Annotated in this window: 55 protein-coding genes (1 of these 55 only partly in view); 22 read left to right on the forward strand and 33 right to left on the reverse strand. The window is 65.6% G+C overall.

The genetic code is table 11. The annotated features are described in order from the left end of the window. Positions 1-148 precede the first annotated feature (148 nt). The 6 genes from pcaF to U4Y90_RS00030 all read left to right on the forward strand — a co-directional run bounded on the left by pcaF (position 149) and on the right by U4Y90_RS00030 (position 10,430). Positions 149-1,351 carry a 3-oxoadipyl-CoA thiolase gene (gene pcaF / locus U4Y90_RS00005; RefSeq protein ID WP_321790933.1) on the forward strand — a complete coding sequence of 401 codons (1,203 nt, stop codon included), beginning with the start codon at positions 149-151 and terminating at the stop codon, positions 1,349-1,351. 12 nt (positions 1,352-1,363) lie between these two features. Continuing rightward, positions 1,364-2,878, forward strand: a complete 1,515-nt coding sequence (locus U4Y90_RS00010) for a 3-hydroxyacyl-CoA dehydrogenase (protein ID WP_321790935.1) — start codon at positions 1,364-1,366, stop codon at positions 2,876-2,878. A 33-nt stretch (positions 2,879-2,911) separates the two neighbouring features. After that, entirely contained in the window at positions 2,912-4,252 is a 1,341-nt protein-coding gene (gene paaK, locus U4Y90_RS00015) for a phenylacetate--CoA ligase PaaK (protein ID WP_321790937.1), read from the forward strand. A gap of 242 nt (positions 4,253-4,494) precedes the next feature. After that, positions 4,495-7,683: an efflux RND transporter permease subunit gene (locus tag U4Y90_RS00020; RefSeq protein ID WP_321790939.1), complete on the forward strand. Its 3,189-nt coding sequence runs from the start codon at positions 4,495-4,497 to the stop codon at positions 7,681-7,683. 27 nt (positions 7,684-7,710) lie between these two features. Then, positions 7,711-8,931, forward strand: a complete 1,221-nt coding sequence (locus U4Y90_RS00025) for an efflux RND transporter periplasmic adaptor subunit (protein ID WP_321790941.1) — start codon at positions 7,711-7,713, stop codon at positions 8,929-8,931. Further along, entirely contained in the window at positions 8,931-10,430 is a 1,500-nt protein-coding gene (locus tag U4Y90_RS00030) for an efflux transporter outer membrane subunit (protein ID WP_321790942.1), read from the forward strand. The genes U4Y90_RS00025 and U4Y90_RS00030 overlap by 1 nt, the downstream gene beginning before the upstream one ends. Before the next feature lie 75 nt (positions 10,431-10,505). On the opposite strand, the gene U4Y90_RS00035 is transcribed toward U4Y90_RS00030, so the two are convergent. Beyond that, positions 10,506-11,129 (reverse strand): hypothetical protein, encoded by a 624-nt coding sequence (locus U4Y90_RS00035; protein ID WP_321790944.1) that lies wholly within the window; start codon positions 11,127-11,129, stop codon positions 10,506-10,508. Between the two features lie 20 nt (positions 11,130-11,149). Further along, a complete protein-coding gene (locus U4Y90_RS00040; RefSeq protein ID WP_321790946.1) occupies positions 11,150-12,556 on the reverse strand; it encodes a selenium-binding family protein in 1,407 nt (468 codons plus the stop codon). Between the two features lie 209 nt (positions 12,557-12,765). On the opposite strand from U4Y90_RS00040, the gene U4Y90_RS00045 reads away from it, so the two are divergent. Further along, positions 12,766-12,921: a hypothetical protein gene (locus tag U4Y90_RS00045; RefSeq protein ID WP_167357765.1), complete on the forward strand. Its 156-nt coding sequence runs from the start codon at positions 12,766-12,768 to the stop codon at positions 12,919-12,921. 88 nt (positions 12,922-13,009) lie between these two features. Here U4Y90_RS00045 and U4Y90_RS00050 read toward each other — a convergent pair whose 3' ends face one another. Then, positions 13,010-13,330 carry a hypothetical protein gene (locus U4Y90_RS00050; protein ID WP_321792502.1) on the reverse strand — a complete coding sequence of 107 codons (321 nt, stop codon included), beginning with the start codon at positions 13,328-13,330 and terminating at the stop codon, positions 13,010-13,012. Between the two features lie 91 nt (positions 13,331-13,421). Continuing rightward, positions 13,422-13,892 (reverse strand): Lrp/AsnC family transcriptional regulator, encoded by a 471-nt coding sequence (locus U4Y90_RS00055; protein WP_321790952.1) that lies wholly within the window; start codon positions 13,890-13,892, stop codon positions 13,422-13,424. A gap of 112 nt (positions 13,893-14,004) precedes the next feature. On the opposite strand from U4Y90_RS00055, the gene U4Y90_RS00060 reads away from it, so the two are divergent. Next, the gene (locus U4Y90_RS00060; RefSeq protein ID WP_321790954.1) at positions 14,005-14,937 is read left to right on the forward strand and encodes a DMT family transporter; all 933 of its coding nucleotides are present in this window, start codon (positions 14,005-14,007) and stop codon (positions 14,935-14,937) included. 13 nt (positions 14,938-14,950) lie between these two features. Here the strand turns inward: U4Y90_RS00060 and U4Y90_RS00065 are convergent, their stop codons facing one another. Continuing rightward, positions 14,951-15,238, reverse strand: coding sequence for a helix-turn-helix domain-containing protein (locus tag U4Y90_RS00065; protein ID WP_321790956.1), 288 nt, complete (start codon positions 15,236-15,238; stop codon positions 14,951-14,953). Then, positions 15,231-15,545: a transcriptional regulator gene (locus tag U4Y90_RS00070; RefSeq protein WP_321790958.1), complete on the reverse strand. Its 315-nt coding sequence runs from the start codon at positions 15,543-15,545 to the stop codon at positions 15,231-15,233. Before U4Y90_RS00070 ends, U4Y90_RS00065 begins: the two co-directional genes overlap by 8 nt. Before the next feature lie 119 nt (positions 15,546-15,664). Here U4Y90_RS00070 and U4Y90_RS00075 point away from each other — a divergent pair, with 119 nt between their 5' ends. Then, on the forward strand, positions 15,665-16,576 hold the full coding sequence (locus tag U4Y90_RS00075) for a recombination-associated protein RdgC (protein ID WP_321790960.1): 912 nt from the start codon (positions 15,665-15,667) through the stop codon (positions 16,574-16,576). A gap of 9 nt (positions 16,577-16,585) precedes the next feature. Here the strand turns inward: U4Y90_RS00075 and U4Y90_RS00080 are convergent, their stop codons facing one another. The 5 genes from U4Y90_RS00080 to U4Y90_RS00100 form a co-directional block, all read right to left on the reverse strand. Then, positions 16,586-17,653, reverse strand: coding sequence for a GGDEF domain-containing protein (locus U4Y90_RS00080; RefSeq protein WP_321792504.1), 1,068 nt, complete (start codon positions 17,651-17,653; stop codon positions 16,586-16,588). Positions 17,654-17,693: 40 nt separating this feature from the next. Continuing rightward, on the reverse strand, positions 17,694-18,479 hold the full coding sequence (locus tag U4Y90_RS00085; RefSeq protein ID WP_321790962.1) for a hypothetical protein: 786 nt from the start codon (positions 18,477-18,479) through the stop codon (positions 17,694-17,696). A gap of 495 nt (positions 18,480-18,974) precedes the next feature. Next, positions 18,975-19,868 carry a DMT family transporter gene (locus U4Y90_RS00090; protein ID WP_321790964.1) on the reverse strand — a complete coding sequence of 298 codons (894 nt, stop codon included), beginning with the start codon at positions 19,866-19,868 and terminating at the stop codon, positions 18,975-18,977. 65 nt (positions 19,869-19,933) lie between these two features. Continuing rightward, a complete protein-coding gene (locus U4Y90_RS00095) occupies positions 19,934-20,845 on the reverse strand; it encodes a YihY/virulence factor BrkB family protein (RefSeq protein WP_321790965.1) in 912 nt (303 codons plus the stop codon). Between the two features lie 79 nt (positions 20,846-20,924). Continuing rightward, positions 20,925-21,191 carry a hypothetical protein gene (locus U4Y90_RS00100; RefSeq protein ID WP_321790967.1) on the reverse strand — a complete coding sequence of 89 codons (267 nt, stop codon included), beginning with the start codon at positions 21,189-21,191 and terminating at the stop codon, positions 20,925-20,927. Between the two features lie 66 nt (positions 21,192-21,257). On the opposite strand from U4Y90_RS00100, the gene U4Y90_RS00105 reads away from it, so the two are divergent. Then, on the forward strand, positions 21,258-22,739 hold the full coding sequence (locus tag U4Y90_RS00105; RefSeq protein ID WP_321790969.1) for an NCS1 family nucleobase:cation symporter-1: 1,482 nt from the start codon (positions 21,258-21,260) through the stop codon (positions 22,737-22,739). 6 nt (positions 22,740-22,745) lie between these two features. On the opposite strand, the gene U4Y90_RS00110 is transcribed toward U4Y90_RS00105, so the two are convergent. Then, positions 22,746-23,066 carry a hypothetical protein gene (locus tag U4Y90_RS00110; RefSeq protein ID WP_321790970.1) on the reverse strand — a complete coding sequence of 107 codons (321 nt, stop codon included), beginning with the start codon at positions 23,064-23,066 and terminating at the stop codon, positions 22,746-22,748. A gap of 124 nt (positions 23,067-23,190) precedes the next feature. Here U4Y90_RS00110 and U4Y90_RS00115 point away from each other — a divergent pair, with 124 nt between their 5' ends. Continuing rightward, positions 23,191-24,165 (forward strand): alpha/beta hydrolase, encoded by a 975-nt coding sequence (locus tag U4Y90_RS00115; RefSeq protein WP_321790972.1) that lies wholly within the window; start codon positions 23,191-23,193, stop codon positions 24,163-24,165. Between the two features lies 1 nt (position 24,166). Here the strand turns inward: U4Y90_RS00115 and U4Y90_RS00120 are convergent, their stop codons facing one another. Next, positions 24,167-24,805 (reverse strand): hypothetical protein, encoded by a 639-nt coding sequence (locus U4Y90_RS00120; protein ID WP_321790974.1) that lies wholly within the window; start codon positions 24,803-24,805, stop codon positions 24,167-24,169. A 253-nt stretch (positions 24,806-25,058) separates the two neighbouring features. Between U4Y90_RS00120 and U4Y90_RS00125 the strand changes: the two genes are divergently transcribed. Next, positions 25,059-25,328, forward strand: a complete 270-nt coding sequence (locus tag U4Y90_RS00125; RefSeq protein ID WP_321790976.1) for a hypothetical protein — start codon at positions 25,059-25,061, stop codon at positions 25,326-25,328. A 127-nt stretch (positions 25,329-25,455) separates the two neighbouring features. Continuing rightward, positions 25,456-26,517 (forward strand): dicarboxylate transporter/tellurite-resistance protein TehA, encoded by a 1,062-nt coding sequence (gene tehA / locus U4Y90_RS00130; RefSeq protein WP_321790978.1) that lies wholly within the window; start codon positions 25,456-25,458, stop codon positions 26,515-26,517. Positions 26,518-26,559: 42 nt separating this feature from the next. Here tehA and U4Y90_RS00135 read toward each other — a convergent pair whose 3' ends face one another. From U4Y90_RS00135 to U4Y90_RS00165, 7 genes are all read right to left on the reverse strand, one after another. Beyond that, positions 26,560-27,345, reverse strand: coding sequence for a 3',5'-cyclic-nucleotide phosphodiesterase (locus tag U4Y90_RS00135; protein ID WP_321790980.1), 786 nt, complete (start codon positions 27,343-27,345; stop codon positions 26,560-26,562). A 16-nt stretch (positions 27,346-27,361) separates the two neighbouring features. Then, positions 27,362-29,590 (reverse strand): adenylate/guanylate cyclase domain-containing protein, encoded by a 2,229-nt coding sequence (locus U4Y90_RS00140; protein ID WP_321790982.1) that lies wholly within the window; start codon positions 29,588-29,590, stop codon positions 27,362-27,364. After that, entirely contained in the window at positions 29,587-31,830 is a 2,244-nt protein-coding gene (locus tag U4Y90_RS00145) for an SLC26A/SulP transporter family protein (protein WP_321790984.1), read from the reverse strand. Before U4Y90_RS00145 ends, U4Y90_RS00140 begins: the two co-directional genes overlap by 4 nt. A gap of 11 nt (positions 31,831-31,841) precedes the next feature. Then, the gene (locus U4Y90_RS00150) at positions 31,842-32,486 is read right to left on the reverse strand and encodes a FecR family protein (protein WP_321790986.1); all 645 of its coding nucleotides are present in this window, start codon (positions 32,484-32,486) and stop codon (positions 31,842-31,844) included. An 11-nt stretch (positions 32,487-32,497) separates the two neighbouring features. Next, positions 32,498-34,264: a ShlB/FhaC/HecB family hemolysin secretion/activation protein gene (locus U4Y90_RS00155; RefSeq protein WP_321790988.1), complete on the reverse strand. Its 1,767-nt coding sequence runs from the start codon at positions 34,262-34,264 to the stop codon at positions 32,498-32,500. Next, positions 34,237-36,543, reverse strand: a complete 2,307-nt coding sequence (locus U4Y90_RS00160; RefSeq protein ID WP_321790990.1) for a filamentous hemagglutinin N-terminal domain-containing protein — start codon at positions 36,541-36,543, stop codon at positions 34,237-34,239. The genes U4Y90_RS00155 and U4Y90_RS00160 overlap by 28 nt, the downstream gene beginning before the upstream one ends. A 177-nt stretch (positions 36,544-36,720) precedes the next feature. Beyond that, positions 36,721-37,638, reverse strand: coding sequence for a LysR family transcriptional regulator (locus tag U4Y90_RS00165; protein ID WP_321790992.1), 918 nt, complete (start codon positions 37,636-37,638; stop codon positions 36,721-36,723). Positions 37,639-37,870: 232 nt separating this feature from the next. On the opposite strand from U4Y90_RS00165, the gene U4Y90_RS00170 reads away from it, so the two are divergent. The 3 genes from U4Y90_RS00170 (at position 37,871) to U4Y90_RS00180 (ending at position 39,123) form a co-directional block, all read left to right on the forward strand. Continuing rightward, the gene (locus U4Y90_RS00170; protein WP_321790994.1) at positions 37,871-38,251 is read left to right on the forward strand and encodes a hypothetical protein; all 381 of its coding nucleotides are present in this window, start codon (positions 37,871-37,873) and stop codon (positions 38,249-38,251) included. Positions 38,252-38,281: 30 nt separating this feature from the next. Then, the gene (locus U4Y90_RS00175; RefSeq protein ID WP_321790996.1) at positions 38,282-38,521 is read left to right on the forward strand and encodes a hypothetical protein; all 240 of its coding nucleotides are present in this window, start codon (positions 38,282-38,284) and stop codon (positions 38,519-38,521) included. A 68-nt stretch (positions 38,522-38,589) separates the two neighbouring features. Further along, positions 38,590-39,123 (forward strand): cupin, encoded by a 534-nt coding sequence (locus U4Y90_RS00180; RefSeq protein ID WP_321790998.1) that lies wholly within the window; start codon positions 38,590-38,592, stop codon positions 39,121-39,123. Positions 39,124-39,141: 18 nt separating this feature from the next. On the opposite strand, the gene U4Y90_RS00185 is transcribed toward U4Y90_RS00180, so the two are convergent. Continuing rightward, complete coding sequence (locus tag U4Y90_RS00185) at positions 39,142-40,092, reverse strand: DMT family transporter (protein ID WP_321791000.1); 951 nt, start codon at positions 40,090-40,092, stop codon at positions 39,142-39,144. A gap of 356 nt (positions 40,093-40,448) precedes the next feature. On the opposite strand from U4Y90_RS00185, the gene U4Y90_RS00190 reads away from it, so the two are divergent. Together U4Y90_RS00190 and U4Y90_RS00195 are read left to right on the forward strand one after the other, a co-directional pair. Beyond that, on the forward strand, positions 40,449-40,913 hold the full coding sequence (locus U4Y90_RS00190; protein ID WP_321791002.1) for a glycine zipper domain-containing protein: 465 nt from the start codon (positions 40,449-40,451) through the stop codon (positions 40,911-40,913). A 51-nt stretch (positions 40,914-40,964) separates the two neighbouring features. Beyond that, positions 40,965-41,462 (forward strand): response regulator, encoded by a 498-nt coding sequence (locus tag U4Y90_RS00195; protein ID WP_321791004.1) that lies wholly within the window; start codon positions 40,965-40,967, stop codon positions 41,460-41,462. Positions 41,463-41,500: 38 nt separating this feature from the next. Here U4Y90_RS00195 and U4Y90_RS00200 read toward each other — a convergent pair whose 3' ends face one another. The 3 genes from U4Y90_RS00200 to U4Y90_RS00210 all read right to left on the reverse strand — a co-directional run bounded on the left by U4Y90_RS00200 (position 41,501) and on the right by U4Y90_RS00210 (position 43,101). Next, on the reverse strand, positions 41,501-41,776 hold the full coding sequence (locus tag U4Y90_RS00200; RefSeq protein WP_321791006.1) for a DUF1488 domain-containing protein: 276 nt from the start codon (positions 41,774-41,776) through the stop codon (positions 41,501-41,503). A gap of 204 nt (positions 41,777-41,980) precedes the next feature. After that, a complete protein-coding gene (locus tag U4Y90_RS00205; RefSeq protein WP_321791008.1) occupies positions 41,981-42,205 on the reverse strand; it encodes a zinc ribbon domain-containing protein in 225 nt (74 codons plus the stop codon). A 197-nt stretch (positions 42,206-42,402) separates the two neighbouring features. Further along, a complete protein-coding gene (locus tag U4Y90_RS00210; RefSeq protein ID WP_321791009.1) occupies positions 42,403-43,101 on the reverse strand; it encodes a carbonic anhydrase in 699 nt (232 codons plus the stop codon). Between the two features lie 215 nt (positions 43,102-43,316). On the opposite strand from U4Y90_RS00210, the gene U4Y90_RS00215 reads away from it, so the two are divergent. From U4Y90_RS00215 to U4Y90_RS00225, 3 genes are all read left to right on the forward strand, one after another. Next, the gene (locus U4Y90_RS00215) at positions 43,317-45,917 is read left to right on the forward strand and encodes a tetratricopeptide repeat protein (RefSeq protein WP_321791011.1); all 2,601 of its coding nucleotides are present in this window, start codon (positions 43,317-43,319) and stop codon (positions 45,915-45,917) included. A 114-nt stretch (positions 45,918-46,031) separates the two neighbouring features. Continuing rightward, positions 46,032-46,343, forward strand: coding sequence for a zf-TFIIB domain-containing protein (locus U4Y90_RS00220; protein WP_321791012.1), 312 nt, complete (start codon positions 46,032-46,034; stop codon positions 46,341-46,343). 61 nt (positions 46,344-46,404) lie between these two features. Continuing rightward, entirely contained in the window at positions 46,405-46,911 is a 507-nt protein-coding gene (locus U4Y90_RS00225; protein WP_321791014.1) for a CBS domain-containing protein, read from the forward strand. Positions 46,912-46,971: 60 nt separating this feature from the next. On the opposite strand, the gene U4Y90_RS00230 is transcribed toward U4Y90_RS00225, so the two are convergent. From U4Y90_RS00230 to U4Y90_RS00265, 8 genes are all read right to left on the reverse strand, one after another. Next, a complete protein-coding gene (locus U4Y90_RS00230) occupies positions 46,972-47,733 on the reverse strand; it encodes an SDR family NAD(P)-dependent oxidoreductase (RefSeq protein ID WP_321791015.1) in 762 nt (253 codons plus the stop codon). Between the two features lie 50 nt (positions 47,734-47,783). Beyond that, on the reverse strand, positions 47,784-48,323 hold the full coding sequence (locus U4Y90_RS00235) for a 2,4'-dihydroxyacetophenone dioxygenase family protein (protein WP_321791018.1): 540 nt from the start codon (positions 48,321-48,323) through the stop codon (positions 47,784-47,786). A 63-nt stretch (positions 48,324-48,386) separates the two neighbouring features. Continuing rightward, positions 48,387-49,793, reverse strand: coding sequence for a glycosyltransferase family 9 protein (locus U4Y90_RS00240; RefSeq protein ID WP_321791020.1), 1,407 nt, complete (start codon positions 49,791-49,793; stop codon positions 48,387-48,389). A gap of 163 nt (positions 49,794-49,956) precedes the next feature. Beyond that, positions 49,957-51,420, reverse strand: coding sequence for a GntP family permease (locus U4Y90_RS00245; RefSeq protein ID WP_321791022.1), 1,464 nt, complete (start codon positions 51,418-51,420; stop codon positions 49,957-49,959). Positions 51,421-51,424: 4 nt separating this feature from the next. Then, positions 51,425-52,447 carry a patatin-like phospholipase family protein gene (locus U4Y90_RS00250; RefSeq protein WP_321791024.1) on the reverse strand — a complete coding sequence of 341 codons (1,023 nt, stop codon included), beginning with the start codon at positions 52,445-52,447 and terminating at the stop codon, positions 51,425-51,427. A 197-nt stretch (positions 52,448-52,644) separates the two neighbouring features. Next, the gene (locus U4Y90_RS00255; RefSeq protein ID WP_321791026.1) at positions 52,645-53,949 is read right to left on the reverse strand and encodes an RNA polymerase sigma factor; all 1,305 of its coding nucleotides are present in this window, start codon (positions 53,947-53,949) and stop codon (positions 52,645-52,647) included. After that, entirely contained in the window at positions 53,946-54,344 is a 399-nt protein-coding gene (locus U4Y90_RS00260) for a VOC family protein (RefSeq protein WP_321791028.1), read from the reverse strand. The genes U4Y90_RS00255 and U4Y90_RS00260 overlap by 4 nt, the downstream gene beginning before the upstream one ends. 94 nt (positions 54,345-54,438) lie before the next feature. Then, entirely contained in the window at positions 54,439-54,792 is a 354-nt protein-coding gene (locus U4Y90_RS00265; protein ID WP_321791030.1) for a YciI family protein, read from the reverse strand. 280 nt (positions 54,793-55,072) lie between these two features. Between U4Y90_RS00265 and U4Y90_RS00270 the strand changes: the two genes are divergently transcribed. Further along, on the forward strand, positions 55,073-55,462 hold the full coding sequence (locus tag U4Y90_RS00270) for a DUF2917 domain-containing protein (protein ID WP_321791032.1): 390 nt from the start codon (positions 55,073-55,075) through the stop codon (positions 55,460-55,462). 12 nt (positions 55,463-55,474) lie between these two features. Here the strand turns inward: U4Y90_RS00270 and U4Y90_RS00275 are convergent, their stop codons facing one another. Further along, on the reverse strand, positions 55,475-56,196 hold the end of the coding sequence (locus tag U4Y90_RS00275) for a tannase/feruloyl esterase family alpha/beta hydrolase (RefSeq protein ID WP_415749270.1). 937 nt of this gene lie beyond the right edge of the window; the window shows 722 of its 1,659 coding nt (coding positions 938-1,659); its start codon lies beyond the right edge, outside the window; its stop codon occupies positions 55,475-55,477.

A 56,196-nucleotide genomic window follows, 5' to 3' on the forward strand; every position in this document is an offset into this window, starting at 1 on the left:
CGCCGTCCTGATTCACTTGCACGACGCGCATCGCAACGATGCGCGCGAAGCCGAAGCGATTTCAACACGATTCCAGCCCGAAGTCGTCAGCAATGCAACCATTGCTCGGCTTCGTTGCGATCGATCATCCTCAATATCGAGACTTGTCATGACTGAAGCCTTCATCTGCGATGCGATTCGTACGCCTATCGGCCGCTACGGCGGTGTTTTCAAGGACGTCCGCGCCGACGATCTCGGTGCCGTGCCCATCACCGCGCTCATGAAGCGCAACGCATCGGTGGACTGGGCGCAGGTCGACGATGTGATCTACGGCTGCGCGAACCAGGCAGGCGAGGACAACCGCAACGTCGCCCGCATGTCGGGCTTGCTGGCGGGCTTGCCTGTCGACGTGCCCGGCACGACGCTCAATCGCCTGTGCGGCTCGGGCATGGACGCGGTGGGCAGCGCCGCGCGCGCGATCAAGGCGGGCGATGGCTCGCTGTATCTCGCGGGCGGCGTCGAAAGCATGACCCGTGCGCCTTTCGTGATGGGCAAGGCATCGAGCGCTTTCTCGCGCTCGGCCGATATCTTCGATACGACCATCGGCTGGCGGTTCATCAATCGTGCGATGCGCGAGCGCTACGGCGTCGACTCGATGCCCGAGACCGCGGAGAACGTCGCCGTCGATTTCGGCATCTCGCGCGAGGCACAGGACCGCTTCGCACTGCGCAGCCAGCAGCGCGCCGCACGTGCGCAGGCCGATGGCACGTTTGCTCAGGAAATCGTTGCAGTGAACGTTCCGCAAAAGAAGGGCGAAACGATCGCGATCGATCGCGACGAGCATCCGCGCGAGACCTCGCTCGAAACGCTCGCGAAGCTCAAGGGTGTCGTGCGCCCCGACGGCAGCGTGACGGCGGGCAACGCATCGGGCGTGAACGACGGCGCGTGCGCGCTAATCATCGCGAATGAGGAGTCGGCGAAGCGCCACGGACTCACGCCGCGCGCGCGCATCATCGGCATGGCGACGGCGGGCGTCGAACCGCGCATCATGGGCATCGGTCCCGCGCCGGCGACGAAGAAACTTCTCGCGCGCACGGGCCTCACGCTGGACGCGTTCGACGTCATCGAACTCAACGAGGCATTCGCTTCGCAAGGCATCGCGGTGCTGCGTCAACTGGGCCTGGCCGAAGACGATCCGCGCGTGAATCCGAACGGCGGCGCCATCGCGCTCGGTCATCCGCTCGGCGCATCCGGTGCGCGGCTCGTCACGACCGCCATGTACGAACTCGAGCGCCGCAACGGCCGCTATGCGCTTTGCACGATGTGCATCGGCGTGGGCCAGGGCATCGCGATTGCGATCGAGCGCGTCTGAGGGTCTCGCGACATGACACAGGCCATTCAGACATCGGCGATCGTCGGCGTAATCGGTGCGGGCGCGATGGGCGCGGGCATCGCGCAGGTCGCGGCGCTGGCGGGACACACCGTGCTGCTTTACGACCTCGACGCGAAGGCGCTCGACAAGGCGCGTGACGGCATCGCGGCGAATGTGCAGCGCCTCATCGACAAGAAGAAGCTCGACGAGTCCACGGGGCGTCAGGCCGTCGATCGCGTGCGCATCGTGACGAGTCTCGCTGACTTGCGCACGGCATCGCTCGTCATCGAAGCGGTCGCAGAGCGGCTCGACGTCAAGCGCGCGCTGTTCGGCGAGCTCGAAAGCATCGTGACGTCCGATTGCATCCTCGCGACCAATACTTCATCGATTTCGATCACGGCGATCGCGGCGCCGTTGAAGCATCCGTCGCGCGTGGTCGGCATGCACTTCTTCAACCCCGCGCCGCTGATGGCGCTCGTGGAAGTCGTGCGCGGACTCGCGACATCCGATGCGGTCGCGCAAACGGTGTACGTCACCTCGTCCGCTTGGGGCAAGAGGCCGGTTCATGCGAAGTCGACGCCGGGTTTCATCGTCAATCGCGTGGCGCGGCCGTTCTATGCGGAAGGTTTGCGCGTGCTCGGCGAGCAGGGCGCGGACGCGTTCTCCATCGATACCGTCATGCGCGATTCGGGCGGCTTTCGCATGGGACCGTTCGAGTTGATGGACCTGATCGGCCACGACGTGAATTTCGCCGTGACGCAATCGGTGTTCAACGCGTACTTCAACGATCCGCGCTTCACGCCGTCGCTGATTCAGCAGGAACTGGTGAATGCGGGCTATCTCGGCCGCAAGACGGGCCGGGGCTTTTACGACTATGCGGCGAATGCGGCGAAGCCCGCTGTGCGCATCGAAACCAGCACGCGCACGCCATCGAAGATCGTGTGCGGTGAAAGCGTGCCCTTGTACGAGCGCCTGCAATCGCGCATCGCCGATGCAAGCATTGGCCGCAACGACATGCCCGGCCTCATCGCGCAGATCGATGACGCATGGCTCTTTCTCACCGATGGACGCACGGCGACCGAACGCGCACACGCGCTCGGCATCGATAACGTCGTGCTGATCGATCTGGCGCTCGACTATGCGAACGCGCAGAGCGTCGCGCTCACGCGTGCGCGTCAATGCAATGTCGATGCTTACGCGGCTGTCGTCGGCGCATTGACGAATGCCGGCTATGCGGTAGTGCCATTGATCGATGTTGCCGGCATGGCGGTGATGCGTACCGTCGCGATGCTCGTCAACGAAGCGGCGGATGCTGTAAATCAAGGCGTTTGCACGAGCGCCGACCTCGACCTCGCGATGGAGAAGGGCGTGAACTATCCGCTCGGGCCGCTCGCGTGGGGAGAGCGCATCGGCATCGGGCGCGTTCACGAGGTGCTGCGTCATCTCGCGGCGCACTATGGCGAAGACCGCTATCGCGCATCGCCACTTATTTCGGCCTTGAGTTATTCGGGCCAACTGTTTCACTGAAACGAATTCGCGTCATTCAATCATCGAGCATTCATGCAGGAGACAACCGTGGTCCAATCCATTGCACAGCAAAGCGAACTGGAACCGATCGAGCGCGCAAGCCGGGACGAGCTTCAGACGCTGCAACTCGAACGCCTGAAGTGGTCGTTGCGCCACGCCTACGAGAACGTGGCGCACTATCGCCGCGCATTCGATGCGGCGGGCGTGCATCCCGACGACTTGCGCGAGCTGTCCGATCTCGCGCGCTTTCCGACCACGACGAAAACCGACCTACGCGACAACTATCCCTTCGGTCTCTTCGCCGTGCCGCGCGATCAGGTCGTGCGCGTGCATGCATCGAGCGGCACGACGGGCAAGCCGACGGTCGTCGGCTATACGGCGAAGGACATCGACACGTGGGCCAACGTCACCGCGCGCTCGATTCGCGCCGCCGGTGGCCGCAAGGGCGATACGCTGCACAATGCGTTCGGCTATGGTCTCTTCACCGGTGGTCTCGGCATTCACTATGGCGCGGAGCGTCTCGGTTGCATGGTCGTGCCGATGTCGGGTGGACAGACCGAAAAGCAGGTCCAACTGATTCGCGATTTCGAGCCGAAGATCATTCTCGTCACGCCGTCGTACATGTTGAATCTGCTCGACGAGATGGCGCGTCAGGGCATGGACCCGGCGAACACGTCGCTCAAGATCGGCATCTTCGGCGCCGAGCCCTGGAGCCAGGGCTTGCGCAGCGAGATCGAAACGCGCGCGGGCATTCAGGCGCTCGATATCTACGGGCTTTCGGAAATCATGGGGCCGGGCGTGGCATGCGAATGCATCGAAACGAAAGATGGCCCGACGATCTGGGAAGATCACTTCTATCCCGAGATCATCGATCCGGTGACGGGCGAAGTGCTTCCCGAAGGCAGCACCGGTGAGCTGGTCTTCACATCGCTCACGAAGGAAGCGATGCCGATGATCCGTTACCGCACGCGCGACCTCACGTCGCTGTTGCCGCCGAGCGCACGCTCGATGCGCCGCCTCGCGAAGATCACGGGCCGCTCCGACGACATGCTCATCATTCGCGGCGTGAATGTGTTTCCGAGCCAGATCGAAGAGCTGATTCTCGCGATTCCGCGCCTGAGCGGCCAATATCAATTGTGCGTGTCGCGCGAGGGCCACATGGACTCGCTGTCCGTGTCCGTCGAGGCGCGCGCCGAAGTCTGCGCGTCGTTGAGCGAGAGCGAGCGCGCGGGCCTCTCGCGCGAGCTTCAACATCGCGTCAAGACGATGGTCGGCGTCTCCACGCAAGTGCGCGTGCTCGATTCCGGCGAGCTGCCGACGACCGCCACCGGCAAGGCAAAGCGCGTGCTCGACTTGCGCCCTGCGACTGTCTGATCGTCAATGAGTCAAGCGCCTCGCGTTCCGCGGGGCGCAATTCAATTCCCACCAATTGGAGCGCGCGTTCCATTTTCGGTGCGGTCTCGCATTCCTCTGCAGAAAACCTTCCGCATAAACCCTCGCAACCGTTTGCGCAAATTGTTTTGTAAGCTTCAGTTGTGTCATCGTATCGAATGCATTCACGCAGTAGTCGCAAGGCATTCGAATAACGAACATCAAACGGGGCAGGCGGAATTTAGATGTGGATCGTCAGACTCGCGCTCAAGCGGCCGTACACGTTCATCGTCCTGTCGCTGCTCCTGCTGATCATCGGTCCGCTCGTCATTCTGCGCACGCCGACCGACATCTTCCCCAACATCGACATTCCGGTTGTCAGCGTCATCTGGTCATATACGGGCCTGCCGCCCGATCAGATGGAGCGCCGCATCACGCTCAACTATGAGCGCGGCTTATCGGTGGCGGTGAACGACATCGAGCATATCGAGTCGGAGTCGCTGCCGGGCATCGCGGTGATTCGCATCTACTTTCAGCCTAACGCGAATGTCGATGAAGCCATAGCGGAGATCACCGCGCTCTCGCAAACGCAATTGCGCTCGCTGCCACCGGGCATCACGCCGCCGAACATATTGCGCTTCAATGCTTCGACGGTGCCGATTCTTCGGCTCGCGTTGTCGTCGACGGAGCTCACCGAGCAACAGCTCTACGACTTCGGCAACAGCTTCCTGAAGACCCAGCTCGCGACGGTGCAGGGCGCATCGGTGCCGCTGCCCTATGGCGGCAAGCAGCGGCAGATCATGGTCGATATCGACTCGCGCAAGCTGCAGGCGAAGAACCTCGCACCGACCGATGTCGTCAATGCGATCAGCGCGCAGAACCTCATCTTGCCGACAGGCACGACGAAGATCGGCTCGACGGAGTATTCGGTGGGCCTGAACGCGAGCCCGGGCTCGATCGAAGGACTCAACGACATACCGATCCGCACGGGTCCGGGCGGCACCATCTATATCAAGGACGTCGCGCATGTGCGCGATGGCTTCCAGCCGCAGACCAACATCGTGCGGGTCGACGGCACACGCGCCTCGCTCCTCACGATCAACAAGAGCGGCAATGCTTCGACGCTCGATATCGTCGCGCGCGTGAAGAACCTGTTGCCGACACTGCGCGGCATGGTGCCCGAATCGCTGAAGATCGAGCCGGTGGCGGATCAATCGCTGTTCGTGCGCGCATCGGTGTCGGGCGTGCTGCGCGAAGCGGTGATCGCAGCGGGCCTCACGGCGCTGATGGTCTTGCTGTTTCTCGGAAGCTGGCGCGCGACGCTCATCATCGCGATCTCGATACCGCTCTCCATGTTGACGTCGATCGTCGCGCTCTCCGCGATCGGGCAGACCATCAACATCATGACGCTCGGCGGCCTCGCGCTCGCGGTCGGCATTCTCGTAGACGACGCGACGGTCGCAATCGAAAACATCAGCCAGAATCTGGAACAGGGCAAGGAGCTGGAGCAGGCGATTCTCGATGGCGCACAGCAGATCGCGGTGCCGACGCTTGTGTCGACACTCTCGATCTGCATCGTGTTCATTCCGATGTTCCTGCTGACAGGCGTCGCGCATTACCTCTTCGTGCCGATGGCCGAAGCCGTCGTGTTCGCGATGCTCGCTTCGTACTTCTTTTCACGCACGCTTATCCCGACACTCGCGAAGTATCTGCTGCGTCATCACGAGCACATGGGCGGCGATGTCGAATCGATGAAAGGCTCGCGCAATCCGTTCGTGCGCATTCATCTCGCGTTCGAGCGGCATTTCGAATCCGTGCGCCATCGCTATCGAGGCTTTCTCGAGGCACGGCTTGCGAATCCGGGACGCTTCGCTTCATTGTTTCTGCTGTGCTGCCTGTTGTCGCTCGGTCTTGCGCCGTTCCTCGGACGCGACTTCTTTCCATCGATCGATTCGGGTGTGATCGCATTGCACATGCGCGCGAAGACGGGCACTCGAATCGAGGAAACGGCGGCGCTCACGGATCGCGTCGATGCCCGCATCCGGCAATTGATTCCACGCGGCGAGGTTCGCTCGATCATCGACAACATGGGCTTGCCGGTATCGGGCATCAATCTCTCGTACAACAATACGGGCACGGTCAGTTCCGCCGATGCCGACGTGCTCATCAGCCTGAACGAAGACCACGCGCCGACCGACGGCTATATCCACGAGTTGAGAAGGCGCCTGCCGCAAGAGTTTCCCGGCGTGACGTTCTCGTTCCTGCCGGCGGATATCGTGAGTCAGATCCTCAACTTCGGCGTGCCCGCGCCGCTCGATATCGCCATCACCGGACGCGACGTGCGCGGCAATCGCGCGCTCGCCAATCGCATGCTGGAGAAGATCCGCCGCGTGCCGGGCCTCGTCGATGCGCGCATTCAGCAGCCGTCCGATTTGCCGTCGATCAATGTCGAGGTCGATCGCACGAAGGCGCTGCAGGCTGGCTTCACCCAGCGCGATGTCGCGAACAACCTGCTCATCACGCTATCGGGCAGCCAGCAGACGACGCCCACGTTCTGGCTCAATCCCGTGAACGGCGTGAGCTACAACGTGATCACGACCGCGCCGCAGTACGACATGAACTCGCTGCAGTCGGTGGCGAACATTCCGGTGACGTCGGCGAGCGGGAAGACCAATATTCTCGGCGCGCTTGCATCGCTCTCGCGCGGCGCGCGCGATGCGGTGGTCTATCACTACAACGCGCAGACCACCATCAATCTCTATGCGACCACCGAGCGGCGCGACCTCGGAGCCGTGGCGGACGACGTGCAGCGCATCATCGACGAAGCGCGCGGCGAATTGCCCAAAGGCTCGTCGATCGAAATGCGCGGCCAGGTCGAAACGATGAACGGATCTTTTTCCGGTCTCGCGTTCGGCCTCATTCTCGCCGTCGTGCTCGTGTACTTGTTGATCGTCGTGAATTTTCAGTCGTGGCTCGATCCGTTCATCATCATCACCGCCTTGCCGGGCGCGCTCGCGGGCATCGTGTGGATGTTGTTCCTCACGCATACGACGCTATCGATTCCCGCCTTGACCGGGGCGATCATGTGTATCGGCATCGCGACGGCGAACAGCATTCTCGTCGTGAGTTTCGCGCGCACGGCGCTCGCCGAACATGGCGACGCGGGGCGCTCCGCGCTCGAGGCCGGTTATACGCGTTTCAGGCCGGTGTTGATGACGGCGCTCGCGATGATGATAGGCATGGTGCCGATGGCGATCGGTCTCGGCGAAGGCGGCGAACAGAACGCGCCGCTCGGGCGCGCGGTGATCGGCGGCTTGATGGTCGGCACCGTCGCGACGCTGTTCTTCGTGCCGGTCGTGTTCTCGATGATCTATCGGCGCATGGAAGCGCGCGGCAAGGGACCGGACACCGCGATCAGGGAAGCGGCGCAATAAAACAATCGGACAGCAGGCGGAGCAAGAATGGAAGAGCAGTGGTCGCAACGATCGGGCAACAGGCGGCGAGGGCGCTTATGGCTCGTGATCGCGCTCGTGGTCGTCGTCGCGCTCATCGCGCAGGGCATCCTGTCGCGGCGCGCCGCGCATGCGGAGCTCGAGCGCGATGCGAACGAACATGGCGTGCAGACCGTCGAGGTCATCAAGCCCACGCGCATGAAGGCATCGCAGGATCTCGTGCTGGCAGGCGATATTCGCGCGTTCTCCGACGCGCCGATCTTCGCGCGCACCAATGGTTATCTGAAGCGCTGGACCGTCGATATCGGCACGAAGGTGAAGAAGGGCCAGTTGCTCGCGGAGATCGATGCGCCCGAGATCAACGATCAGCTTCGTCAGGCGCGCGCCGATGCGCAAACGTCCCGCGCGAACTACTTGCTTGCGAAGACGACGGCCGAACGCTGGGCGCAGATGCTGAAGAACAACTCGGTGTCCCGTCAGGAGACCGATGAAAAGAACGGCGACATGCTCGCGAAGGAAGCGGCGCTGAACGCGGCGCAGGCGAACGTTTCGCGGCTCGAACAACTCGTGTCGTTCCAGAAGATCTATGCGCCCTTCGACGGCGTCGTCACCGCGCGCAACACCGATGTCGGCCAGTTGATCGACGCCGGAAGCGGTGCCTCGGGCCGCGAGCTCTTTCACATTCAGGATGCGTCGACCTTGCGCGTGTTCGTCGACGTGCCGCAGGCGTATGCGCGGATGATCACGGTCGGATTGCCCGCGGAGCTGCTGCTCAACGAGGAGCGCAATCGCAAGTTCGACGGCGTCACGGTGCGCACGGCGGGCGCGGTCGATCCCGTCGCGCGCACGATGCGCGTCGAAGTCGATGTGAAGAACCCGACCGGCGAACTGCTCGCGGGTGCCTATGCGCAAGTGCGCTTTCGTCTCACGAGCGCGAATCCTTCCTATACGCTGCCCGGCAACGCACTGCTGTTTCGTCCCGATGGCGTACATGCCGCGAGCGTCGATGCGAACAATCGCGTAAAGCTTCTGCCGATCACGCTGGGCACGGACTACGGCACGCGTGTGTCCATCGTGTCCGGCTTGAATGGCGATGAACGCGTGATCGTGAATCCGCCCGATTCGATCATCGACGGCGCGGCGGTGCGCATCGGCCGGGCGGACACGGGCGCGGGTGCGAGCGAGGGCGCGCGCGGCGGGGCCGCGAAGCCTGACGGAAGCGAGTCGTGATGACGCGCCCATCGATCCGGCTCGTTGCGCTGCTGACTACCGCTGCACTGGCCGGTTGCGCCGTCGGGCCGGACTATGTGCGGCCCGACATGCCGGTGCCTGTCGCGTACAAATCGCAGGCGCCGCTCGATGTGTCCGCGTCGGCAGCGCAAGACTGGAAGCCCGCGCAACCCGCCGATGCGAAGCCGCGCGCGCCGTGGTGGGAGGTCTACGGCGATCCGCAACTGAACTCGCTGGAAGCACGCGTCGCGACCGCGAACCAGACCGTCGCGGCGGCTGCCGCGCGGTTTCGCGGGGCGCGTGCGGCAGCCGCGCAAGCACGGTCCGCGTACTTTCCGACGGTCACGGCGAATGCCGCGTTCAATCAGTCGCGCGTGTCGTCGAACGTGTTGTACAAATCGAGCGCGGGCGTGACCGTGCCCGACTATCTGATCGACGCGCAGATCTCGTGGGAGCCGGATCTGTGGGGCCGCATTTCGCGTGCCGTCGAGGGCGGCCGCGCGGAGGCGCAGGCGAGCGCCGCGGACCTGCAAAGCGCGATTCTGTCGATGCAGGCGGAGCTTGCGACCGACTACTTCGATTTGCGCGGCACCGTCGAGGAAGAGCGGTTGTTGCAGGCGACGCTGCAAGCCTATGAAAAGGCGCTCGCCCTCACGCGCGATCGTTTCGCGGGCGGCGTCGCGGCGGAATCGGATGTCGCGCAGGCGGAAGAGCAGTTGCGCGCGACGCAAGCTCAGCTGATCGATCTCGAGACCACGCGCGCGAGCCTCGTCAATGCGATCGCGATCCTGGTCGGCGAGAACCCGTCGAACTTCACGCTCGATGTCGCGCCGCTCAACGAAGCGCATGCGCCGCATCCGTCCGCGGCGCTCGAAGCGTTGCCGCTCAGCGTGCCCTCCGCGCTGCTCGAGCGGCGGCCGGATATCGCGGCGGCGGAGCGGCGCGTCGCCGAGGCGAATGCGCGCGTCGGCGTGGCGACGGCGGCGTTTTTCCCGAATCTGCTGCTCGCCGCGACGGGCGGTCTCGAAGCGACCCGATTCACATCGTGGCTCGAAGCGCCGAGTCGCTTCTGGTCGCTCGGGCCGCAACTCGCATTCACCGTGCTGGATTTCGGCGGTCGCGCGGCAGCCCGCGATGCGGCGCGCGCCGCCTACGACGAGCACGTCGCCGATTATCGGCAAACGGTGCTGGTCGCGTTCGGGCAAGTGGAAGACAACCTGAACGCGCTCGACGTGCTGCGCCGCGAAAGCGAAGCGCAGCGCGAGGCGGTCGACGCCGCCCAGCGCGCGCTCGGCAAGGTGAGCAATCGCTACGAGAACGGCGCGATCACGTATCTGAGCGTGGTCGTGACGCAGGCGATCGTGCTGTCGGATCAACGCACGGCGGTGCGCATCGAGCGGCGGCGCATGGCGGCGAGCGTCGCGCTCGTGAAGGCGCTGGGCGGGGGCTGGACGACGGCCGAGTTGCCGAGCGCCGAGGAAGTCTCGCGGCGCGATTGAATGCTGCGTGATGCATGCAAAATGCCATCGGGCATCACGCATGCAGAATGCGATTTCCTTGAACCGTCATCGGCGTCAAACGAGCAGCAGCACGCCGCATGCGATCAGCGCGGCGCTCCAGATCCAGTCGATGTTGATCCAGCCGCTTCGCAGAAAGCCGAGTCCGCCGCGTTCCTGAACGGACATCGCGAACATGGAGATCGCGGCGATCACGGCGAGCATCGCGCCGGTGTGGACGGTGAGCGCGAGAGCGCTGGCGCCGAAAGCCGTATTGGCGACCGTGCCCGTGCACAGCGGCAACAGCGCCGGTACGAGCATCAGGCCAGCGCCATGCGCACTCGCCATCACGAACGACCACAGCACGAGACCCGCGAGTCCGGTGCGCATGCCGACGCTCGGGCGTCCCCGATGCCCGCGCCACGCGCTCCATGCGCCCCAGCCGATCAGCAGCGCCCCGCACGCACGCGCGAGCATGTCGTGGCCGATCACCGCGCCGAGCGTGAGCGCGCCCGCGAGCACGAGCGCGACCGATGCCGCGTGCCCCAGCGCGATCGGCACGAGCGACACCAGCGCGACACGGCGGCTTCGCGCATAGAGGCCGAGCGCCACCGCGAAGAGCCATCCCATCGCGGGATTGAGCCCGTGAAACGCGCCGAGGCCCGCGGCGGTGACAAGGAGCGCGGGCGATGCGGCGTCCATGCGAAGCAACTCCCGGCGAGTCAGGGATAGCAGTACGAATCCGACGAGCAGTCGCCGCCTTGCAGCCGGATCTGATGCGGCCGATGTCCCTTGGGCCAGTCGATGAAAAACTTCTCGTCGACCGAAAGTCCGCCGTTGGGATCGGCGTCGAGCTTCACCATCCAGCCCTCGATGCCTTCAGGGTAGAACTGCGCATCGACCGCGCCGTACAGCGAGTTGGTGAAGTAGACGCGGCGGCCGTCGCGGCTCACTTCGACCATCTGCGGGCCGCCGTTCAACCCGCCATTGCTGGCGCCATTCTTCGCGCCCGGATGCGTCGCGCGCGAGACCACGCCGCCGATACGCACCTTGCCGGTGAGCTTCGGCGCGAACGGATCGGAGACGTCGTACTGCAGCATGTCGCCGGTGCCCCAGCACGAGACGTAGAGGAAGCGGTCGTCCATCGACAGATCGATATCGGAGACGAGCGGCGGCACCGCGTTGAAGCCCTTGAGCAGCGGGGGCAGCGCATCGGCATCGGCGGGCTCGGCGGGAATGTCGATGATCTTTTTCACGGCCCACTTGTCCTTGTCGCGATACCAGGTCCAGATCGACGACGACAGATCCTTCAGGCTGATCACGCAATTCACGAAGCCGTATGCCTTGGTCGGATCGTGCGCGGGACGCAACTCGAAGACGAGCTGATATTCGTCGCCGAAATCGATCTCCTGAATGTGTTTGCGCTTCGTGAAGTCCCAGAAATGCAGCTTGCGGCCATACTTTGCGCCGAGCAGCAAATCGGGGACGAGGCCGTTCTCGAAGGTATCGGGCGTGCCCCATTCGCTCGTGACCATCGTGTCGTAGCCGAGATGCCACCAGCCGTCATACGCGAGCTGTTGCGGACCGCGATCCACTTCCCAGCGGCCGAGCGGATCGAAGCTCTGCTGATCGAGCATCAACACGCCGCCGGGGGCTTTGCCTTCGGCGTTGCCGAGCGCGGTGACATAGATTCCGCCCGGTCCGCAGTGCACCGTATGCGGCCGCGTATAGCCGGTTTTTTCCGCGAGTTCTTCGGGCTCGATCGTTTTCACGATGACGGGCTTCTTCGGATCGGGCTTCGTGTCGATGATATGCACGCGCGACGAACGCAGTCCCGGCACGATGAGATAACGCCGCTCCATGTGCGGATGCGGCGCGTTCGGGCACAGGCACGACGAGCACGCGTTCCAGCCGAAGTGATGCAGCTCGTCGCCGGTATCGGGCATCGCGATTTCGCCGACGATCTTCGTATAGTCCGGCGAATCGGGATCGACATCGACGACGGCGATCTTGTCAGGTGACTTGCGCTCCGGGTCGAACGTCGCGACGTAGGCCAGCGTTTCGCGCGGCGCTTTTGCAGCGAGCCGCGGGGAAGGGTAGAAGCTCGGATCGGGTTTCCATGTCGCCATCTGTGTCTCCCGGTTGATTTCGCTCGCTTGCAAAACGCGCGTGCTCAGGCACTCAAGCACTATAGGACATGGGGACAAGTCACGCTCCCGATGGCGTCTGTTCCGTTAGATGCTTTTGTGCGATGCATCTGCGCGAGGCGCATGATTCGCCGCGTCGAAGATGCGCCTAGAATAGAGGCATCGCCCTTTGAACCAAGCAGGAGGTAGCGATGGCCGAGCCGATGATCAGCCTGATGGCGGGACTCGTCCTGGTGCTATGTGTCGCGGTGGTTCTCGTGATGCATCACCGGCATCCACATATCCATACCCCGAAGGCACGCTGGCTGGATACGCATCCGCCGCGCGACTGGCGGCACAGGCATTGAACGTGCAGTGGGACGTTTAGTGATGTGAAGTGAACGGATAGTGCGCCGGCATCGACCGGCGCTTTTTATGCATGGCGCGAAAAGATCGTCAGCGCCTTGGCCCTTTCATCGCTTCGGCTTCCATCGCGGCGTGCCATTCCTCGCTGTTCTCTATCGGGTCCATGCCTTCGTCGATGAACGCCGACGCGCGCTCTGCCGCCGAGCGGGTTTCCTCGTCGGTGTCGTCTTCGACCGGGCCGTCTTCGTCCGCCGGCGGCTCCAGCATGTCCTGAAGCATCGCCTCCAGTTCCGGTGTCTCCCACGGCTCGCCGCGCTGTTTTTTCTTTTTGATGTAGTGCCGCACTTCGGCATCCTGCTCGGCTGTCAGCGGAAGCCCGCGGAAGGTGCGGTTGGCGTCGAAGTCACTCATAGTCGCTCCTTTCGCGCATAGCCTGTATTGCAGTTTCAAGCGCCTGAACCTAGTGTAACGCCGTTCGTCTGCCGGTAAAAACGCGCAATATTCAGCCGAGCGGCGGCAGACGCCGTTCGATCGGCGTCGCCTTGACGATGGCCGTGCTCGTCGCGGCGCGCTCGGTGACGCGCGACAGGATATCGTCGAGATGCTCGATCGAGCGCAGATAGAGACGGCATACGAAGCAATCGTCGCCCGTCACCTTGTCGCATTCGACGAACTCGGGAATGCGCCGAATCGCTTCCTCGACCAGATGCAACTGCCCAGGCAGCGGCTGTACGCGCACGATCGCCTGCAACGTGTAGCCGAGCGCACGCGGATCGATATCGACCGTGAAGCCGCGAATCACGCCTTGCGTTTCGAGCCGGCGCATGCGCTCGGCGGTGCTCGGCGCCGACAAGCCGACGCGCTTCGCCAGCTCGCTCACCGCGATGCGGCCGTCGCTCGCGAGCACGGCGATGAGCTCGCGATCGATCGCATCGATGCCCGGCTGAGTCGGGCTGCTTAAGTTCTTTCCCATGATCGCCTTCGATTCAAAGGTCGTTAATTGCGCGTGCCTAATTTTAGGCATGGTTTCGCGTGAAGCGCATCGATAGACTTGAAGCCATCGAAACTTGCAGGCAGGGCACGAGATGAACAGCGAACGAATCGATGCGGGCTTTGCCGGCTCATCGAATGCGAATGAAGTGCGGCGCGGCGCGATCGAGATGTCCGTCGCGATGCTCATGTCGGGCACGATCGGCTGGCTCGTCGTGTCGTCGGGGCAGACGCCGTGGAATGTGGTGTTCTTTCGCTGCGTGTTCGGCGCGGCGACGCTCATGGTCGTGTGCGCGGCGCTCGGCCTGCTGAAGACGCGCTACTTCTCGTGGCGCATGATCGGCCTCGTCGCGTTCGGCAGCGTGGCGATCGTCGGCAACTGGCTGCTGCTCTTCGCCGCGTATTCGCGCGCGTCGATCTCGATGGCAACGACCGTCTACAACACGCAGCCCTTCATGCTCGTCGCGCTGGGCGCGCTCATTTTGCGCGAGCGCGTGTCGGCGTCGACGATCGCGTGGCTAGGTGTCGCGTTCATCGGTCTCGTGATGGTGGTGCGCGTGGAGCCCGCGGTGCTCGCAATGCCGGGAGAGTATCTCGAAGGCATTGCATACGCGCTCGGCGCGGCCTTCCTGTACGCGATATCGTCGATCGTCACGAAGCGCCTGAAGGGCACGCCGCCGCATCTCATCGCGATGCTGCATGTGCTGTTCGGCATCGTGATGCTGGCGCCGTTCGCGCGCTTCGCACAGACGCCCGCGTCGATCGGCGGATGGGCCGATCTCGTCGTGCTCGGCGTCGTGAACACGGGGCTGATGTACGTGCTGCTGTACGGTGCGATCCAGAAGCTGCCGACCGCGACGACAGGCGCGCTGTCGTTCATCTATCCGGTGGTGGCGATCGTCGTCGACTGGCTCGCGTTCGGGCAGCGGCTCGCGTGGCCGCAAGTGGCCGGCGCGGCGCTGATTCTGCTCGCGGCCGCGGGGGTGAATCTGCAGTGGCGGATCGTGCCGCGAAGCAGGGAACGGTAGAACTGCGCGATGACTACGCCGCGCGCGGCAGATCGCGCAGCGCCTCCGGATGTGCGACAGCCACGCGCAAGAGCGTTTGAGCCGCACCCGTAGGATTGCGACGGCCTTGTTCCCAGTCCTGAAACGTACGAACGGAAACGCCGAGCAACGCTGCGAATTCCGACTGAGACACGCCGGCCCTTGCGCGCGCCAAGGCGGCGACGGTGGGCTCGATGCGGGTCGTGCGTGCAGCGCGCCCCTTCTTCATGTCGCGCACCGATTGAAGAAGATCGGCCTGGAACTTCTCGAGTTCCTTATCCATGTTGAATTGCCTCACGAAGTTGGTTAAGGAAAGCCGTTGGAAGAGTGTCGAATTTGGCTTTCGAGTAGGCGATCAGCAGCCAGATCTCGCCCTCATCAAGAATGTTGTAGTAGATGACGCGCGCGCCACCCCGTTTTCCTTTCCCGGGCGTCGTCCAGCGGACTTTACGCAAGCCTCCCGCGCCGGGTATGACAGCGCCCGCGAGCGGATTGTTGGCGAGCCAAACGATGAACGCTTCACGTTCTGCGTCTTTCCAGATTTCGGCTGCATAGCGTTGAAAAACCGCAGTTTCGATGATCGAGTACATGGCGCCATTATACGGCATTGCCGTATAATGGCGCGACCGTTTCTTCGATCGCGATACAGCGTGACAATCCCTGTCGTATAGAATGGCGCCCCCTCCCGACACCATGGAAATCTCGCGCCATGTGGTTCAAGAACCTCCAGCTTCATCGTCTCCCCGCACACTGGTCCGTCACGCCGCAGCAGATTCAGCAATGGCTCGCGCCGCTCGCCTTCAGCGCGGCGTCGAGCATCGAGAACGAGCGGCGCGGCTGGGTCCCGCCGCGCGGCGGCGATGAACTCGCCTACACGGCGAACCGTCAGATGCTCATCGCCTATCGTGCGGAGAAGAAGCTTCTGCCCGCATCGGTCGTCACGCAGTTCGTGAAGGAACGCGCCGCCGAGCTCGAAGAGCAGCAGGGCTTCAAACCCGGTCGCAAGCAGATGAAAGAGCTCAAGGAACAGATCACCGACGAACTCCTGCCGCGCGCCTTCAGCATTCGCCGCGATACGCGCGTGTGGATCGATCCGGTGAACGGCTGGCTCGCGATCGATTCGTCGTCGGCGACTCTGTGCGACGACATCATCGGCTTGCTGGTGAAGTCCGTCACCGATCTGCCGCTCGCGAGCGTGCGCACCGCGCGCTCGCCCGTTTCCGCGATGACCGAATGGCTGTTGTCTGGCGATGCGCCCGCCGGCTTCACGCTCGATCGCGACACCGAACTGCGCTCGACGGGAGAAGGCAACGCGACGGTACGCTACGTCGGTCACGCGCTCGAAACGGAAGACATGCGCCGCCACATCGAAGCGGGCAAGCAGTGCATGCGGCTCGCGATGACGTGGAACGACCGCGTGTCGTACGTGCTGACGCCATCGCTCACGCTCAAGCGCGTGAGCGCGCTCGACGTCATCAAGGAAGCCGCCGATCCCACCGCGGCGAACGACGACGAACGCTTCGAATCCGACTTCATCCTGATGACGGGCGAACTCGCGCGCATGCTGGCGGATCTGACCGAAGCACTGGGCGGCGAAGAAGACCTGCGCGCCGCCGCGTAAAGCGCGGCCTCACGCGGACGGCGCCGATGCGAACGCGTAGCCGTTCTTGCCGTTGCGCTTGACGGTGTACATCGTGTCGTCGGCAGCGGCGACGAGCCGCCAGTAATCGTTGACGCGATCCGGAAAGCTCGCGATGCCGATGCTGGCGCGCACGATCGACAGCCCCATCTGCGCATCGGTTTCGCCGACGCACGCGATGATTCTCTGTGCGATCACGGCCAGTTCGCCATCGCTGGAAAACTCGCGCACGAGCAGCGCGAATTCGTCCCCGCCAATGCGCGCGACCAGGTCGCCGCCGCGCACCGCCTGACGGAAACGCCGCGACACCGCGATCAGAAACTCATCGCCGATGCGGTGGCCGTGCGTGTCGTTCACGCGCTTGAAGCCGTCGAGATCGATATACAGGACCGCGATGCGCGCCGACCCGCCGCGCGCGCCGCTCGCGAGCGCGTTCGCCGCTTCCTCCAGCGCCGCGAAGAGCTTGCGGCGGTTGGGCAGGCCGGTCATCGGATCGTGCAGCGACGCCTGCTCGAACTCGTTGGAAATGCCGAGAAGCTGCCGATTGCGTTTCGCATACATGCCGAGCGCGGTGATGAGCACGCCGAACACGATCGCAGACAGCGCGATCAGCGTATGCGACACGCTCAGAATGCGCTCGCGCACGTCGCTGGTCGCGCGTTCGCGTTCGTTGCGCCACCAGGCGTAGGTCGAATCGAGCGCGGAACTCGCCTCGCCCAGCGCGGCGGCGGGCGAGAGCACGGCGAAGGGCAGGGACGGCGCGGGCATCGGACTCGACGACACCAGCGCGCGCAGCGCCGCAAGCCGCGCGGCCAGCTCGATGCGCGCCTCGCGATAGGCGGTCTGATGCCGGGTATCGTCGGGGGGCGTGTTCTGCAGGGAGAGCGCGGCTGCGCGGGCAGTGTCGGCGCGCTCGACCGCTTCGAGCACGAGCCCGACATACTCCTGCTGCAATTGCGCCGAGAAGATCGCGCGAACCTGCAGCGCCAGGAAGAGCAGGCCGATCAGCAGCAGCAACAACGCGGCGCCCGCGAGCGGCGCCGGGCCGGGCACGCGCACGCGCTGGAGCGCGCGCCGCACGCGGCTCGCCAGCGTCCCCTCAGGGACGGGAATACTCCTCTCGCTGACGGTTCGGGACATTGTGTCGATAGCTCACTCGATGAAAGAACGCACCCATGCGGGCGAAAAGGCCGCCTTCGGGTTTCGCGTGCGCTTGTTGCGCCTGCTGTGTCTGGCGTTTGCGCGCCTGCGCGTATTGATCGCCGCGATCGCCGCGATCGCCGCGATCGCCGCGATTGACGCGATCGGCGGCGACGCGCTGTGTCGCCGACGGATTGCCGCGGCGTTGCACGGCGGCGCTTTGCACGGGCGCGACGGGCGATCCGTCGGCCTGTAACGCTTGTTGCGCTTGTCCATCCGTGCCGGCATCGGCGGTCGTGATCTCGTCGGTGGCGTCGGGCGTAGGCGCATTGTCCGCGAGCGAGGCGGTGTCGACGGGCGCGGGCGCGTCGTTCGACGCGTAGGGCATCGCGTTGCCGGGCAGCGTCAGCGGCGTCTCCACGACACCCGCCGATTGCGTTTGTGCGGCGATCGCGGGCTGGTCCATGCCGAGCGTGCGGCGCGCGCTCGCCATCGCTTCGGCATAGACGCGCTGGTCGTGGTTGAACCACATGCCGTAGGCGACGGTGCCGAGCACGCCGATGCCGAGCGCGGTGGCCGACGCCATCCACAGCGCGAGACGCCCGAAGCGCAGCGGCGCGCGCATGGGGCCGCGGTCATCATCGAAATCGATTGCAGGCTCGGGCAAGTGAGTGACAGTGGGATCATTCGCAGGACTCGCGCGTTCCGCGATGCTCTCTTCGGGTAGCTTTGCGTGCTGAGGCATGACAGCGCTCTCCAGAACGTATTCGTCAGACAGCGGACCAGCGCGGACGCACGGCGCGCGCTCGGCCCGGTGCTTCACCTCGCGCGTCCCATCATATGAAGAAATAAACGCGATGCGGCTTCGTCGGACGTAACAGCCGGGTGCCGGTTCAGCATCCGCTGCCGGCCCTTTTTTGCCAAACAATGTAACTCGCACCACACACCGCCACAATCAGGGGCAGCGATGACGCGTCGATACCAAGACGCGGATCATCGCGCTTCACGCGCGGCAAAGCGGGCTCAGGCGACGCCCGGACGGCCGGTGCACGGCGATTACACCGCATCGCGCCATGAAACGGCGAGGCAGGTTCGGCAGTTATTACAGCATTCTTCGTTCCTGCCCTGGTTTGATGTGCCGTGCATGCATCATTCTTCAGAGGAAGTTCCCGCGCGTATGTGAGATTGCGCACATACGAATGACGCGAGGCCGCGAACGTGGAACGCGGGCAACACCCGGTTATCCCCGCCTGGACAAAACGACGAGCGCGATGCCGCCGAGGATCGCGGCCGAGCTCGCCACGAGCCGCGCCGTGAGCGTCTCGCCGAGCAGCAGCACGCCGCCCGCCGCCGTGATGACCGGCACGCTCAGTTGCACGGTGGCCGCCGTGGCGCGCTTCAGTCCTTTCAGGGCCGCGTACCAGACGACGTAGCCGAGCCCCGAAGTCAGCGCGCCCGATGCGGCGGCGTAGGCGAAGCCGGCGATATCGAAGCGCGCGTGCGCAAATGCGAACGCCGACACGGCGACGGCGAAGGGCAGCGCCCGCAGGAAATTGCCCGCGGTCGCGGCGACGGGATCGGACTGGCCGCGTCCGCGCAGCGAGTAGACGCCCCAGCCGATGCCCGCCGTAACCATCAGCGACGACGACACCGGTTCGGGCGCGGCGAGCCCCGGCAGCACGAGCCATACGAGACCGGCGAGCGCGAGCAGCAGGCCGAGCCATTGTGCCGGTGCAAGGCGCTCGCCGGTCGCGATGCCGTAGCCGATCATCGTCGCCTGCACCGCGCCGAACAGCAGCAGCGCGCCGGTGCCCGCCGCGAGCTGAACGTACGCATAGGAGAACGTGACCGCATACACGATCAGCGCGAGCGCCGACGCCCAGCTTCCGGCGCTGCGCGCGTCACGGCGATCCGCGCCGCCGCGCGCGAGCAGAATGATCCACAGCACGAGCGCCGCCGAGCCGATGCGCACGAGCGTGAAACTCGCGGCCTCGATCGGCGTGCCTCTGAGCGCGAGACGGCACAGCAGCGAGTTGCCGGCGAAGGCGAGCATGGCGATGACAGTGAGCACGACAACGCGCGCGCCGTGCGAAGACGGCGAGGATGAGGCGGCATCGGAGGTGATTTTGGACATCGGCGGCGCTCGGCGGGGGCGCATCACTGTAGCGCACACGCGTTCCGATGACATGCTGCGCTGCTTCAATCCGTGGTGAAGGGTTGGGGCGGCACATCGCTCGCGGTGCCGAAGCGCTCGAATTCGGAGATGACCTGCGCGCCGAACAGCAGCAGCGTCGCGAGCGCTTCGAGGCTGAACAGCACGATGATCGACGTCGTCAGCGACCCGTAGACGACGCTCACCTGCGAGAGCGTCGCGAAGTACCACACGAGCACGTGCCGCGTGATTTCCCAGAGCACGGCGGCCGTCACGCTGCCGAGCAGCGCGAGCCGCAGCGAGGGCCTGCCGACGGGCATCACGAGATAGATCGATGTCAGCACGAAGATCTCGCCCGCGACGCCGAGCAGATAGAGCAGCAGCCGCGACACGCCCTTGAGCGAGACCTCGACGCCGAGCAGATCGATGCTGTTGCTGCCCATCGCTTGCAGGCCGTTCGACACGAGCGTGACGATCAGCATGCCGACGCCGAGAAACAGGATGTAGCAGTAAGGCAGGAGCGCGGAGAGCAGAAAGTGCCGCCGCCTGATCGCGACGCGATGCACGAAGATCACCGACATCGCGTTTTCCAGCACGGTGAAGGCGAGCGAGCTGAAAAAGATCATCGTGACGAGCAGAAGCCAGCCGAGCACCGCGCGATGGGCGAGAAAATTCGCGAGCTCGCGCACGATCGCGCGCGCCTGGCCCGGCACGAGCCATTCGAGCAGATGCGCGAGCGTATCGAGCAATTCCTGCTGTCCGACGAATTTCGACAGCACGATCACCATCAAGATCAGCAGCGGCACGATGGACAGCAGCGCGTAGTACGCCACCGCGCCCGCGAGCAGCAAGCCCTGATTGGCGCGAAAGGCTTTCACGGTGCGCATCGCGAAGTCGAACGGATGGCGCGCGACGCTTCTCACCTGCGGGCCCAGCACGGGGCCGAGAATCTTCGACATGGAACCTCCGCGGCGCGAACGCTGCGTATCCTTGCCAAACGAGCAAGATCCGCACCCGTGGCGCAGGCCCGATGCCGCCTCAGCCCGGCCGGCGCGCCTCGCTGCGTGCGGCCGCCTGCTGTGCGGCTTCCTCGAACGCGAGATCGAGGATGATGTCGACTTCGCGCGCCGGCAGGTCGGCCGCATCGACGTTGCGCAGCCGGCAAAAGAGCGCGAGCGCCTCGGCTGCGGCGGCGAAGGCGTTGTTCATGTCCCGGGCGTGAAGGCGTTTTTTTCTCATGATCACCATAACGGCAAGCGCACGGCCGGACTTTAACGTGCCGCCGCGCAGCACACGCGGTTTCACGTTTCGCGTTTTGATGGATTACTCTAGGTGCATAACTCGGGCCCGTCGAAGGCACTGGAGGACATCATGGCCGCATCCCACGCAACCTCCGCCGCCGACGCCGCCGCGCTCGGCGCCGACGCCGAAATCGTCAACGCCGACGAACGCCTCTACAACCACGATCTCGCGCCCGTGCCGCGCGCGAAGCGCACCTGGACCGGCTACAGCATATTCGCGATGTGGATGTCGGACGTGCACAGCGTCGGCGGCTATACCTTCGCCGCGAGCCTCTTCCTGCTCGGCATCTCGGGATGGCAGGTGCTGCTCGCGCTCACCATCGGCATTCTGATCGTCTATGTGCTGATGAACTGGGTCGGCAAGCCGAGCCTCAGGCACGGCATTCCGTTTCCGGTGATGGCGCGCGTCTCGATGGGCGTGATGGGCGCGAATCTCGCCGCGCTGATTCGCGGCGTGGTCGGCATCGTGTGGTACGGGGTGCAGACGTATTTCGCGTCGAAGGCCGTCGCGACATTGCTCTTGCTGTTCGTTCCGTCCGTCGCCGCATGGCGCGACACGAGCTTTCTCAGACTCGACATGCTCGGCTGGGTGAGCTTCCTGTTCATGTGGCTGTTGCAGCTCATCATCTTTCAGCGCGGCATGGAGATCATCCGCAAGTTCATCGATTTTTGCGGACCGGCGGTGTATGTCGTGATGTTCGTGCTGATGGGATGGATTCTCTATCGCGCGGGACTCGGCAGCCTGAATCTCACGCTCTCGGGCAAGGTGTTGAACGGCGACGAGCAATTGCATGCGATGGTCAACGCGATCCTGCTCGTCGTGAGCTACTTCGCCGCGCTCTTGCTGAACTTCGGCGACTTCTCGCGCTTCGCCAAAAGCGAGCGGCAGATGAAGATCGGCAATTTCCTCGGGCTGCCGTTCAATTTCGTCGCGTTTGCGATCATCACCGTGATCGTCACGGCGGGCAGCGAAAAGGTGTTCGGCACGATGATCATGGACCCGGTCGAGATCGTCTCGCGCATCGAAAACAAAGTGTGGGTGGCGATCGGCAGCATCACGTTCATCATCGCGACGATGGGCATCAATATCGTCGCGAACTTCGTGTCGCCGGCGTACGACATCGCCAATCTCTTTCCGAAGCACGTGGACTTCAAGAAGGGCGGCCTGATCGCATCGATACTCGCGGTGCTCGTGTGCCCGTGGATCTTCGTCGACAGCCCGAAGGCGATCACGATTTTCGTGTCCGTGTTCGGCGCCGTGCTCGCGCCGATGTACGGCGTGATGATGTCCGACTACTACCTCGTCAAGCGCCAGCAGGTGAGAACCGCCGAGCTCTACACGATGCAGCCCGGCGGACGCTTCTACTACGACGGCGGCTGGAACAAGGTCGGGCTCGCCGCGCTGATCGTATCGGGCGTGATCTCGGTCGGCTGGGAACTGTCGACGCAGATGCTCAAGCTGCTGCCGCCGAACAATCTCGGCTGGTTGATCGGCGCGGCGGTGGGCGCGCTGCTCTATGTCGTCTTCATGCGCATGGGGAACCGCAAATAGGCGGCTTCATTTGAGCCACTTGCGCACGTCCTGCTCCCATTCGGGCTGGCCGCAGTTCGGCGGATTTTCCGGCCCGAGCACGGTGATATAGCCCTTGTCCTTCATGCACGCTTCATAGGCGCGCACCTGCGTGCAACGGCCCGCGCCGGCTTTTTTCGCGGCGGCCTTGCACGCGGACATCGAATTGTCCATGCCGCTGAAATCGGCGTCGCCGTCGTTGTTCCATGCGGGCGGGTTTGCGCTCGCCGAGAACTCGACAGGCGTGCTGCACGCGGCAAGCGCGAACGCGGCGGCGGGAACAAGGCACGAGCGGAAGAATCGATTCATCTGCCTGAACTCCTTTTTCTTAAGCTCTTGTTGAAGGTGCGCGATCCGCCGCCTATTATTCCCCGCTGTCGTCGGCGCGTCGCGCTTTTTCTTCCGCCGGATATTCTCGAACCCGCCCGGAGCCATGATGATCACGCCCTTCGTCCGTGCCGTGTCGTCGTGTCTTGCCGTCGCCGCGTTGTCGAACGCTTCGCCCGTGTTCGCCGACGATGTGTCCTTCGGCCAGAACCAGCTCTGCGGCTTGCAGACCGCCCGGCCGGACGGCAATCCCGCCTTGCAGGTGAAAACCGTGCAGGGCAGGAACGGCCCGATCGGCTATGCGCGATTCGGGCGCGGCACGCCGCTGCTGCTCATCACGGGCTATCGCGCGACGCTCGGCGAATGGAATGCGTACTTTCTCGGCGAACTCGCGAAGCATCATGAGGTCATCGTGTTCGACAACCGCGGCGTCGGACGTTCGATGCCGATCGAAGGGCGTTACGGCCCCGGCTACAGCATCCGCGACATGGCCGCCGATGCCGCCGATGTCATCACGGGCCTTAAGCTTTCCCGCGTGAACGTAGTCGGCTGGTCGATGGGCGGCATGATCGCGCAACGGCTCGCGCTCGATGTCCCCGGCAAGGTCGAATCCCTCACGCTGATCGCGACCGCGCCGCCGGGGCCGGACGCGGTGCCGCTCACGCCCGAGGTGCAGCGCGTGCTGTCGAGCTCGGGCGCGGAGGCGTTCCCGAAAATCATGAGCGCGCTCTTTCCCGCCGATGCCGTCGCGGATGCGTCGAAGTGCTTTGTCGGCGACATGTTCGCGCCGCGCGGCTACAAGGGCCGGCCCGTGCCCGACGCCGTCGCGGACCAGCAGAATCGCGCGATGACGCATTGGTTCGCCGATGCCGCCGCCGCCGATGCGTTGCGCCGCTCGCCGGTGCGCACGTTGATCGTCGCGGGCGCGAACGACGATGTCCTCGCCGACGCCAACGCGCGCCGTCTCGAACAGATCATTCCGCGCGCGACGCTCGACGTGGTCGCGGACGCCGGACACGCGCTGATGTTCCAGTATCCGATCGAGCTCGCGCGGCATATCGATGCGTTCGTATCGAAGTGATTCACGCGCGCCGCGCTTCCCACAGCAGCCACGCCGCCGCGATGCCCATGCCGCCGAATGTGAGCGGGCCGCCCGGCCAAGCATGCGTCCTGAAGATCGCGATGCCGAAGCTCGCGATCACGAGCAACACGAGCGGCGGCCACGAACGTCCTTCCTGCCGTAGCGCGACGGCGGCCGCCGCGGCGCCCACGCTCAGCGCGGACGAGCCCAGCGCCGCGAGCAGCGGCAGTGCGAGCGTCGGTGCGCTCCCGACCACCGGATGCGTCCAGATCGTCTCGATCGCCATGCGCCATGCGTTCATGTCGCCGGAGGCACGCGCCGCTTCGACGAATATGCCGATGACGATGCCCGCAGCCGTATCGAACGCGATATAGCTCGTCGCGAACACGAACATCGCGATGCGGCAAAGCGTCGGCGCGATGCCGTGCAGATCGCGCACCAGCGCGGCGACGGCGATGCCCGCGAGCGCGAACAGCGGTATCTGCGCGTAATGCACGGCGAGCCACAGGTTGACATCGAGCCGCATCAGATCGTGCGGCTGCGGATGAAACATCTCGACGGCGGCGAGCGCGACGAGCGCGGCGGGAATCATCACGATATCCGCTGCATGAGGCCACACAGGATGAAGAGAAGCGTTCACGACGCCTCCACGAACTGTCTCGTCGTCATCGGAGCGATATGCGATCGATCGCCGCCTGACCGCATCGAAGAAATGGTACTGCTTCGCAGGCGCCGTATCGCATGTGTCGAAGCGAAAACGTTTGCCGATCCATAGCGCACGAAACGCAGACGTTTTGGCTTGTCAGGGCATTTGCGCGCCCGTCATACTGTCGCGCAATCGCGATGCGAAAGCACTCACGTCGATAACTAAAAGAGAGCCCGGGGAAACCATCATGAAGTCACGCTTCACTGCCGTTCATCTGCGTCCGGTCGAGCTGGCCGATCCGCATCTCGCGCATCTGTACATGGAATGCGCCGATGCCGAAGCGCGCCTGTCGGGGGCGAGCAAGCTCGCGGCGGCGGCCGTGTACGAAGTCCGCGAGAAAACGCTCGACAGGCTGTGGTCGCGTCTCGACGCGCTCGACCCGAAACTGTGCCGCGAACTGAAGCACGCGGTGCAGGACTGGCACGACATCGCGGTGAAGCTGCGCGGCGGCGAGTGATTTGAGACGATCGAGCAGCGCAACGAGACGCTGCGACATTCGCGCGGAAGACCTTCGCCGCTAACCTTTCTCCAACGACGCAACGAGAGCGCAACCGCGTTTTCGACGGAATTCAAGGAGAAGGGCAATGAACAGCAACAACGGTACGAACAACCGCGCACCGATGCCGGTCGCGTTCTTCGGCATCGCCGTCGGTTCGCTCGCGCTCGCGGGCGCATGGCGCGCGGCGGCCCGGGTATGGACGATGATTCCCGATGCGGCGCCCGCGCTGTTGACGGCGGGCGCGCTCGTCGTCTGGGTCGCGCTGCTCGCCGCCTATGGGCGCAAGTGGCTCGTCGCGCGCGATGCGGCCATCGCGGAGCTGCGTCATCCGGTGCAGTCTTCGTTCGTGGCGCTCGTGCCGGTGTCGGCGATGCTCGCCGCGCAAGCCGTGCAGGCTTACTCGCGCGGCGTTGCTATCGCGCTATTCGCAATCGGCCTGGCCAGTTCGCTTGCGCTCGGCGCGTATCTGCAAGGGCGATTCTGGCAGGGCGGCCGCAAGCCCGAGCAGACCACGCCGGCCATCTATCTGCCGACGGTCGCGCCGAGCTTCGTCGCGGGAACCGCGGCGGCGGGACTCGGCTTCGCGCAGATCGGCATGTTGCTGTTCGGCGCGGGCGTGTTCTCATGGCTCGCCCTCGAATCGATCGTGCTGCATCGCGCCGCCGTGCATGAGCCGCTGCCCGACGCGTTGCGTCCGAGCCTCGGCATTCAGCTTGCGCCGCCGGTCGTCGGAGGCGTGTCGTATCTCGCGATCACGCATGGCGCGCCGGATACGTTCGCCTACATGCTGCTCGGCTATGGCCTTTATCAGGCGCTGATGCTCGCGCGTCTCGTGCCGTGGATCCGTCAACATGCGTTCACGCCTTCGTACTGGGCGTTCAGCTTCGGCGCGGCCGCATTGCCGACGATGGCGATCCGCATGCTCGAACGCGGCGCGACGGGGCCGATGACGTGGATCGCGCCGGTGGCGTTCGTCGCGGCGAACGTGGTGATCGGTCTCATGATCGCGGGCACGGTGCGGGCGATGGTGCGAGGCGAACTGCTGCCGGCCGCCGCACCCTCGACGCAATCGAGCCGAGCCGCTGTCACGCCGATCAACGGCAACGTGCGCTCCATCGAACGGCGTGCGGTCGCGGCATCGCGTTGAGCTTCGCTGCAACCGAATGACGATGCGACGACCGGCGGGACATTACAAGGTCAACACTTCGCCCGCTCGCAACGCACGCAGCGAAACATGCGGCAACGCGGCGCGCAGCTCCTTAAGGATCTGCGCGCCGTGCGGCGGTTTCAGATGCGAGATCAGCAACTCCGCGTTCATCTGCACGCCGCGCAGATCATCGGCGATGAGCGTCGGGCAATAGTGATGCGCCGCATGCGCCAGCGCGATCTGCGCATCGGGGAACGCGGTTTCGACGATCACATGACGCAAGCCGGGTAACACGCACACCGCGGCCCAGAACGCGGGATTGGTCGTCGTATCGCCGCTGAATGCGAGGCAGCCCTGCGCGCTCGATACCGCGAAGCCCATCGACGGCACCGTATGCCGCGCGGGCAACGCCGTCACGGTGCGTCCGTCCAGCATGAAACGCTCGCCGGTCTCGAACGCTTCGAAACGCACGCCCGGCGCATCGGGAGAAGGAATGCGCGTGAAATCCGGCCAGATCAGATTGTTGAAGATATGCGCCTGAAGGATGTCGAGCGTCGCGCGGCTCGCGTGGACGGTGAGCGGCGCGTCGCGCGCATCGCCCACGGCATCGATCATCAGCGGCAGAAAGGCGAGGTGGTCCAGATGCGAATGCGTGAGAAAAACATGATCGATGCGCGCGAGCTCGTCGTCGGAGAGCACGGCGACGCCCGTGCCGGCATCGATCATGATGTCGTGATCGACGAGCAGCGCCGTCGTGCCGCCCGGGTCGCCCGCGTCTTCGCCGCCGCTGCTGATCGCGCCGCTACAGCCGAGTACCCGAACGTTCATGATGCGCCTGCCAGGTTCATTTCGTGTCGAATTCGCTTACGCAATCCCAGTCCTCGGGCAACGCGACGCCGCGCAACGCATCGATACGCTGGCGATACATCGCATACACCTGTCGCTCAGGATACTGCGCCGCGAGCGTTGCGAGTAGCGTTTGCGCCTCGTCCCACTCGCGCGCGCGATAGTGCGCGAGCGCCGCGTGCCAGCGCGCGAGCGCATCGCCGTGTTCGTGCGCCGGTTGCGGCTCGAACACCGCGATCGGCGCGACACGTCCCTTCACGCGCACCCGGTCGATCTCGCGGAACACCATGTCCGGCACCCGCTCGCGCGTGGCCTCGCCGACGATGATGTCGATATCGAAGCGCCGCGTGAGTCCTTCGAGCCGCGCCGCGACGTTCACGGCATCGCCCATCACGGTATAGGCCTTGCGCACGTGCGAGCCCATGTCGCCGACCGTCATCGGCCCCGTGTTGATGCCGATGCCGATCCACAACGTCGGCCAGCCGCGCGCCATCAGCGTGCGGTTCAGCTCGACGAGCGCCGCGCGCATGCCGAGCGCCGCCGCGACCGCGTTTCGCGCGTGATCCGGATCGTCGACGGGCGCGCCCCAGAAGCCCATGATCGCATCGCCGATGTACTTGTCGAGCGTGCCGCGATGCGCGCGGATCACCTCGGTCATCGTGCCCAGATACTCGTTCATCAGCCGCGCGAGCGCTTCCGGCTCCAGCGTCTCGGCGATCGCCGTGAAGCCGAGCACGTCGCAAAAGAGCACGGTCAGCTCGGCGCGGCGGCCCGCCATGCTGTAGTCCTCGGGATGGCGGCTCATCTCCTCGACGAGCTCGGGTGGCACGTATTGCCCGAAGAGCGCGGCGAAACGGCGTTTCGCGCGCGCCTCGACGAAATAACCGTACGACATGTTGAGCACGTAGAGCGCGAGCACGGCGAGCAGCGTCGAGGCCGCCGGGATCGACCAGCGCAGGCGCGCGAACGCGAAGAGATCCGCCGCGACGATGATCGCGAACAGCGCCGCGCTGAGCAGCGTCGCGCGAGCGGGCATGTGCCAGGGCCAGAGGAAGATCATCGCGAGACCGGCGAGCACGAGCAGCGACGCCTGCAACGCCGACGCGAACGGCGGCTCGAAGCGGATCGTGCCGTCGAGCATGCCGCCGATCAGATTCGCGTTCACTTCCACGCCGGGATAGACCTCGCCGACGGGCGTCGTGCGCTGATCCATCAGGCCCGGCGCCGTGGTGCCGATGAGCGCGATCTTGCCCGCCAGCGCGCCCGCCGGGATGCGCTTCGCGAGCACGTCGGCGATGGAGTAATACGGGAAGCTGCCGGTCGTGCCGCGATAGGGCACGAGCGCCGCGCCGTTCGCATCGACGGGAACGATGCGCGTGCCGCGCGGCGTCGTCAGCGCGAGTCCCGCGAGCGGCGCGGCGGGCGCGGCCGGATCGTCGAACACCGGTGCGACCGACGCGTCGCCGAACAGCGCGCGGATCACTTCGAGCGAGAGCGCGCCGTACACGCCGTCGCGAAATGCGGTGATGAGCGGCACGCGGCGCACGGCGCCGTCGAAATCGATCACCGGATTGAAGTAGCCGGCGCGCTTCGCGGCCTGTTGCAGCGCGGGCAGATTGCCGCCGTAGCTCGTCCAGTCGAAGAGCGTCAGCGGATGCGCGCCGAACGCGCGCACGTGCATCAGCGGCGGGGGAATCGCGCCGCTCGACGCATCCTGATTCGAGAAGTAATAGCCGAGCACGACGGGATGGCCCGCGAGCGCGTCGGCGAAACGCCGGTCGTAGTCGAGGCGCGGCGCGAGGCGCTGGAGCGCTTGCCGGTAAGCGGCGTCGCCCGCCAGCGAGCCGCGCGCGAGTTCGTCGAGCACGGCGAGCCCCGAGCTCGCGTCGGGCTCCGCGAACACCATGTCGAACCCGAGCACGGCGATGCGTTCGCGCGAAAACAGCGTGTCGACGAGCATCGCCATGCGTGCGCGATCCCACGGCCAGCGCCCGAGCTCGGCGAGGCTTTTCTCGTCGATGTCGAGAATCGCGATGCGCGGGTCTGTCGTGCGCGGCATGAACAGACGCACTTTCGCGTCGTAGATCATCGCGTCGAGCGAATCGATGAAACGAATGTCGTAGCGCGACAGTGCGTGCGCCGCGAGCGCGACGACGATCGCCAGCCCGAGCGCCCAGCGCGCGCCCGAGCGTCTCAGCGCAAATGCGAGCGGTTCGCGCGCGCTCATTGCGCGGCCCGGATCTGCTCGTTCGCGACGACGAGCCGCGCCGCCAGCACCCGCGCGACGAACTTGTGCATGCGCGCGGCGAGCGCGGGGTCGTCGCTTTCCAGGCGCCGGAGCGTCGAGAGCGCGAGACGCAGCACGACGGTCGGCTCATCCGCGACCACGTCCGCGCTGCGCCGCGCGCCGGTGTACACCGCCATCTCGCCGACGATCGTGCCCGCGCCGAAGCTGCGCAATCGCAAGGTGCGGCCCTCGTCGACGGAGAGCGCCACCGTCACGCGTCCCGTTTCGACGAAGTAGATCGAATCGCCGGGATCGGCCTGCCGGAACACGTATTCGCCGGGCGCGAGCGCGAGCGTGTCGAGATGCGGACGCAGCGCATCGAGCGTGTCGGGCAGGGTCGACGCGAAGCCGCCAGCGCCCGCTGCACGCAACGCACCCGGCGCTGCGCGCAGCATTTGCGCTTCGATCCATTCGAGACCGCCGTCGAGATCGGCGAATACATGCGGGCCGCTCGCGCCTTTCGAGTCCGTGATGCCTTTGGCGAACCACGCCTTCAGCGCCGGCGACAGCCCGGTCAGCACGAGCTGCGCATTCACGCGCGCGCAGGCCTGCCGCAGCCGCACGAAGCTCGCGGTGCTCGATGCATCGACGCCGTGCACGCGCGCGAAATCGACGAGCACGAAGCGCACGCCGGGGCGCGCATCGGGCGCATCGGCGCGCGCTTCGATGCGCGCGCGGATATGCGTCAGGATCGAATAGGCGGTGCCGAAGAACAGAAACCCTTGCAGCGACACGCCGTAGAGCGTGCGCGCCTGGCTGTCGAGCGCGCGGCCTTCTTCGACGGTGCGCTCGACGTTCGAACGCCGCCCGCGCCCGTCGAATTCGAGGCGAAAGCAGCTCACGCGCCCATAACGCACCACGAACAGCAGACACGCGGCGATCACCCCGAGCAGCACGCCGGCGACGATTCCATACACCGCGATGATCACCATGATCGCGGGGATCAGCAGATAGTCGTGCCACGGCAGACGCCTGAACGAGTTGACGAGCCATTCGTTGAGCATCGCCGCGCCGATGAAGATCTGCAGCCCGACGAGCACCGGCTTCGGCAGCAAGGCCATCAGACTCGGGAAGCCCGCGACCACGACGAGGCAAAAGAGCGCCGCCAGCACGCCCGCGCGCCGGTTCCGGACGCCCAGACGCCAGTTGGTCATCGTGCGCGTCAGCGATTGCGCGCCGACGAGCCCGCCCGCGAGCCCGGTCAGCACGTTGGCGATGCCGGCCGCGCGCATCTCGCGATTGAAGTCGACATCGCGCGATACCGACACGCCGATGCTCGTCGTGTTGAGCAGCACGGTCATCGCCGAGACGGCGGCGACCGCGAGAATCTCCGGGGCCTGAGCGGCGAGCGTCGGCAGCCACGCGTCGTGCAGCAGCGCGAACGGCAGGCGCATGCCGCTGATCGGCTCGTAGTGAAAGAGCAGACCCATGCGGCGCGCGTCTTCCAGACTCTTGCCCGACGCATGCAGCCCGCCGTAGAAGATCGCGATGCCGAGCGCGATCATCGACGGCAACACGATCACGTAGCGCGACAGCGGCGTGATGCGCGTGAGCACGATCAGCCCGAGCCCCACGACGAGCGCGGGCACGCTCGCGAGCCACGGCAGCGCCATGACGATGCCGGGCGTCGCGGCGCTGAAGGGCGCATCGGTCAGTACCCGCAGCGCGCCGCCGAGCAGCAGCAGGCCCGTACCCGCGAGAAACCCGCCGATCACCGGAAACGGGATGTACTGGATCGCATTGCCGCGCTTCCAGTGCGCGAGCGCGAATAGCAGCGCGCCCGTCGTCAGCGATGACATCGCGATCAGCACGAGCACGGTGTCGAGCACGGCGCCGTCGTCGCCGCCCGCGGCATGCACCGACAGCGCGACCGACGAGGCGAGGCCGGCGAGCAGCGCCGTCGCGTTCGAATCCGGCCCGGCGATCATGAAAGGCACCGAGCTCGTGAGCGCGAGCACGAGCGAAACGATCACGCAGCTCAGAAGCGCGGTGGGCATGCCGGCGGAGATCCAGGGCGTGAGGCCCGCCGAGAAGATCATCGCGCCGTAGCTCGCGGCGTAGGCGAGCGCGAGCAGGGCCGTCAGCGCGCCCGCGAGCGCGTCCACGCCGAAGGCGCCCAGCGCCGCGTGGAACTGCGATGCGCGCATGACTCGCGTGTCCCGGCTCGCGTTCTCGCTCATCGCGGCGCTCGCTAACGGCACGCCGCCGACGGCAGCACCGGCGTCACCCGCGATGCCGGGAGCACACCGAAAGGCTGCCGCGCGCTGATGACGATCGCGCCTTCGCCCGCGCGCACGATCTGCCTGTCGACCTGATTGATCACGACGATCTGCCCGTCGTAGACGACGATCTGATCGCCCTTGCAATCCGCGTTGGCGCCGGGCTCGAGGTTCGAGCAATCGGTGACGGAATATTCGGTGCCGCGTATGCCGATGGTCGACGTCGGCGTCTTCACGCGATAGTTCTCCGGCTTGCCTTCCTTCGCGACGAGGCCGTCGACCGCGCGCAATCCGCCTTTGACGAGCGACAGAAAACTGTGGTCTTCCTGCGGCGCGTTCGCCGCGTAGTGGAAATCGTCGACGCGAAACACCGAGCCCGGCTTCAGATACACGCGCTGCTTGTCGGTGAAGATCATCACGATTTCGGAACCGACGCCGGTCTGCACGGTGTCGCCGTTGTCGACGTCGCCGCCCACCGCCGCGACGCGCTGCGCGCCGCTCGCCGATTGAATCGCGACGTTGCCGACCAGCGCCGTGATTTTCGCCACCGGATCGGCCGAAGCAATGCGCGCGGTCATCGCGAGGAAGAGCAGCAGGAGCAAGGGGCGGGCGCGCATCGTGATGAGCCTCAGAAGGACTTCGTGAGCGCGACCCAGAAGCGGTTCGCGTGGCCGGTGCCGAGCGTCGACGGCACGTAGCCGAGGGTGTGTGCGTACGACATCGACAGCAGAAAGTCGTGCGGCGCGGCGAAGGTCGCGCCGACGCCCAGTCCCGAGAGCCGCACGTGATTGCTGCCGGACGCGACCGGATGCGCGACGATCTTGCCGTCGGCGGTATCGATGAAGCCCGCCAGCGTGACGAGCACCGGCACGAGCGATTGCCGGATCGTCTGCCGCACTTCGAAGGTCGCGATATACGCTTCGTCGACCGGTGCGTCGCCCGTTGCATAGGCGCGCACCGCGTACGGCCCGCCGAGCGAGATCTGTTCGGACGAGTCGAGATTGCGCGAGCTCGTCTGACCGTTGAGCGAAAAATAAAGCTGCGTGCCGTTGGCCTGATCGCCGATCACCTGCGTGTGCGTGACGGCGAACACGAACTTCGTGAACGAGCCGGCAATCTGCGCCGCGACCTGCGCCGGCTGCGGCGACTTGAAGCGCAGATTGCCCTGCTGGATGCCGGTGTCGAAAGTCGAGATGCTCTTTTCGAGCGTGAGATTGCCCGAGAGCGCGAGGCGGCCGACATCGCTCGTCTTGTCGCTCACGGAATCGAACGCGCCCAGATGATCCGACAGCAGCTTGTGATCGTAGCCGAGCGTCGTGTACACGTTCGCCGCCGGCGAGCGCACGAGCGCGTAGCTGAAGAACGTCGAGAAGACGTTGGCGCTGCCGTAGGCGTCGAGATCGTCGAACTGGCCACCGACCGAATACGTCGAGCGCGTGTAGCCGATACCCCACGCGAGCCCGCTGCCGCCCACCGGAACCGTGTAGCCGATGTTGCCGTAGAACTGCCCGGTGACCGAGCCGAGCAGCCGCGCGCCCAGCTGATCGCCGAGGCCGAGCGGATTGTTCCATTGCAGCGCGCCGATCAGACGCGCGGTGCCCGTCGTCGTCTGGCCGTAGTTGTCGGCCTGCACGCTGCCGGAAAAAGGCCGCGCTTTGGGCACGACGAGCGTCATGTCGGACGTGCCGGGAAGCAGCCCCGGCGAGATCGTCGCGTTCGCGCCCGTCGTGCCGGCCGCGTCCTGCGCGAGCAGCGTCGCGCGGGTGAGCGCGTGCTCGTCGATCACATCGCCCGGTTTGAGCGCGCCGAAAAATCGCGCGATGACCGCATCGCGCGTGCGCGATCGATTGTCGATGTCGATGCGCCCGTAGCGCCCCTCGCTCACCGCGATGCGCACGACGCCGTTGTCGATCTGCTGCGGCGGCACATAGGCGCGCGCGACGAGATAGCCGTGCCGGCGATAGAACGCGCTCACGCGATCGGCGGCGCTTTCGAGGTCGTCGAGCGAACGCGCCGGACCGATGAGCGGACGGACGACATCGAGCAGCTCCGCCGCGGGAAAAAGCGTGTTGCCGGTGAACTCGAAGCCCTTCACCTCGAAGCGGATGCCGCCCGGCGCGCCGGACACGGGGGGCGGCTCGGGCGCGGGCGTCACATTCAGGCGCAGGTCGGAAGGCGGAACGGGCGCGGGCGGTTGCTGCTGCTGTTCGCGCAGCGTGCTGCCCGCGTTCGGCAACACCTGAGCATGCGCGATGCGCACGTCGCGCGCCGTGGCCGCCGCGAGCGTCACGAACAGCACGACGAGCCGGCGCGACGCCGCATTGCGGCGTTGTTCGCGGGGCCCGAGACGTCGCACGCGCCTGGGCCTCACATGCGGCATACGTGACCGGGCCATGCGTCGTCCGGCAGACGGCTGCCGTCGCTCGACGAATCGGTGCGCTGCTGCACGAGCGGCGCGGACTCCGGCTGAAGGCCCGGCGTCGCGTTAGCGAACGGCACGGGATTGGCGGCGTCGGTGCGCACGGAGTCGAGTATGCCGGGCAGCGTCGTGGCGGTCGTGACGACCGTGGTCGGCGCTTCGGGCGTAATGGGCGTAACGGGTGTCACCGGCTGCGCGGGCGGCGGAACAGGCGTGCCGGCGATGCGCAGCGTGCCGCCCTGCGTCGTGATCTTGTAGCCGGTCGGGCCGCCCGCCGCCGTGATCGTGATCGCGTAGGTGCCGATCGCCGCGCCCGGCGTCGCGCCCGTGCTCGTCACCGTGAAGACGAAAGGCTCGTGCGTCGTCGGGCTGTCGGCGAACGCGTTGCCGTAGTTCGCGCCGTTGTAGCGCAACGCGATCGTGACGTCGTTCGGTCCGAGCGTGCGCGGCGTATCGAACGGCACATCGATGTTGACCGCCGTCAAGGTGACCTGCTGGAGCGCGTTGAACGCGAAGCGGTTGCCCGAGGCCGAAGCGGCGCGCGCATCGGCGCCGCCGGTGTAGGCGTCGCCCCAGAGCGCGAGATTGCCGCTTTGCAGGCCGCCGAAGGCATCGGAGTCGGGTGCGTCGGAGTAGACGAGCCAGCGGCCGTTGGGGGTGGCAAGCGCCTGTGCGCCCGCGCGGTTGACGAAGGTCGCGGCGGCGAGCGTGATGGCCGTGCCGCGCGCGCGGCTCGCGACGGGGGCGGCGAGCGTGAGCGCGGGCGCCGTGAGCGTCACTGCGCCGCTCGCCGAGACGCCACTCAAGCCCGCGACTCTGCCGATGGTGAGCGGCGCGCCGTCGACGAGCGTGACCGAGCCGGCGTCGGCGGCGAGCGTGCCGATGCGATTGCCCGCGTCGGTCAGTTGATAGACGCCCGTGCCGCCTTGCAGCGCGAGCTTGGCCACGTCGATGGGGGCGCGCTGCGTCGTCGCGCCGCCCGTCGCCATCGCGAGCGTGCCGCGGGGCGCGCTGATGGGCGCGTCGAGCCGGATGCCGCTTTGCGCCGCGAGCGAAAGCGTGTTGACGCCGCTCCACGCGACCGGGCCGTCGAGCAGCACGAAGCCGAACGGCGCGAAGCCGGACGGCGATGCGGCGCTGATCGACACATTGGTCGATTCGAGCACGCGCGAAAGCGTCGCGCTTCGAATCGTGCTGAAGCGCTGTCCGAAGGCGTTGTCACCGCCGACGAGCGCCGCGAAATCGCTCGCGATGCGCCACGTCCCGGTCTGTCCCGATGCCGCTGCCGTCGTGACCTGCACATCGGGCGCGACGCGCACCTGCGTGCCCGCCGTCTCGATCGTGCCGCCGTTGCCGCCGCCGGGCGCCGATGCATCGAGCGTGCCGCCGACCTGCACGACACCCGTGTCCGCGACGAGCCGGATCACGCCGTTCTGGTTCACGGCGCTCCTCGCGCGGATGATGCCCGTATTGTTCACGACGTTGGCGAAGAGCGCGTCCTCGGCGCTCGCGGCGAGCCATGCCTGGCCGCCATCGGCCTGGATCAGTCCGTGATTGGCGGCGAGGGCATCGAGCGCGCCGCGTTCCACCGACAAGCCGATCATGCTGTGATCGCCGAGTGTCACCGCGATGCGCTCGCCCGCCGCGAGCGCCGCGAAACCGCCGGGCGAATCGATGGTGCCGGCGTTGATCGCGCGCGCGCCGATCAGCGCGACATAGCCGCCGGGCGCGCTCCTGAGCGTGCCGAGATTGACGACGGCGGCGCCGTCCTCGTGATGATGATGGCGATGCCAGTGTCCGTCGCCGGCGAAGGTATAGTGGCCGCTCATGAAGTCGCTGGTCGACAGATTGAGCGTCGACGCAAGCAGTCCGCCGACGTTGACCTGCGCCCCCGGCCCGAAGATCACGCCGTTCGGATTGACGATGAACACCTGTCCGTTTGCGTCGAGCTTGCCGAAGAACGCCGTCGGGCGCGGTCCGAGGACGCGGTTGAGCGCGATCGCGTTCGCGCCCGGCTGGTTGAACGTGACGGATTCTCCGGGGCGCGTATTGAACGAGTTCCAGTCGATGGCGAGCCGGGTGCTCGTCTGCTGAATGGTCGTGTTCGCGCCCGTGCCCGTCACCGCGCCGGAACCGGCGACGACGCGTGCGCCGCTCGGCTCCGCGTGCGCATGCGCGAAGACCGTGGCGAAGAGCAGGGCGGTGCAGAGCCGCAGCACCGGGGACGCAGTGCTTGCGCGCAGAGTCTCGTTCATGTCGGACGACTCCTTTCTGTTGCGGTGCATCGTCACGACGAGATGCAGGCGCACCATAAAGCAGTTTAGTGTTCCGAATCATGCTTGCAACTACGCGTTTAGAGAACGTGCGCGAACGCGGCATCCTGCTTCCGACGACGCACGTTTTGTCTTAGGAATGCGATGCTTAATTGACCTTCAGACCGATTCGTCCGCGAGCGTTCCTTCGACGAATTCACGCAGGAACGCGACCCACGTCCGGATCTTCGCATCGAGATACTGACGCGACGCGTACATCGCGTAGATGGTCATCGCCTGGAGCTCGCAGTCGGGCAGCACGCGCACGAGCGCGCCGCTTTGCAGCCACGGCAGCGCCGCGAGCATCGGCAAGGGCGCGATGCCCAGTCCGTTCGACAGCGCCACCGCGAGCGCGTCGGCGGAATTGACGCGCAGCCGGCCGGGGTCCAGCTCCACTTCGACCTGTCCGCGCGGGCCTTCGAAAATCCATCGGTCGACGGGAAAGAAGGTCGTCACGAGTTGCAGGCAGGCGTGACTCGACAGATCCTCGATGCGCCGCGGCACGCCCGCGCGCTCCAGATACGCGGGCGACGCGCACAGCACGCTCGGCATCGAGCAGATTTTCGTGGAGACGAGCGCGGAGTCGGGCAGAGCCGACGTGGCGACTTGCAGAAACACGTCGAAGCCTTCGTCGAGCATGTCGGGCACATGTTGCGAAAGCGTCAGCTCGACGCGCACCTGCGGATGTTCTTCGAGATAGCGCGTGAGGGCGGGCACCACGTAGTGCTGGCCGAAGGTGATCGGCGCATGCATGCGCAGCACGCCAGTCGGCGAAACCTGCGCGTTGCTCGCTTCGGCCTCGGAGAGATCGACGAGCTCGAGCACTTCCTTGCAGCGCGACAGATAGCGGTTGCCGGCGTCGGTGAGCGCCACGCGGCGGGTCGTGCGATTCAGAAGACGCGTGCGCAGATGCGTTTCGAGCTCGGTGACGGCGCGCGACGCCTGCGCCGTCGTGACGTCCATTTGCTGCGCGGCGACGGTGAAGCTCGCCGCTTCCGCCACGCGCGCAAAGATCCTCATGCTTCGCAACAAGTCCATCGTCCCGCCGTCCGTTTGACGAAGCCGGAACTATCCCACGCCGGCGCAACCGCGCGCAACCCGGGCGGCGACGCGGGCCGGGACACGAATTCGCACATTCGTTTCAGTATTCACATCTGTTACAGGGCTTGTAACTCAGTGCCCGGACGGCGCGGCTAACATGGATTCATGGCTGCATGTGAATGCAGGATCGCATCGCGGTCTTCATGACGGCCTTTCGAAAGAGGAAGAAATGAACGTTAAAGGCTTGGTCGGGATCGGTATCGCGCTGTCGGCAGGTCTCGCTTGCGAAGCCGCCATGGCAGGCGTGAGCTTCGGCATCAACCTCGGGATACCCGTGGCGCCCGTTTATGCGGCGCCGGTGTATGCCGAGCCCGTGCCGGTCTATGTGGCGCCGCCCCCGCCCCCGCCTCCGCCGGTCGTGTATCAGCCCGCGCCGGTCATGTATCAGCCGGGTCCAGTCATGTATCAGCCGGCGCCGGTCGTCGTCGCACCCGGGCCCGCCGTCGTCGTAGGCTGGCATGGCGACCAATATTGGGACGGTTACCGCTACTGGGGACGCCGCGACTGGTACGCGCATCACGGTGGCTACTACGGCTATCGACACTGGTAAGCAGGAAGCAACGGGAAGCGGGGCATCATCATGACAACTTCATCTCGAACTCGAAGCAAGGCGTTGATCGTACCCGTCGCGCTCGCGCTGGCGGCAGGTCTGAGCGGTTGCGTCTACGCGCCGCCCTATGGCTATGCACCCGCGCCCGCGCCGGTCTATGGCTACGCGCCCGCCTATGGCTATGCGTATGGGCCCGGCTACTACGCGGCGCCGTCGGTGTCGCTCGGCATCGGCTTTTCTGGCGGCGGAGGCCACTGGCACGGCCGCTGATCCGCACCTCCGACGAACTGGAACGCACGTTGCTGCGCTTTCTCCGACTCTTCCGGAGAAAGCGCAAGATGGCTGACCAAACCGTAAGCCTGGCGTCGAAAACGGCACGCTGCGAGCATTTCATGCTGCCGCCGAACGGCTGGGTGCCCAACAATTCGCGCCTGCCCGTGCTCCTCTGGCGCGGCGCGATCGATCCCAAATCCACCGATTGTGCTGCGCGCTTCGAAGCGCTGTTCGAGCAGAACGGCTGGCCGCCGCAGTGGCGCAACGGGGTTTTCGACTACCACCATTTCCATTCGACCGCGCATGAGGCGCTCGGCATCGCATCAGGCGACGCCGAACTGATCCTCGGCGGCCCGCACGGCCGCGCGATCGCGCTCAGCGCCGGCGATGCGCTCATCCTGCCCGCCGGCACCGGCCATTGCCTGCTGACGGCCGGCCGACGCTTCCAGGTGGTCGGCGCCTATCCGCCGGGCCAGCAATGGAATATCCGCCGCGATGCAATCACCGATCAGGAACGCATTGCAATGGAAGCGTTGCCGTTCCCGAGAAGCGACCCCGTCGCCGGTGAAGACGGGCCGCTCACGCGCCTCTGGCGATAGTTTTGGGCATTGGCCGGCTCAGGCTTTACTTTCCTTCCCGCATTGCGCCCGGCGCGCGCCGCTCAACGGCACGCGCTTGACGACACCCGTCGCGAGCGCCGTGCCGACCAGCACGATCGCGCACGCGGCCGCCATGCCCACTGACACGCGCTCGGCGAGGAACAGCGCGCCCCACAGAATCCCGAAGATCGGAATCAAGAACGTGACGGTGATCGCGCGCGCCGGCCCCACGATCGAAATGAGGTGGAAGAACATCATGTAGGCGACGCCGGTGCACGCGATGCCGAGCCCCAGCACCGCGCCCCATGCGTGCAACGACACGGCGCCGGCCGGCCAGAAGACGAGCGCGAAGGGCAGGAGCACGAGTGTCGCCGCGCTCATCGTGCCGGCGGCGACCGTCAACGAATCGACGCCCATCAGATGCTTCTTCGTGTAGCTGGCGGCGACGCCGTAACTCGCGGACGCCGCGAGCGCCGCCAGTGCCGCGAGGGCGGTCGCCATCGGCGACACGGGAACGGCGCTCGCGTCGTGGACGAACATCTGATCCCAGACGAGCGCGAGCACGCCCGCGAAGCCGATCGCGAGCCCCGCGATGCGCATGCGTGTCAGCCGGTCGTTGAGCCACAGATAAGCGACGATCGCGCCCCACAGCGGCGTCGTCGCGTTGATGACGGACGTGACGCCCGCCGACAGCGTGAGCTCCGCATACGCGAACAGGCAGAAGGGAGCGGCGGAATTGAGCACGCCCACGACGAGAAGAGGCCAGGCGCGCTCGCGCATCGTCGAGAAAGCGTGTCGCGCCTTGCCGCGCAGCGCGAGCATCAGAAGCAGAAGAATCGCGCCGATGCCCACGCGCAACGCCATCAGCGGCGCGACGCCGAGATCGGTCACGCCGACGCGGATGAACAGGAACGAGCCGCCCCACAGCGCGGCGAGGATGAAGAGTTGAGCGAGATTGACGGGATTCATGGCGGGCTTCGCGATAGGAGTGGGAGGGCGAAGCCATCGTATCGGCGTGCGCCGTGCCAATGTTTCGGCCCGGCGTGAAACGAAAGATACAGCGCTGTCGGCGCGGCTCGTGCATCGCCGCTCTTTCGGGACGCTCGCCCGGCTTCGCTCTATGCCACGCATCGTAGGCGCGCGCCGGTGCGTCGGCAAACGAGCAATTCTCACCGTTATGTGAGAAAAATTGCCAAGCGCGGCGCGGCCCGCCCGGCGGCCGACGCGCGGGTTGCCGGCGCGTGCATTCGGTGCGACTCTTGCATCATCGAAAGCCGATGGATGTTTTTTGCAGTGCGATGGACGCAGTCAACCGGAGAAAAGCCATGGACAATGCGAACGGCAACGCATCCGCGATCGAGTCGATGCCGAACGGCGATCCGCCGCTCGCGCGCCGCGCGGTGACGAGCGCGATGGACGCCGCACTCGCGCCCGGAATGGCGCACGGGCAGGCCGCGAGCGTGACGCCGCTCATGCCGGGCGCGCCGCATAAACCCGCGACGTATGCTCCGTATCACGTGCACGGCAGCGTGCTGGAGGGCGGCGACAGTCCGGCGGTGCTCGCGCAGCCCGCCGCCGCGACGGCCCAGGGACAGGGCAGCCGTTACCATCCGGCGCGGCCGGTTCCGCGGCGCGCGCGCGACGTCCTGGCGAGTGCGCAGGATGTTTTCGCGACGCAATATCGGCAGGCGAAGGAAGGCACCGACGACTACGTGCACGCGAACCCCTGGAAGGCGATCGGCCTGGCGGCGGTCGGGGGACTGATCGTCGGGCTGCTGGCTGCGCGCTGAGGAGGATGTCGCCCGCATTCATGCGACCTGGCGGGCCTCAAGCTTGCTGGAATGGCGTTATCGGCATGTGCTCGTCGCCATGCCGGGGCCGATATGGAAGAACGTTCGTACGACATCTGCACCGACCGGTGCGAAATATGGAACCCGCTGACCATGATGCACGCTGGTACGCGGCGGGTGCTGATCGTGCATTCGGAGTCGAACGTCGGCGATTCCTTCGCACTGCTGCTCGCGATGCGCGGCTTCGAATCCGTGCAAATCGGCGATGCACTGAGCGCCGCGCAGTTCGCTGGCAGATGGCGGCCGCAGGTGCTGTTCGTCGATACGCTCATCGGCGATGCGCACGATCACGCGGTGGCGCGCGCGCTTCGCGAAGCTCTGGCAGCCGGTCGGACGGATGGCCAGGTGGAGTTGCTGATCGCGCTGGCCGCCAATGCCGAGCTCGATCCACGCGATGTGCTGCACGCATCCGGCTACGACGGCTTTTGCAGAACGCCGTGCCCGGTCTGGTGGATGTTCGACGTATTGAAGTGTTTCTACGTTCACTGATGCGGGCGGCGCATCGAGCCGCCGCCCGTCGCTGAGGCTTAGACCGCCCGGGAAGCCTTGAAATCGTTGGTTTCCAGTTCGACCGACTGGCCGCCGTTGCGCTCGAGCGCGCGCCGGGCCGCATCTTCTATTTGTACGCGTCCGCCTTCGAACGCTGAGAGGAGATCGTGCGAGGACGTCCCGCTATTGCCGAAGTGATCGTTGAGCGCATCGAGGGAAATGCTGCACCACACCTCGCGGCCGTCCGCCTTGGCCTCGAAAGCGACACGCGCTGCCGCCACGACATGACGCCGCCCGCTGAACTCTATCGTCATCCTTATCACCTCCTGTTGTTCGGAACACGTTAAGCGCGAACATCGCGAAACCTGTAACAGCGCGGCCCGCGATGGCGATGCCCTCGACTGCGCGCGGCCTTGCGCGCCGCGCACCGTCGTCTTGCATGATACGCCCGCGATGAGAGAGACGTACGAGGGGGTGACTTTGCAATGGCCGTGCCCGGGCGCGCGGCCCGAAGCACGCTAGCGGCAGCAGAGGCAGCCGCCCCGATGAGACATGCCGTAACTGCCGGCTTCATCCGCGCCATCAGCGGACGCACGCGCGCCGCCCACGCTCGGCGCGCCGAGCGTCACGCGCGCGGCGGTCGCGCCGCAGCGCGGACAGGCCGCGGGATCGTCGCGCTCGGCGATGCGGCGGACGGCTTCGAATGCGCCGCACTCCGCGCACTCGTAATCGTAGACAGGCATGACGTTTACACTCGAAGAAAAAGGCTGGTCCGGCCAGTGTAGCAAGCGCGACGCCGGCTCGCGCCGTTCCCGGCGTCGATGCGCGCGGCACCGGCGTGGCTGAAAGGGAAGCGGCCATGCGCTCGGGCAGACCGCGCAAAAAGCGCTGCCGACCATCGAGCGGCATTCGAAAATGGCGCGGAAACTCGCCGCGAAATCTAGCGCGCGTCCTTGCGCAACATGCGCAGGCGGGCTTCTTCCAGCGACTCGAACTTGCTGTCGGCTTCATCGAAGATCGACACCTTGCCGCGTCCGATGTCGTACACCCAGCCTTGCACCTGCAATTTCCCGAGCGCGAGCCTGCCCGCGACCGCCGGATGCGTGCGCAGATGCGTCAACTGCAGGCGGATGTTCTCCTCGACCATCGCCTGGACGATGCGCTCCTCCTCCAGCTTCCTTGCCATCACGACGCTGCGCGCGGCTTCGGCGTTGCGCAGCCAGGCGTGAACGGTCGGCATTTCGTCGGCGATGGTCGCGCCCGATGCAAGACCTTTCATCGCGCCGCAGTCCGAGTGTCCGCATATCACGATCTGCCGCACGTTGAGCGCGAGCACCGCGTATTCGACCACCGCCGACACGCCCCCGAGCATCTCGCCGTAAGCCGGCACGATATTGCCGATGTTGCGGCACACGAAAAGCTCGCCGGGGCGCGTCTGCGTGATCATCTCCGGCGACACGCGCGAATCCGCGCACGTGATGAAAAGCGTATGCGGCGTCTGCTGGCGCGCGAGGCTTTTGAAGAGCGCTTCGCTGTCGGGAAACACGAAGCGGCTGAAGTCGTCGGCGCCCTGCAGCAGATACAGGAGATCGGCAGCTTCGGCGCCGCCGCGTTCTTCGCTCATCGATTTGTCGGACATGATGTCGCCTTTGGTGTGCAGTTTCGACGCGCGCTCACGCGCAGCGCGCCAAGGCGAAAGCTTGCGGGGTTTTGAGATGGATCGCAAGTGTCCATGACGGGCGCGTTTCGCTTCGCGCATCATTGCATGGCCATAGTTAATGACGAATCCTCCGGCCGATTCTGATAGTTTTAGTCGGCAAACCGGCCTGTTCGGCTTCCATTCGTTCTTCTCTAATGCATTTCGATCCCGATATATTTCAGTTGGCCGCCACGCACTACGCCGCGGGTCGCTATGCCGATGCATTGGCCGCTTTGAGCGTAATGCTCGGCCATCGTCCCGCTCACCGGGAAGCACTCAATCTCGCCGCCATCTGCTGCTTTCAGTTGAACCGCCAGGACGACGCGGAAGCGTACTGGCGGCGGGCGATCGCGGACGATCCGGACTATGCGGGCGGTTACGGCAATCTCGCCAATTTGTTCATGACGCAGGGACGTCTGTCCGATGCCGAGTCGGCTTATCGGCAGGCGATACGGCTCAAGCCGGATTTCGCGGAGGCGCACTACAATCTGGGCAATTTGCTGAACCAGCTCGGGCGGCTCGCGCAGGGCGAAGCGGCGCTGCGCGATGCGCTGACGATCCGGCCGGACTTCGCCGAAGCGCATTACAACCTTGCGAATTCACTGAAGGATCAGCGCCGCACGGCGGAAGCGGAGGCCGAGTTTCGCGCAGCGATCGCCGCGCGCCCCGACTATGCCGACGCGCTCAATAATCTCGGCAACCTGCTGCGTGAAACCGGGCATTTGACCGACGCGCAGGCGGCGCTGCGTCAGGCGATCCGGCTGCGTCCCCGATTCGCCGAAGCCCACTTCAATCTCGGCCAGGTTTGGTGGGATGCACGCCGGGTCGCACGGGCGCAGGCGTACTATCGCCGTGCAATCGAGCTGCGTCCCGATTACGCCGATGCCCACCTGAACCTGGGCATCGCGCTGAGCGAGTTGAAGCGTCCGCGCGCTGCCGAAGCGGCGTTCCGGGCCGCGCTCTCACTGCGACCGGACGATGCCCAGGCCACGATAGGCCTGGGCGGCGCCTTGCACGAGCAGGCGCGTCTCGTCGAGGCCGCAGCGGTTTATCGGCAGAGATTGGCTCATTACCCCGACGAAGCGCTCGTAGGTGCTGAACTGGGCAACGTTCTGCAGAAGCTGGGACGATTCGACGAGGCCGAAGCGGCGTACCGGGCGGCCTTGTCGATATTGCCGGGCGAGGCCGGCCTTCACTACAACCTCGGCAAGCTATTGGGCGAACAGCGACGGTTCGCGGAGGCGGAGACGTCCTATCGCCGCGCGATCGAGCTTCGTCCGGATTTCATCGAGGCGCTCAACAACCTGGGCCTCGCCGTGCGCGAACTCGGACGGTTGAGCCACGCGGAAGCGATCCTGCGCCGTTCGCTCGCGCTTCGTCCCGAGGTTGCGGAAACGCACAACAATCTCGCTGGCGTGCTGAAGGACATGGGCGCGATGGACGAGTCTCTCGCTGAATTCCGCGAAGCGGTGGCCTGCTCGCCCGAGAACGAGTGCGTGCATCGTAATCTCAATTACGCGCTGACTTACCATGCGGAGGATCCGCGCGAGATCCTGGACGAATGCCTGCGCTTCGCGGCGCGTCACGAGGCGCCTTTCATGTCGACCGCGGCGCGCTACCCGAACGACCGCACGCCCTCGCGCCGTCTGCGTATCGGCTATGTCGCGCCCGATTTCAACGCGCACTGTCAGTCTATGTTCACGTCGCCCGTGTTCGCCGCCCACGATCACGAATCGTTCGAGATCGTCTGCTATTCGAGCACCCGCCATACGGACGAGGTCACAGAGGCGCTGCGCACGATGACCGACATCTGGCGCGATGTGCACGAACTCTCCGACGAGGCGCTCGCGCAACGCATTCGCGACGATCGAATCGACGTGCTGGTCGATTTGACGCTGCACATGTCGCGCGGGCGACCTTTGCTGTTCGCGCGTCGGCCCGCCCCCGTGCAAGTGCAGTGGCTCGGCTATCCCGGCACCACGGGGAGTCGCGCGATTCGCTACCGGCTCACCGATCCGTGGATCGATCCGCCCGACAGGCCGGAGGTCGACGCCTGCTACAGCGAACGCTCGATCCGGCTGCCCGACACTTTCTGGTGCTACGACGCGCGCGTGAGTTCGCCCGATGCGCCCTCAGTCGGGCCATTGCCGGCGCGCGAAAACGGTTATGTCACGTTCGGCTGCCTGAACAATCCGTGCAAAGCGTCGGACCGCACGTTGCGCATGTGGGCGGCGGTGCTCGCGAAGGTGCCGGACGCGCGCTTCGTCTTGCTCGCGCCTCACGGCGCGCGCGAGCGCTTCCGCGAACGATTGAGCGCCGTCGGCGCCGATCCGCTGCGCATCGAATGGCTGGACTATCAGCCGCGCGCGGCGTATCTGCGGACCTACCACCGGATCGACATCGGTCTCGACACCTTTCCCTACAACGGCCATACGACGAGCCTCGACGCCCTCTGGATGGGCGTTCCCGTACCCTCGCGCGCAGGGGAGACCGCCGTCAGCCGCGCGGGCTTCAGCCTGCTGATGAATCTCGGTCTCGGCGATCTGGTCGCCCACGACGACGATGCGTACGTCGATATCGTCAGCCGGCTCGCGCATGACCTGCCGCGCCTGACGGAACTGCGCGAATCGCTGCGCACCCGGCTCGAAGCCTCGACGATGATGGACGGCCAGCGCTTCACCCGTCATCTGGAGGACGCGTATCGCCAGATGTGGCGGGAATGGTGCGCGTCGCCGGGCGAAATGCCGGACGCGTGAGTCGCGCCGCCAACTTCGGTTTTTTCGAACCAAAGCGCTCAAAATCTCGCATTTTTCGATTCCTGACCTTCCGTTAGATTGTTTTCCATTGAAAGCAATCAGAAAGGAATCGACATGAAATGCCCGGTATGTCCCGCGACCGAACTGCTGATGACCGTGCGCGAAGGCATCGAGATCGACTATTGCCCGCAGTGCCGCGGCGTGTGGCTCGACCGCGGCGAACTCGATCAGATCATCCGTCGCGCGGCGCAGGCGTCGCGCGCCGAAGCGCAGGAGAACGAGCGCGACGAGTGGCACGAGCGCGGACACGATCGCGAGCGCCGCGTGCATCGTCAGGACGGTTATCACTATGGCGACTCGCGCGGCAAGCGTGAGCATGCGCGTCGCAAGAAGTCCTTTCTCGGCGATTTGTTCGATTTCGATTGAGCGCGCGAGCGTCAGGTCAGTCGGCGAGGTTTTGAGCGAAAACAGCAACGGAGAACGGCAAATGGCAACGGTGAAGCAAGTCCTGAAGACGAAGATCGACGCGACGGTGCATACCATCGACGCAGAGGCGAGTGTTTATGAAGCGGTCGCGCTGATGTCGCGCGCGCAAGTGGGCGCGCTCGTCGTGATGGTTGGGGATGCGGTGTGCGGCATCGTCACCGAGCGCGACTATGCGCGCAAGGTGATTCTGCAGGACAAGGCCTCGCGCACGACCACGGTCTGCGAAATCATGACCGCGCCGGTGATCACCGTGGGCCTCAGGACGAACGCCGACGAGTGCATGACGCTGATGACGCAGCAACGCATCCGTCATCTGCCGGTGATCGAGGGTGGAAGGCTCGTCGGCGTGATTTCGATCGGCGACATGGTGCGGCATCTGATCGAGGAGCAGCAGTTCGCCATCGACCAGCTGGAAACCTACGTGCGCGGTCCGCGTGCCGACCTGCCGACGTGCGCGCTCACGCGACGCAGCCCGATTCCGCAGACGCTCGCGGCGCGCTTCGCGTAGGGAGGCTCGCTTCATCGGCTGCGCGAGTTACGCGCGCGATACCGGCGTTCGTGGCGCGCGTCATGTCATGAGCCATCCGCCGGCCACGTCGATCACTTGTCCGGTGACGAACGACGCCTCGCCCGACGTGAGAAAGAGGCACGCCGACGCCACTTCGTCCGGCATTCCGAGGCGCTGCAAGGGCGTTTCCCGGATGACTTGCTCGTTCGCTTCCCGAGCCACGCCGCGCACGAGCGGCGTGTCGATGCGCCCGGGCGCGAGCGCGTTCACCGTGATGCCGTACGGCCCGAGCTCGCCCGCCAGATGCCGCGTCATGCCGATCAGCGCGGCCTTGGTCGTGCTGTAGTGCGTGGCGACGATGTCGAGATACGCCTTGCCCGCCACGGACGACATCGACACGATGCGGCCGAAGCGCCGCTCGACCATGCCCGGCGTGACGACCCGGCAGAAGTTGAAGACGCTCGTCAAATTCACGTCGACGACGTGGCGCCATTCGGCGGGGTCCATGCGCCAGATCGGCATCGGCTTGCCCGCGTGTTTAGGCGAGATGCCCGCGTTGTTGACGAGCGTGTCGATCGGGCCGAGCGCCGCTTCGATCGATCGGCACGCGGCTTCGCACGCGGCGAAATCACCGACATCGGCGCGGGCGAAATGCACGCGCAGACCTTCATCGGTCAGACGCTGCGCGAGTGCGGCGCCGCTTTCCTTGTTCATGTCGACGATGCCGACCGCGGCGCCATCGCGCGCATAGCGCCGGGCGATCGCCTCGCCGATGCCGCCGGCGCCGCCCGTCACCAGAACCACTCGCGCGCGGTGTCGCATGTCAGTCGTCTCCCGGTTTCGGCATGTCGGGCGCCGGAGGCGGCGATTGCTTATCGGATGAGGGATTCGAGACGTTCCGCAGGCAGGCCGAGCGATGCATAGTGCCGGCGCGTCGCCTCGATTTTCGTGAAGACGTCCTCGTAACCCTGCGCGACGCCTTGCGGATCGACATACGTGTAGCCGCCCGTCACATGAAACCACGTGATCATCTCGGGCACGTCGTCAGGCACATAGAGCGTGTGCGTTTCGCCCGCCGGCTCGAACGCATAGCCGCCTTGCTCGGCGACCCAGTCATGTTCGAGGTAGTACCAGCGGCCTTTGAGCACCATCGCGTGAACGGCGCCGCTATGCCGATGACGCGACACCACGCCGCTGCCGCGCACGCGCAGCAGGTTGACGTAATAGCCCTGGCTCGCGTTCAGGATCAGCGGCTTGAAGGAAACGGTGGACGTGGCGGGCACCCATAGCGCATCGTCGGCGAGCCAGTCGGTCATCACGCCGCCGTGCACGAGATCCTTCGACATGAACGGCGCCTGTGGAAGCCGATAGGCGACGGCGGCTTCGTCGGGCTTGACGGGTGCGGTTCGCATGGCGTTCTCCCAGGCTTCGTCGTAAATGAAGCGCTTAAATCCTGACGTCCGATGCCGGTCGGGTCAATCGAGGGTTTGCCCGAGGAGAAGCCTTTGCAGCGTGCGCACGACGTCGTTCCAATCGCCGAGGCGACGGGCGCGCGCGAGACGCATCGACGGATACCACGGCGTGCGATGCGGGTCGCGTTCGTAACGCCACTCCGCCACATGATTGAGGAACAGATAACACGGCTTGCCGAGCGCGCCCGCGATATGCGACAGGCCGCCGTCGTTACCGACGAACGCATCGAGCCTGTCGATGATGCTCACGCTTTGCGCCAGGGTCAGTTCGGCCGCGAGCGTGGTGAAATGGCCGAGATCGTTCGCGCGCGAGTCGCGAAGCCAGCGTTTGCGCTCGAAGCCGCGCTGCATGACGACCCAGTGAATGTCCGGTGTGCTGTCGAAGAGCGGGACGAGATCGGGCAGGGCGAGGCTGCGGCTGGCGAAATTGTTCGCCGACTCGCACGACGACCAGAAGATGCCGACGCAGCGCCGTCCGCCCGCGCGCTGGCGTATGTCATCGACGATTGCATCGACGCTAAACGGTTCGACCGGCTCGATGTAGCGTGCCGAGGACGCATAGCCGAGCATCGGAAAGAGGGCGGTGAAAAGGGCGAACGGATCGGTCCACGACGCGCCGTCCGAGGCGACGACGAAACCGGCCGCGCGCAGGGCCTCCGCGTCTCTCGCCCGTTCGGTCTGCGGCATCGCGAAGCGATAGGTCCGATCCGAGCCGTCGCCGAATCCGATCTGCACCCCGAGCGCCTGCAGCGCGCCGGCGTAGCGCACCCAGTTGACCTGATCGCCGTGGCCCGAGGCCATCGAGGTAAGCATCATATGGGCCGGCAAATTGCGTTGTCCGCACCAGTAGTGCTCGACATCGACATCGGGAAACAGCACGCGCCGCGCTTCCCGTGACGACCAGTAGCGATGGAACAGTTCGATGCCGTTCGCGATGCCCTCGAGCCGCATCGCGCTGCGCCCCTGATGATGACCGAGCACATAAGCCGAATGCTCGTCGATGCCGTCAGCGCTCAGCTCCAGAACGCGCTCGTCCGCGCCAAGATAGTGCCAGCCGTAGACGCGCCACAGGAAGGCGAAGATCGGCTCGACGTCGGGCTTGGCGCCCACGTATTCGATCATGCCGAGCGCGACTTCCCTCAGCCCGAGATGGGCGCACGCGTCGCACAGGCTATGCACCTGGAACCCGAACGTGCTCGACTGGCGCGTGATCCGGCAACAGAGATCGACCGCGCGCAGAAACTCTCCCGCGCGCAGATGCGCGAGCGCGCGCCAGTGCCAATAGTCGGCGGTGTGCCCGTCCGCCGCGAGGCGGTCGTCGAGAAACCGAAAACATTCCTCGATCTCGCCCGCGTAGAGTTTGGGATAAAGCTGCGCATAGTCGTCGATCATGGAATGAACGTCGATCATCGGGAGCGGCGTCATCGCGCGAATAAGTTTATCGACGCGCTAGAAGCGACTCGTAATCACAAAAATTTCGGGTCGTCGAATAATGTTTTGGCAAGTCTGGAGTTATTGAAATAATCGCGCTGCATCTCGACTCAAGTATAGGTTCTGCAGCGAACGATTTCGCTCAAAACGATCCGAGCCACGAGCCCAGCACGATCACGACGACAAGCGCGACGACCGCGCCCACGATGCCCACCATCACGATGTCGCGATAGCTCTCGCGATGCGTCGAGCCGCACACCGCGAGCAGCGTCACGACGGCGCCGTTGTGCGGCAGGCTGTCGAGCGTGCCCGACGAGATCACCGCGACGCGATGCAGCAGGTCGGGCGCGATGTGATGTTCGGCGGCGAGCCGCATGAACGTGCCGCCGAGCGCATCGAGCGCGATCGTGAGGCCGCCCGATGCCGAGCCGGTCAGCGCGGCAAGGAGGTTGGTCGCCGCGGCGAGCGAGACGAGCGGCCCGCCGCCGATGCCGAGCACCCACGCGCGCACGAGCTCGAAGGCGGGCAGGGCGGCGATCACCGCGCCGTAGCCCACGAGACTGCCCACGCTCAGGACGGGCAGCACGGCTGCGTTGGCGCCCGCGTCGATGCTCTGGCGCAGCGCGGGCAGACGCGCGCGATTCAGCGCCACGAGCACGACGATGGCGATCGCCAGCGCGACGCACACGCCCCACACGCCGCCGACCGCCGCGAGCGATGTCGCGCCCCAGCGCGGCTGCGCGAGGTAGCTCGCGTCGATGCGCGGCAGCACGAGCACATTGGCGACGAAGTTCACGCACACGACGATGACGAGCGGTGCGATCGCCACGCCGATGGGCGGCAGGTCGGCACTCACGTGGCCGTGCTCGACCTCCGCCGGATCGAATGCCTGGGAGACTGTCGCGCGTTCGCGCACGAGCTCGCTGTCGGCGCTGGCCGCGAACGTGTCCGCGCCCGTGCCGAAGCGCTCGCCGTTGCGGCGCGCCTTCGACGCCTGCATGTCCAGCCACCAGAGGCCGAACGCCGCCATCACCGCGCTCGCGACGAGACCCAGGCCGGGGGCGGCGAACGGCGTCGTCTGAAAGAAGGGCATCGGAATTGCGTTCTGGATCGCGGGCGTGCCGGGCAGCGCGGACATCGTGAAAGTCGACGTGCCGAGCGCGATCGACGCGGGCATCAGACGGCGCGGAATGTCGGCGCGCTGAAACAGCGCCACGGCCATCGGCGCGATCACGAAGTACGCGACGAAGAGGCTGACGCCACCGTACGTCACCAACGCGCCGCCGAGCACGACAGCGAGAATCGCCCGCTGCGCGCCGAATTTCTCCATCATGAAGCGCGCGATCGCCTGCACGGAGCCGCTGTCTTCCATCAGCTTGCCGAACAGCGCGCCGAGCAGAAAGATCGGGAAGAACTGCGCGAGAAAGCGCGCGGCGGCGAGCATGAAGGTCTGCGTCCAGTGCGCGAGCACCGGCTCGCCGGAAAGGAACGCGGCGACGATCGCGGCGAGCGGCGCGAGCAGCAGGATGGTCCAGCCGCGATACGCGAGACCGATCAACAGGACGAGGCTCGCCAGCATGCCGGCGAGACCGAAGTAGAGCGTCATCGCGTCAGACTCCCTGCAGGAATTCGTCGAGATCGAGCGTGGAGCGCTTGCCGATCGCATCGGCGTGATCGCTCAGGAAACGTTCGGCGCACGCGCGGCCTTCATCGCGCAGCATCGTGAGGAAATCCCATTCGGCGTTGAGTTTCGACGAATGGCCGAGCGCGCCGACTTTCGCGCTCGCGATCCGGTGGATACGCATGCCGCCCCAACGCCGGCCTTCGTCGGAACCGGCATCGGCAACTTCGCGCAGCATTGCGATCATGCGCAGTTCCTTGATGAGCGGCGCGTTGAAGGTGATCTCGTTCAGGCGGCTCGCGATCTCGCGCGCGGTACGCGGGGCGTCGGCGCGCGCGATCGGGTTGACCTGCACCAGCACGGTGTCGCTCGACACGCATTCGCGCACGAGCGGCGTGATCGTCGGATTGCCGGAATAGCCGCCGTCCCAATAGGCTTCGCCGTCGATCTCGACGGCCTGGAAGAGCGTCGGCAGACATGCAGATGCGAGCAGCACGTCAGGCGAGAGATCCGCGTTGCGAAAGACGCGCGCGCGGCCGCTGCGCACACAGGTCGCCGTGATGAAAAGCTTGATCGGCGCGTCGCGCAGATGCGCGAAGTCGATGCTTTGCCCGAGCACATGGCCGAGCGGATTCAGGCCGGTCGGGTTCAGATCGTATGGCGAGAAAAGCCGCGCGCCCATTTCCATCGCGAGGAACATCGGCGAATGATCGAGCGTCCAGCGGCCGAGAAGCACGTCGAACGGTCCGCGGCGAAACGGGCTGAAGCGCGCGGCGTCGGAAACGCGCCGCCAGAAGTTTTCCAGCGCACGTCGCGCGCCGGGTGCGCCGCCGTGCAGATAGCCGCTCGTGAGCACGGCGGCGTTCATCGCGCCCGCCGATGTGCCCGAAATGCCTTCGATATGCAGCGACGATTCTTCGAGCAGCCGGTCGAGCACGCCCCACGTATAGGCGCCGTGCGAGCCGCCGCCTTGCAGCGCGAGGTCGATGGGCGCAGTGATCGATACAGCCATGCAGGCTCCTTGTCGGAGGTGGTTGGCACAGGGAACGATACTCGGCGCGTCGCGAAGCCATGGTGACAGAAGCTAGCGTAAACCAGAATTCGACGCCGGCTTCGTACCTTAGTGTATCTTTAACAGCTACACGAAATGATGATAATTTATCTTATGTTAAATTAGCGATTCGCGGACGGAGCGGCGATGCCGCTGCCTCAATCCATCGCTCCGGCCCGCTCCAGCAGAAACGCCCGCTCCCGCGCATTCTTCGTGAGCGACGCCGCGCGCTCGAACTCCGCGCGCGCCTCGTCCTTGCGCCCGAGCCTGGCCAGCAGATCCGCGCGCACGCTCGGCAGCCAGTGATAGCGCTTCAGCACGGGCGCGTCGGCGAGCGCATCGACGATCGGCAGCGCTGCTTCCGGGCCGTACGCCATGCTCACCGCGACAGCGCGATTCAACTCGACGACCGGCGTCGGCGCGGTCTGCATCAGCGCGTCGTAGAGCGCGACGATCATCGGCCAGTCGGTGTCGGCCGCGCTCGGCGCGCGCGCATGGCACGCCGCGAGCGCCGCCTGCAACGCGTACACGCCGCGCGCACCGCCCAGCGCTTCCGATCGTTTCAGCGCCGCGAGCCCGCGCCGGATCAGAAGCGGATCCCAGCGGCTGCGGTCCTGGTCCGGCAAGAGCACCGGCCGGCCTTGCCGGTCGACGCGCGCCTTGGTCCTCGACGCCTGAATCTCCATCAAAGCGACCAGGCCGTGAACCTCGCTCTCGTCCGGCGTCAGCTCCGCGAGAATGCGCCCGAGCCGGAGCGCGTCTTCGCACAGCGCGGGACGCATCCAGTCGTCGCCCGCGGTCGCCGAATAGCCTTCGTTGAAGATCAGATAGATCACTTCGAGCACGGAGCCGAGCCGCGCGGCGCGCGCGTCGGCTTTCGGCACTTCGAACGGCACGCGGGCCGCCGACAACGTGCGCTTCGCCCGCACGATGCGTTGCGCGATCGTCGGCTCGGGAACCAGGAACGCGCGCGCGATCTCGTCGGTCGTGAGTCCGCCGATCAGGCGCAGGGTCAGCGCGGCGCGCGCATCGACGGACAGCACCGGATGGCACGCCGTGAAAATGAGCCGCAGCAGATCGTCGCCGATATCGTCTTCGCGCGCGGCATCGAGCGCATCGACGAAATCGGGCGTGATGTGCGCTTCCTGCGCGTCGAGATCGCGGCCGTACTCCTCATGCTTGCGCGCGTGCAACGCGTGCTGCCGCAGCCGGTCGAGCGCCTTGTTCTTCGCTGTCGTCATGAGCCACGCTCCCGGCTTCTCGGGCACGCCCACGCCCGGTTGGCTCCAGTGTTCCAGCGCGGCGACGAACGCGTCCTGCGCCAGTTCCTCGGCCAGCGCGACATCGCGCACGACGCGCGCCACGCTCGCGATCACCTTCGCGGACTCGATGCGCCACACCGCGTCGATGGCGCGCCGGGCGGCATCGTCCGCGGCGTCGTGCTGGTTCGCGCGGCCCTTCACGCCGCTTCCGGATTCATGTGCACGAGCTCCCAGATATGACCGTCGAGGTCCTCGAAGCCGTGGCCGTACATGAAGCCGTGATCCTGCGGCTCGCGCGGCACGCGTGCGCCGGCGGCGACCGCCTTCGCGACCAGATCGTCCACTTCCGCCCTGCTCTCGCACGACAGGCACACGAGCGTCTCGGTGCTCGCGTGCGCGTCGGCGATCGGTTTCTCGGTGAAGGTCTGGAAGAACTTTTCGACGAGCAGCATCGCGAAAATGTTCTCGCCGATGACGAGGCACGCGGCGTCTTCGTTCGTGAACGCGGGATCGAAACTCAGCCCCAGCGCCTTGAAGAAGGTCATCGAGCGCCTGAGGTCGCGAACCGGAAGGTTCACGAAAATCTGCTTATGCATGCCGGAGATCTCCAGGTTGGATCGTGACACGGGACGCCCGAACCGCGGCCCTTACCTGCACGACGATCCGCGCGCGCCGAAATCGACACGAACTTCAGGAATAGCACGGCCCGACCTTGCGGACTTCGATGGTGCACCACTTCGCCGCCGGGCATTCGGCGGCAATCGCGAGCGCTTGCGCGCGGGTTTCGCAATCGATCAGGAAGAAGCCGCCGATCATTTCCTTGGCCTCGGCGAACGGCCCGTCGATGATGCGGGCATCGCCGTTCGAGCCCGTGACGCGCGCCGCATCGTTCAGCGATGTCAGCGACTCAACCGCGCGCAGCACGCCGCGCGACTTCAGTTCATCGGCGAACTCCACCATCTGGCGATACGCCTCGCGCCCTTCCTCCTGCGTGCGCTGGCCGCGTTGTTCGACCGGTTCCACGACGAGTAGCAGATAAGCCACGACGAATCTCCGAGTGTTTTTTTTGATGCGTTCAAGTCTATCTCGATATTGACAAACACGAACGCGCCCATCGATACTGCGACACATGCACGCAGCCCTCATTCTCTCCATCGCCGCGATTAAAAACCGTATGAACGCCATCTGTGGCGGGTCATCGGGACAGCGTGTGCGCTAGCGAGACAGGCAAGCAAACAAATTCCGAAGGCCCCGCCGCAAGACGGGGCCTTCTTGTTTTTGCGTGCAAGGTTCCGTCTTCGGCTCACATCAATGGAGAGCAGAGATGGAAGAGGTATCGCAAGTTTTCGCGCGTCAGGGCGTCGGCCACGGCGTGGCATCGGGGCGCCTCGACGCATCGGGCGCGCGCGTCGTGGTCCATGTCGAAGTGCACCCGCATCAGATGGTCTCGTGGCGGCTCACGCGCGATGCCGAACTGCGCATCGCAGACGCGTCCGTGTGGCTGACGCGTCATCGCGATCCGTACGATTACTGGATGAAGCCTGGCGATGTCGTGCTGCTCGCGCGCGGCGAGCGCGTGTGGCTCACGTCGGAGAGCGATCGGCCGGTCGAGGTGTCGCTCACGTCGTATCGTGCCGCGAAGCGCGGATTGCTTTCGCGCTGGTTCGCGCGGTACTGGCCGCGCCTCGCCGAAGAGCACGCGAACGCGTTGTGATGACGCGAACGCTCACGGCTCGACGCAGCGAAAGTTCGCCGCGACATTGATGCTGCCGCGGCCGAGATAGCGCGGATAGTTCGGATAACGACATATCGGCCGGGTGCGTCCGTTGGTGGCGGGCGCGATGTCGCTGCCGATGAGCGTTTCCGGCGCGACGCCGTTGCTCACCCATTCGTCGAGCGCGCCGAGTTCGTCCCACGCGGGAATGAACACGCCGTTGCCGTGCTGAAATCCCGGCACCATGTAGAGGCGCATGAACGAATCGACGGTGTCCTTTCCGTAGCGATCGATCAGCCCGCGATAGAACGCGATCGTCTGGTTCGGGCTGATGACTTCGTCGGCGAGGCCGTGCATCGCGATGAGCTTTCCGCCGCGCGCGATGAACGCGGAGAAATCCGGGTTCATCGCGCCGACGGTGTATGCGAGCGTCGTGAGGCGCTGCTTGTAGCGGCCGGGATTGTCGAGGTCGAAGGTCAACGCACTGAAGCCGAGATCGCGCGTGACGAAGTGGCGGATATAGGCATCCCCTTGCGCGAACAGATAGCCGTTCGCGGCGAAGGTCGGCGGATTGAGCAGCACCGGCGAATCGCCGAGACCGAGCGTGCCGGAGAAGTCCACGCCCTGGAACACGTTGTAGCCCGGATAGGCATCGACGTCGTAGGCGAGCGGATACGGCAAGGTGACGCCGTCGCGCAGCGTCTCCAGCGTGTCGATCTGCGCGTCCGACAGAC

Source organism: Caballeronia sp. J97 (assembly GCF_905220305.1).
GTDB lineage: Bacteria > Pseudomonadota > Gammaproteobacteria > Burkholderiales > Burkholderiaceae > Caballeronia.

Coding starts and splice junctions, on each gene's coding strand:
- pcaF (WP_321790933.1), top strand. CDS start 149: ATGACTGAAGCCTTCATCTGCGATGCGATTCGTACGCCTATCGGCCGC.
- U4Y90_RS00010 (WP_321790935.1), top strand. CDS start 1,364: ATGACACAGGCCATTCAGACATCGGCGATCGTCGGCGTAATCGGTGCG.
- paaK (WP_321790937.1), top strand. CDS start 2,912: ATGCAGGAGACAACCGTGGTCCAATCCATTGCACAGCAAAGCGAACTG.
- U4Y90_RS00020 (WP_321790939.1), top strand. CDS start 4,495: ATGTGGATCGTCAGACTCGCGCTCAAGCGGCCGTACACGTTCATCGTC.
- U4Y90_RS00025 (WP_321790941.1), top strand. CDS start 7,711: ATGGAAGAGCAGTGGTCGCAACGATCGGGCAACAGGCGGCGAGGGCGC.
- U4Y90_RS00030 (WP_321790942.1), top strand. CDS start 8,931: ATGACGCGCCCATCGATCCGGCTCGTTGCGCTGCTGACTACCGCTGCA.
- U4Y90_RS00035 (WP_321790944.1), bottom strand. CDS start 11,129: ATGGACGCCGCATCGCCCGCGCTCCTTGTCACCGCCGCGGGCCTCGGC.
- U4Y90_RS00040 (WP_321790946.1), bottom strand. CDS start 12,556: ATGGCGACATGGAAACCCGATCCGAGCTTCTACCCTTCCCCGCGGCTC.
- U4Y90_RS00045 (WP_167357765.1), top strand. CDS start 12,766: ATGGCCGAGCCGATGATCAGCCTGATGGCGGGACTCGTCCTGGTGCTA.
- U4Y90_RS00050 (WP_321792502.1), bottom strand. CDS start 13,330: ATGAGTGACTTCGACGCCAACCGCACCTTCCGCGGGCTTCCGCTGACA.
- U4Y90_RS00055 (WP_321790952.1), bottom strand. CDS start 13,892: ATGGGAAAGAACTTAAGCAGCCCGACTCAGCCGGGCATCGATGCGATC.
- U4Y90_RS00060 (WP_321790954.1), top strand. CDS start 14,005: ATGAACAGCGAACGAATCGATGCGGGCTTTGCCGGCTCATCGAATGCG.
- U4Y90_RS00065 (WP_321790956.1), bottom strand. CDS start 15,238: ATGGATAAGGAACTCGAGAAGTTCCAGGCCGATCTTCTTCAATCGGTG.
- U4Y90_RS00070 (WP_321790958.1), bottom strand. CDS start 15,545: ATGTACTCGATCATCGAAACTGCGGTTTTTCAACGCTATGCAGCCGAA.
- U4Y90_RS00075 (WP_321790960.1), top strand. CDS start 15,665: ATGTGGTTCAAGAACCTCCAGCTTCATCGTCTCCCCGCACACTGGTCC.
- U4Y90_RS00085 (WP_321790962.1), bottom strand. CDS start 18,479: ATGCCTCAGCACGCAAAGCTACCCGAAGAGAGCATCGCGGAACGCGCG.
- U4Y90_RS00090 (WP_321790964.1), bottom strand. CDS start 19,868: ATGTCCAAAATCACCTCCGATGCCGCCTCATCCTCGCCGTCTTCGCAC.
- U4Y90_RS00095 (WP_321790965.1), bottom strand. CDS start 20,845: ATGTCGAAGATTCTCGGCCCCGTGCTGGGCCCGCAGGTGAGAAGCGTC.
- U4Y90_RS00105 (WP_321790969.1), top strand. CDS start 21,258: ATGGCCGCATCCCACGCAACCTCCGCCGCCGACGCCGCCGCGCTCGGC.
- U4Y90_RS00110 (WP_321790970.1), bottom strand. CDS start 23,066: ATGAATCGATTCTTCCGCTCGTGCCTTGTTCCCGCCGCCGCGTTCGCG.
- U4Y90_RS00115 (WP_321790972.1), top strand. CDS start 23,191: ATGATGATCACGCCCTTCGTCCGTGCCGTGTCGTCGTGTCTTGCCGTC.
- U4Y90_RS00125 (WP_321790976.1), top strand. CDS start 25,059: ATGAAGTCACGCTTCACTGCCGTTCATCTGCGTCCGGTCGAGCTGGCC.
- tehA (WP_321790978.1), top strand. CDS start 25,456: ATGAACAGCAACAACGGTACGAACAACCGCGCACCGATGCCGGTCGCG.
- U4Y90_RS00135 (WP_321790980.1), bottom strand. CDS start 27,345: ATGAACGTTCGGGTACTCGGCTGTAGCGGCGCGATCAGCAGCGGCGGC.
- U4Y90_RS00140 (WP_321790982.1), bottom strand. CDS start 29,590: ATGAGCGCGCGCGAACCGCTCGCATTTGCGCTGAGACGCTCGGGCGCG.
- U4Y90_RS00145 (WP_321790984.1), bottom strand. CDS start 31,830: ATGAGCGAGAACGCGAGCCGGGACACGCGAGTCATGCGCGCATCGCAG.
- U4Y90_RS00150 (WP_321790986.1), bottom strand. CDS start 32,486: ATGCGCGCCCGCCCCTTGCTCCTGCTGCTCTTCCTCGCGATGACCGCG.
- U4Y90_RS00155 (WP_321790988.1), bottom strand. CDS start 34,264: ATGGCCCGGTCACGTATGCCGCATGTGAGGCCCAGGCGCGTGCGACGT.
- U4Y90_RS00160 (WP_321790990.1), bottom strand. CDS start 36,543: ATGAACGAGACTCTGCGCGCAAGCACTGCGTCCCCGGTGCTGCGGCTC.
- U4Y90_RS00165 (WP_321790992.1), bottom strand. CDS start 37,638: ATGGACTTGTTGCGAAGCATGAGGATCTTTGCGCGCGTGGCGGAAGCG.
- U4Y90_RS00170 (WP_321790994.1), top strand. CDS start 37,871: ATGAACGTTAAAGGCTTGGTCGGGATCGGTATCGCGCTGTCGGCAGGT.
- U4Y90_RS00175 (WP_321790996.1), top strand. CDS start 38,282: ATGACAACTTCATCTCGAACTCGAAGCAAGGCGTTGATCGTACCCGTC.
- U4Y90_RS00180 (WP_321790998.1), top strand. CDS start 38,590: ATGGCTGACCAAACCGTAAGCCTGGCGTCGAAAACGGCACGCTGCGAG.
- U4Y90_RS00185 (WP_321791000.1), bottom strand. CDS start 40,092: ATGAATCCCGTCAATCTCGCTCAACTCTTCATCCTCGCCGCGCTGTGG.
- U4Y90_RS00190 (WP_321791002.1), top strand. CDS start 40,449: ATGGACAATGCGAACGGCAACGCATCCGCGATCGAGTCGATGCCGAAC.
- U4Y90_RS00195 (WP_321791004.1), top strand. CDS start 40,965: ATGGCGTTATCGGCATGTGCTCGTCGCCATGCCGGGGCCGATATGGAA.
- U4Y90_RS00200 (WP_321791006.1), bottom strand. CDS start 41,776: ATGACGATAGAGTTCAGCGGGCGGCGTCATGTCGTGGCGGCAGCGCGT.
- U4Y90_RS00205 (WP_321791008.1), bottom strand. CDS start 42,205: ATGCCTGTCTACGATTACGAGTGCGCGGAGTGCGGCGCATTCGAAGCC.
- U4Y90_RS00210 (WP_321791009.1), bottom strand. CDS start 43,101: ATGTCCGACAAATCGATGAGCGAAGAACGCGGCGGCGCCGAAGCTGCC.
- U4Y90_RS00215 (WP_321791011.1), top strand. CDS start 43,317: ATGCATTTCGATCCCGATATATTTCAGTTGGCCGCCACGCACTACGCC.
- U4Y90_RS00220 (WP_321791012.1), top strand. CDS start 46,032: ATGAAATGCCCGGTATGTCCCGCGACCGAACTGCTGATGACCGTGCGC.
- U4Y90_RS00225 (WP_321791014.1), top strand. CDS start 46,405: ATGGCAACGGTGAAGCAAGTCCTGAAGACGAAGATCGACGCGACGGTG.
- U4Y90_RS00230 (WP_321791015.1), bottom strand. CDS start 47,733: ATGCGACACCGCGCGCGAGTGGTTCTGGTGACGGGCGGCGCCGGCGGC.
- U4Y90_RS00235 (WP_321791018.1), bottom strand. CDS start 48,323: ATGCGAACCGCACCCGTCAAGCCCGACGAAGCCGCCGTCGCCTATCGG.
- U4Y90_RS00240 (WP_321791020.1), bottom strand. CDS start 49,793: ATGATCGACGTTCATTCCATGATCGACGACTATGCGCAGCTTTATCCC.
- U4Y90_RS00245 (WP_321791022.1), bottom strand. CDS start 51,420: ATGACGCTCTACTTCGGTCTCGCCGGCATGCTGGCGAGCCTCGTCCTG.
- U4Y90_RS00250 (WP_321791024.1), bottom strand. CDS start 52,447: ATGGCTGTATCGATCACTGCGCCCATCGACCTCGCGCTGCAAGGCGGC.
- U4Y90_RS00260 (WP_321791028.1), bottom strand. CDS start 54,344: ATGCATAAGCAGATTTTCGTGAACCTTCCGGTTCGCGACCTCAGGCGC.
- U4Y90_RS00270 (WP_321791032.1), top strand. CDS start 55,073: ATGGAAGAGGTATCGCAAGTTTTCGCGCGTCAGGGCGTCGGCCACGGC.